Source organism: Desulfitispora alkaliphila (assembly GCF_050433185.1).
GTDB classification, from domain to species: domain Bacteria; phylum Bacillota; class Desulfitisporia; order Desulfitisporales; family Desulfitisporaceae; genus Desulfitispora; species Desulfitispora alkaliphila.
In genome coordinates this window covers 57,392-104,307 of sequence record NZ_JBNPXS010000005.1, presented here as the reverse complement: position 1 = coordinate 104,307, position 46,916 = coordinate 57,392, and the positions used below count along the sequence as shown (strand labels likewise).

Annotated in this window: 37 protein-coding genes and 1 riboswitch (1 of these 38 cut by a window edge); of the genes, 25 read left to right on the top strand and 12 right to left on the bottom strand. The window is 42.1% G+C overall.

Annotation, left to right across the window (positions count from 1 at the left end; all coding sequences use genetic code 11):
- Positions 1 to 217: 217 nt before the first annotated feature.
- The gene (locus tag GGQ84_RS03420; protein ID WP_429159181.1) at positions 218 to 2,032 is read left to right on the top strand and encodes a hypothetical protein; all 1,815 of its coding nucleotides are present in this window, start codon (positions 218 to 220) and stop codon (positions 2,030 to 2,032) included.
- Positions 2,033 to 2,058: 26 nt separating this feature from the next.
- Here GGQ84_RS03420 and GGQ84_RS03415 read toward each other — a convergent pair whose 3' ends face one another.
- The 3 genes from GGQ84_RS03415 to GGQ84_RS03405 all read right to left on the bottom strand — a co-directional run bounded on the left by GGQ84_RS03415 (position 2,059) and on the right by GGQ84_RS03405 (position 4,671).
- Entirely contained in the window at positions 2,059 to 3,438 is a 1,380-nt protein-coding gene (locus GGQ84_RS03415; protein ID WP_429159179.1) for an alanine/glycine:cation symporter family protein, read from the bottom strand.
- A gap of 139 nt (positions 3,439 to 3,577) precedes the next feature.
- Entirely contained in the window at positions 3,578 to 4,108 is a 531-nt protein-coding gene (locus GGQ84_RS03410; protein ID WP_429159188.1) for a chromate transporter, read from the bottom strand.
- A gap of 8 nt (positions 4,109 to 4,116) precedes the next feature.
- Complete coding sequence (locus GGQ84_RS03405) at positions 4,117 to 4,671, bottom strand: chromate transporter (RefSeq protein WP_429159176.1); 555 nt, start codon at positions 4,669 to 4,671, stop codon at positions 4,117 to 4,119.
- 253 nt (positions 4,672 to 4,924) lie between these two features.
- On the opposite strand from GGQ84_RS03405, the gene GGQ84_RS03400 reads away from it, so the two are divergent.
- The 19 genes from GGQ84_RS03400 to GGQ84_RS03310 all read left to right on the top strand — a co-directional run bounded on the left by GGQ84_RS03400 (position 4,925) and on the right by GGQ84_RS03310 (position 31,185).
- Positions 4,925 to 6,127: an efflux RND transporter periplasmic adaptor subunit gene (locus GGQ84_RS03400; RefSeq protein ID WP_429159174.1), complete on the top strand. Its 1,203-nt coding sequence runs from the start codon at positions 4,925 to 4,927 to the stop codon at positions 6,125 to 6,127.
- The gene (locus GGQ84_RS03395; protein WP_429159172.1) at positions 6,124 to 9,231 is read left to right on the top strand and encodes an efflux RND transporter permease subunit; all 3,108 of its coding nucleotides are present in this window, start codon (positions 6,124 to 6,126) and stop codon (positions 9,229 to 9,231) included. The genes GGQ84_RS03400 and GGQ84_RS03395 overlap by 4 nt, the downstream gene beginning before the upstream one ends.
- A gap of 20 nt (positions 9,232 to 9,251) precedes the next feature.
- Positions 9,252 to 10,373 (top strand): TolC family protein, encoded by a 1,122-nt coding sequence (locus tag GGQ84_RS03390; protein ID WP_429159171.1) that lies wholly within the window; start codon positions 9,252 to 9,254, stop codon positions 10,371 to 10,373.
- Between the two features lie 12 nt (positions 10,374 to 10,385).
- Positions 10,386 to 10,982: a TetR/AcrR family transcriptional regulator gene (locus tag GGQ84_RS03385; RefSeq protein ID WP_429159168.1), complete on the top strand. Its 597-nt coding sequence runs from the start codon at positions 10,386 to 10,388 to the stop codon at positions 10,980 to 10,982.
- Positions 10,983 to 11,021: 39 nt separating this feature from the next.
- The gene (locus tag GGQ84_RS03380; protein ID WP_429159166.1) at positions 11,022 to 11,759 is read left to right on the top strand and encodes a DUF3786 domain-containing protein; all 738 of its coding nucleotides are present in this window, start codon (positions 11,022 to 11,024) and stop codon (positions 11,757 to 11,759) included.
- Between the two features lie 21 nt (positions 11,760 to 11,780).
- Positions 11,781 to 13,193: a S41 family peptidase gene (locus GGQ84_RS03375; protein ID WP_429159164.1), complete on the top strand. Its 1,413-nt coding sequence runs from the start codon at positions 11,781 to 11,783 to the stop codon at positions 13,191 to 13,193.
- 437 nt (positions 13,194 to 13,630) lie between these two features.
- Positions 13,631 to 16,840, top strand: a complete 3,210-nt coding sequence (locus GGQ84_RS03370; protein WP_429159161.1) for a S8 family serine peptidase — start codon at positions 13,631 to 13,633, stop codon at positions 16,838 to 16,840.
- A gap of 16 nt (positions 16,841 to 16,856) precedes the next feature.
- Complete coding sequence (locus tag GGQ84_RS03365) at positions 16,857 to 18,824, top strand: DUF5693 family protein (RefSeq protein ID WP_429159159.1); 1,968 nt, start codon at positions 16,857 to 16,859, stop codon at positions 18,822 to 18,824.
- The gene (csaB, locus tag GGQ84_RS03360) at positions 18,824 to 19,924 is read left to right on the top strand and encodes a polysaccharide pyruvyl transferase CsaB (protein WP_429159157.1); all 1,101 of its coding nucleotides are present in this window, start codon (positions 18,824 to 18,826) and stop codon (positions 19,922 to 19,924) included. Before GGQ84_RS03365 ends, csaB begins: the two co-directional genes overlap by 1 nt.
- 84 nt (positions 19,925 to 20,008) lie before the next feature.
- Positions 20,009 to 21,460, top strand: a complete 1,452-nt coding sequence (locus GGQ84_RS03355) for a stalk domain-containing protein (protein WP_429159155.1) — start codon at positions 20,009 to 20,011, stop codon at positions 21,458 to 21,460.
- A 37-nt stretch (positions 21,461 to 21,497) separates the two neighbouring features.
- Positions 21,498 to 22,811, top strand: a complete 1,314-nt coding sequence (locus GGQ84_RS03350) for a copper amine oxidase N-terminal domain-containing protein (RefSeq protein ID WP_429159152.1) — start codon at positions 21,498 to 21,500, stop codon at positions 22,809 to 22,811.
- Between the two features lie 74 nt (positions 22,812 to 22,885).
- Positions 22,886 to 24,418 carry a murein biosynthesis integral membrane protein MurJ gene (murJ, locus tag GGQ84_RS03345; RefSeq protein ID WP_429159150.1) on the top strand — a complete coding sequence of 511 codons (1,533 nt, stop codon included), beginning with the start codon at positions 22,886 to 22,888 and terminating at the stop codon, positions 24,416 to 24,418.
- Positions 24,419 to 24,511: 93 nt separating this feature from the next.
- Positions 24,512 to 24,937, top strand: coding sequence for a 3-hydroxyacyl-ACP dehydratase FabZ (gene fabZ / locus GGQ84_RS03340; RefSeq protein ID WP_429159147.1), 426 nt, complete (start codon positions 24,512 to 24,514; stop codon positions 24,935 to 24,937).
- Positions 24,938 to 24,968: 31 nt separating this feature from the next.
- Positions 24,969 to 26,018, top strand: a complete 1,050-nt coding sequence (locus GGQ84_RS03335) for a glycosyltransferase family 4 protein (RefSeq protein WP_429159145.1) — start codon at positions 24,969 to 24,971, stop codon at positions 26,016 to 26,018.
- Positions 26,019 to 26,031: 13 nt separating this feature from the next.
- Positions 26,032 to 26,268: a hypothetical protein gene (locus tag GGQ84_RS03330; RefSeq protein WP_429159142.1), complete on the top strand. Its 237-nt coding sequence runs from the start codon at positions 26,032 to 26,034 to the stop codon at positions 26,266 to 26,268.
- Positions 26,269 to 26,418: 150 nt separating this feature from the next.
- Complete coding sequence (locus GGQ84_RS03325) at positions 26,419 to 28,050, top strand: ATP-binding protein (RefSeq protein ID WP_429159139.1); 1,632 nt, start codon at positions 26,419 to 26,421, stop codon at positions 28,048 to 28,050.
- The gene (locus tag GGQ84_RS03320; RefSeq protein ID WP_429159137.1) at positions 28,043 to 28,747 is read left to right on the top strand and encodes a response regulator; all 705 of its coding nucleotides are present in this window, start codon (positions 28,043 to 28,045) and stop codon (positions 28,745 to 28,747) included. The genes GGQ84_RS03325 and GGQ84_RS03320 overlap by 8 nt, the downstream gene beginning before the upstream one ends.
- Before the next feature lie 40 nt (positions 28,748 to 28,787).
- A riboswitch (cobalamin riboswitch) is annotated at positions 28,788 to 28,978 on the top strand.
- Positions 28,979 to 29,082: 104 nt separating this feature from the next.
- Complete coding sequence (gene cobT, locus GGQ84_RS03315; RefSeq protein WP_429159135.1) at positions 29,083 to 30,129, top strand: nicotinate-nucleotide--dimethylbenzimidazole phosphoribosyltransferase; 1,047 nt, start codon at positions 29,083 to 29,085, stop codon at positions 30,127 to 30,129.
- Positions 30,130 to 30,222: 93 nt separating this feature from the next.
- A complete protein-coding gene (locus GGQ84_RS03310; RefSeq protein ID WP_429159133.1) occupies positions 30,223 to 31,185 on the top strand; it encodes a S66 peptidase family protein in 963 nt (320 codons plus the stop codon).
- Here the strand turns inward: GGQ84_RS03310 and GGQ84_RS03305 are convergent.
- From GGQ84_RS03305 to GGQ84_RS03275, 7 genes are all read right to left on the bottom strand, one after another.
- On the bottom strand, positions 31,182 to 31,535 hold the full coding sequence (locus GGQ84_RS03305) for a 4Fe-4S dicluster domain-containing protein (protein WP_429159186.1): 354 nt from the start codon (positions 31,533 to 31,535) through the stop codon (positions 31,182 to 31,184). The genes GGQ84_RS03310 and GGQ84_RS03305 overlap by 4 nt on opposite strands.
- A 37-nt stretch (positions 31,536 to 31,572) precedes the next feature.
- Entirely contained in the window at positions 31,573 to 32,658 is a 1,086-nt protein-coding gene (locus GGQ84_RS03300) for a hydrogenase large subunit (RefSeq protein WP_429159130.1), read from the bottom strand.
- On the bottom strand, positions 32,658 to 33,056 hold the full coding sequence (locus tag GGQ84_RS03295; protein ID WP_429159127.1) for an NADH-quinone oxidoreductase subunit C: 399 nt from the start codon (positions 33,054 to 33,056) through the stop codon (positions 32,658 to 32,660). The genes GGQ84_RS03300 and GGQ84_RS03295 overlap by 1 nt, the downstream gene beginning before the upstream one ends.
- A gap of 17 nt (positions 33,057 to 33,073) precedes the next feature.
- A complete protein-coding gene (locus tag GGQ84_RS03290; protein WP_429159124.1) occupies positions 33,074 to 33,511 on the bottom strand; it encodes an NADH-quinone oxidoreductase subunit B family protein in 438 nt (145 codons plus the stop codon).
- A 14-nt stretch (positions 33,512 to 33,525) separates the two neighbouring features.
- Positions 33,526 to 34,389 carry a respiratory chain complex I subunit 1 family protein gene (locus tag GGQ84_RS03285; RefSeq protein ID WP_429159121.1) on the bottom strand — a complete coding sequence of 288 codons (864 nt, stop codon included), beginning with the start codon at positions 34,387 to 34,389 and terminating at the stop codon, positions 33,526 to 33,528.
- The gene (locus GGQ84_RS03280; RefSeq protein ID WP_429159119.1) at positions 34,386 to 36,341 is read right to left on the bottom strand and encodes an NADH-quinone oxidoreductase subunit 5 family protein; all 1,956 of its coding nucleotides are present in this window, start codon (positions 36,339 to 36,341) and stop codon (positions 34,386 to 34,388) included. The genes GGQ84_RS03285 and GGQ84_RS03280 overlap by 4 nt, the downstream gene beginning before the upstream one ends.
- 371 nt (positions 36,342 to 36,712) lie before the next feature.
- Positions 36,713 to 37,597, bottom strand: coding sequence for a universal stress protein (locus GGQ84_RS03275; RefSeq protein ID WP_429159116.1), 885 nt, complete (start codon positions 37,595 to 37,597; stop codon positions 36,713 to 36,715).
- A gap of 154 nt (positions 37,598 to 37,751) precedes the next feature.
- Here GGQ84_RS03275 and hflX point away from each other — a divergent pair, with 154 nt between their 5' ends.
- The 4 genes from hflX (at position 37,752) to nifJ (ending at position 44,383) form a co-directional block, all read left to right on the top strand.
- Positions 37,752 to 39,053 (top strand): GTPase HflX, encoded by a 1,302-nt coding sequence (hflX, locus tag GGQ84_RS03270; RefSeq protein WP_429159113.1) that lies wholly within the window; start codon positions 37,752 to 37,754, stop codon positions 39,051 to 39,053.
- Complete coding sequence (locus GGQ84_RS03265) at positions 39,046 to 40,158, top strand: DUF362 domain-containing protein (RefSeq protein WP_429159111.1); 1,113 nt, start codon at positions 39,046 to 39,048, stop codon at positions 40,156 to 40,158. Before hflX ends, GGQ84_RS03265 begins: the two co-directional genes overlap by 8 nt.
- Positions 40,159 to 40,230: 72 nt before the next feature.
- Complete coding sequence (locus tag GGQ84_RS03260; protein ID WP_429159109.1) at positions 40,231 to 40,647, top strand: CBS domain-containing protein; 417 nt, start codon at positions 40,231 to 40,233, stop codon at positions 40,645 to 40,647.
- 217 nt (positions 40,648 to 40,864) lie between these two features.
- The gene (nifJ, locus tag GGQ84_RS03255) at positions 40,865 to 44,383 is read left to right on the top strand and encodes a pyruvate:ferredoxin (flavodoxin) oxidoreductase (protein WP_429159106.1); all 3,519 of its coding nucleotides are present in this window, start codon (positions 40,865 to 40,867) and stop codon (positions 44,381 to 44,383) included.
- Positions 44,384 to 44,439: 56 nt separating this feature from the next.
- On the opposite strand, the gene GGQ84_RS03250 is transcribed toward nifJ, so the two are convergent.
- Complete coding sequence (locus tag GGQ84_RS03250; RefSeq protein WP_429159103.1) at positions 44,440 to 44,634, bottom strand: DUF378 domain-containing protein; 195 nt, start codon at positions 44,632 to 44,634, stop codon at positions 44,440 to 44,442.
- Between the two features lie 477 nt (positions 44,635 to 45,111).
- Between GGQ84_RS03250 and GGQ84_RS03245 the strand changes: the two genes are divergently transcribed.
- Positions 45,112 to 46,413: a YeiH family protein gene (locus tag GGQ84_RS03245; RefSeq protein WP_429159101.1), complete on the top strand. Its 1,302-nt coding sequence runs from the start codon at positions 45,112 to 45,114 to the stop codon at positions 46,411 to 46,413.
- Between the two features lie 263 nt (positions 46,414 to 46,676).
- On the opposite strand, the gene GGQ84_RS03240 is transcribed toward GGQ84_RS03245, so the two are convergent.
- On the bottom strand, positions 46,677 to 46,916 hold the 3' portion of the coding sequence (locus GGQ84_RS03240; RefSeq protein WP_429159098.1) for a hypothetical protein. It continues 39 nt past the right edge of the window; 240 of the gene's 279 nt are visible here — the last part of the coding sequence; its start codon lies beyond the right edge, outside the window; it ends in the stop codon at positions 46,677 to 46,679.

Genomic DNA, 46,916 nt, shown 5'->3' with positions numbered 1-46,916 from the left:
AATGCAATTAACTTAATGAACCGCCAAGTACCGAACGGTATGCTTGGTGGTGTGAGAGGACGGTAGATAAAATAATTATCTACCTCCTACTCGATACCATAGGAAAGTTTCACTTTCCATCGGCATAAGTGCAACTAAGGCTTCTGCCGGCGCAAAAAAGCTTGGCACAAGCCAAGTTTTCTTTATATAATAGGAGGTAGAAAAGAGGTGGTAAAAGGTGAAGCAGAAGCAACTAAAAACTATTATTGCGTTGTGTGCAGTAGTACTGTTAGTAATGACAGCGGGTTGTACCCAGCGGGAGATAAAAGAAAATCAGGTTTACGTAGTAGGGGATGTGGGTTACGGATCTAAAACAGAAGAGTTTAAAGATGAACTGCATACGGAAGGTAGAATTCCTTTTCAGGTGTATCAGGGAGTAGATTATGGTCAGTACAGTGAAGAGGGCTGGATTCTTATAACCGTATCTCCTGACCGCCAGGTGGTATTCTTTGCTGAGGCCATCAAGCCGCTGGAGCATGAGGGGAAGGTTCTCTTGGGTAATGATAGTCTAAAGGTGCGCTTGTTTGCAGTAGACAGAGAAAGTGAGGAGCAGTGGGTAGTAACGGAAGAAATGCCCTTTGTCTCTAGGGTTCAGTGGAATGGAGAGGGAAACCGGGTAGCCTTTGGTGGTGACAACAGATTGACTATTTATGATTTAGAACAGAGGCGTCTTTTGATGGATGAAAAACTAGCAAATGAACAAGTAACTTTTTTTTCCTGGGCACCTGGCGACGAAAACAAGATTTACTCGGAGCAGCCTAATTTGGTAAATGGAAGTATCTATTATATAAACTCACAGAAAAAAGTTGAAGCTTATGATACTAGAGAGTCTATTTATTACAAGGGAAAATTAGATAATAACTACTATTACGGTACTAAGTGGGACTTGGTAGAGGATAGCCTCAAGACGGTGATTGCCGACAAACAGGGTAACCTGATAAAGGTATTAGGGAGTGGAGTTTTTCGAGATAGCTATAAGAAAGGAATTGTGATGGTGGGGGAGTGGGGTTTTGGACTTCATTACAAGCCAGATGTGGATGAAGCCCAAAATACAGTAAAGCTTACTGATGAGTACGTATACGATGTAAAATTTGTTGATAAAGGAAAAATTGCCTACACAGTAAAATCACCTGGTGTTAACAACAGTTTTTACTTGCACATAGCAGATCAACGGGGGCGGGAACTTAATAAATTTGAAGTTTCAGGAGCTGAAATAGCTCTAACTCCTGATGGTGCTTTGGGCTATATTGGCGGATATGACGGGGAGGTAGTTAACTTCTCAGAAGTGAAAATTACAGATGAAAATTGGCATCAACAGACCTTTCTAATTGACGAGTTTGAGAATGAAATTATATCCACTCTTAGAGGAGCTGGCTATATTATCAGTCAATATGAGCTGATAGGTCATGAAAACTGGAAACTGCTGGATGAATATTTTACAGACACAGATTCCCCTGAGCAGTGGGGAAAGTATGATATGAGAAGTCGCTTTAGTCAGGGGGAGACAAAGAAATACGGGAAAGCAATAAAAAAGTTTCAGGCTCAAGTTATATTAAAAGAGCTTATTACAAGGGAGCTTGATTGGCAAACCAGGGTAGCATCTGCAGTAATAAATGTTAGTGGAGAAAATAATGCTGGGGATAGTATGGATGTGGATTATGCCATAGAGTTAGTTCGTGAAGATCAAGGCTGGAAGGTAACTGGATTTAGCACTTTTCCCCACTGGGAGCAGCGGGAAGAGGTTGAAAAAGCTGTATCTGAAGCAGTAGAATATTATCGGGGAGAGTTAGGTGAAGGTCCTGTTCAATTGGGGCAAATTCAATTTATCAGGTCCGGGATTATGAACTGGGCCTCCAATGTAGAGCGAGCCGATTTATGTCAGGTATATCTTTTGACTGAAGATGAAGGGGCATATAAGCTGACTCTACAAAAAACTCCTTCTGCCAGATGGCTTCCTCTTGAACTTGAGAAAGTGGGGTACGCAAAGCCTTGAGCTGAGCGTACCCCTTTTGTATGTCTTTAATTTGCAGTATGATGTTTGCCCTGTAGATTTTCTTCTTGTGTTTTTAAGTGATCTAAGTAGCGTTTAGTCTCAGCGCAAACCACTCCTGATAGAGCTAACACAGCGATTAAGTTTGGAATTGCCATCAGTCCGTTAACTATATCTGCAAGCTGCCAAATAAGATCTAACTCTAAGAAGGCACCTGTTGCCACTAAGCCAATAAAAATGTATCTGTAGAAAGGGATACCCTTTACCCCGAAAAGGTACTCGCAACATCTTTCTCCATAGTAATTCCAACCTAAAATAGTAGTAAAGGCAAATAGAGCTAAACCAATAGTCATAATATAAGTTCCTATTACTGGGAAGGCAGTATTGATAGCTTCTTGGGTTAATGCTGCTCCATTTGCATCCCCTTGCCACACTCCTGTTACCACTAGAGCCAAACCGGTTAGGGTGCAGACAATGATTGTATCAAAGAAGGTACCAGTCATAGAAATAAGTCCTTGCTCGGCTGGCCACTTTGTTTTGGCTGCAGCAGCCGCAATAGGTGCACTACCCAAGCCTGATTCATTTGAGAAAACCCCTCGGGCAAATCCATTTCGCAATGCCATCATAACAGTAGCTCCCAAAAAGCCTCCAGTAGCAGCTGTACCAGTAAAGGCACTGGTGAGTACAGTGTTAATAGCTTGAGGAACTTGTTCGGAATGATACAGCAATGTACCAGCACAAATCATAATGTATAGCACTGCCATAAAGGGAACAACTTTTGTAGTTACTTGTGCAATACGCTTAATTCCACCAATGGTCACTAGTGCTACTAATGAGGTCAAAACTACTGCCGTTGCCATTGGCGGGATGTTAAAGGATAATTCCCCTGCAGAAACGATAGCGTTTACCTGGGGGAAAGTACCAATGCCGAAAAAGGCCACTAAAACACCACTTATGGCAAACATAATTGCCAGTGGCTTATAACGTTCTCCCATTCCCTTTTCAATATAATACATAGGTCCCCCGGACATTTGCCCTTTGGCATCTACCTGTCTATATTTTACTGCCAGCAGACACTCAGCATATTTTGTAGCCATACCGAAAAATGCTGCTAGCCACATCCAAAATAGTGCTCCTGGACCGCCTGCCTTGATAGCGGTTGCCACACCTACGATGTTTCCCGTACCGATTGTAGCTGCCATAGCGGTACAAAGGGCACCGAAACTAGTCACATCTCCTTTGCCATTGTTCTTAGCTGTAAAAATGAGCTTAATTGCCAATGGAAGTCTGAAAACCTGTAATAGCTTTAGCCTGATGGTAAGCCAGATACCTGTACCCACCAATAAAAGTAACAGCGGGGGGCCCCATACTATACCATCAATTTTGTTTAGTAGTTCGAAAAAATCCATAATGTGTTGCATCTCCTTTTATGTCAGTAATTTAGTTATTATAAGAGAATATTATATGGACAAATGTCTCCACTGACAAGACATTTATAAAAACAAGTAATTTTAAGAAAGTTGAAAAAGCAGAGAGTCCAATTTATAGCTATGCTAAAAAAATTGCACCGTAGGCTACAGCGCTTAATACTACAAAAGCAGGGTGAATTTTGATTTTCTCTAGTAATAAGTAACTACCTATAACCAAAATTGCCGAATGGACAACGCCAATATAGTTGTATGAGGAAAAAAAGAATTCGTAAGCTAATATTCCCAACAAGATACCAATTGCAGGTCGGACTAAATTGGTCATGTTTTTCATGCGCGGAGAATCTTTAAACTTGTATAAAATGCCCATTAAAAAGATCATGGCGGCCAAGGATGGTAGAACTGTAGCAAGAACGGCGATAATTGCGCCAACTAAACCTCCGATTTCATAACCCACATATCCAGCCATCTTAGTTGCGATTGGACCCGGCAATGAGTTGCCTAATGCAAGCAGCTCGCCAAACTCTTCCATAGACAACCAACCATAGTTAGTAACAACTTCGTTTTGGATCAATGGAATTATCGCAGGTCCGCCTCCATAACCTACAATATTTGGAATAAAAAAAGCTAAAAATAATTGCCAATATAATATCATTCTTATCAATCCTTTCCTGGAACACTAAAAAAGCCGTATAAGAGCAATGCACCAACAATAAAAGCAGGATGGACATTTAAAAACTGAAAAAAGAATAAGCTTAAACAGCCAATAACTATGGTTTTAAACCAACCCAGACCGACTTTAGATTGCTTAATAAAAGAATAAGTAAGACTAAAGAGCATCACTCCTACCACAGGTGTTATGGCCTGCAGCATGCCATTTACTCTTGGCAAATCGCGGTAGAGTGCAATATAACTTGTTAACCCAATCATTAGAAGGACTGTTGGCAAAACACTTGCAATAAGAGCATTAATCAGTCCTAATAGCCCTGCCATTTTATAACCTATGTAACCAGACATTTTTGTTATTATTGGGCCTGGCAAGGTGTTGCCAATGGCTAAAATATTACTAAACTCCTCATCAGTCATCCACTTATACTTTTCAACGGCCTCTTTGTGGACCAAAGGGATTGAAGCAGGCCCTCCGCCATAACCTAACATTCCTGCCCGTAAGAAACCTAAGAATAGTTCCTTATGAATTTTAGGATTAAAGTTCATCTGTTACCACACCTCCTAACAAATGCCTAATTTCTATTTGATTATAATATGGAGGAATTTAATTTACAAATGTAATGTTCTATGTAGACTTTTTCACATGAGACTCTTTTTTTTGCCTTGTAGCCATAAAAAAAGAAAAAGCATATTGACATTAAAAGAGAATAGAACTTATAATTAGACTGACTGACCAGCCGGTCAGTTTCATGTAAAGGAATTATAAATTAATATATTAACTTATAGGAGGCAATGAGTAGTGAAGAAGGTAACAATTTTAGTGATGTGTGTATTAATTTTAATATTATTTACAGCATGTGGTTCTGAGGAAGAAGTAGTTACTGAAGAAGTAGAAAACATAGTTGTTGCCACCCAAGCGGTGGAGCAACAAGATATTGACAAGAGGGTTCAGATTACAGGGAATTTAGCTGGGAGCCAGAATGCCAATATAGTACCTAAAGCAGCTGGACAGGTGCTGGAAATACCAGTTCAGGTTGGGCAACAGGTGAATAGGGGCGATGTTCTCATGCGTTTAGATGATGAGGATATGGCCTTAGCTTTAGCATCAGCTCGGGCAGGCTTAGCAACTGCAGAAGCTAACTTGGCCTCTGCTGAGGCTGGGGTTAGAGAAGAGGAATTAACTCAAGTTAGGGCAGCCTATGAAGATGCAAAGAGAATATATGAGAGAATGGAGCGACTTTATGAGGAAGAAGCTATTTCCCTACGGCAACTAGAAGAAGCAGAGCTAGGTTTGCTTCAGGCAGAAACTAATTTGGAGATGGCCGAAAAAGGGGCTAGAGAAGAAGACTTAGAAGCTGCGAGAGCTCAGGTTGAGCAGACTAGAGCAGAAGTGAACCGAGCTGAAAGTGCGCTGAGAAACGCAGTAATTACTGCGCCTATAGCTGGTAGGGTGGCATCCATTTCAGTAGAGGTTGGTGAAATGGCTGGTTCAGGTGGTCCTGTTATGCGATTGGTCAGTGTGGACAGTGTAGAGGTAGAGGTGAATCTGCCTGAGAGTTATGTTAACAATATAAAGCAAGGGGATGAAGTACAGGTTGAGGTTGCTGCAGCTAGCAGTGAACCACTTATTGGTGTAGTTAAATATGTGAGTCCGGCGGCAGATTTGCAAACTAGACAGTTTCCAATAAAGGTTAGCATCGAGAACTCTGAAGGTGTTCTAAGACCGGGAATGTTTGCCTCTTTAAATTTTGCAACAGAGCGACAAGAGGATGCCTTGGTTGTACCTAAGGAAGCTGTAGTTAATAACAATGGGCAGCAAGTAGTTTATGTGGTGGAGGAAGACCAAGTTCATGAGCGCACAATAACTACAGGGGTTGAAAGTGCAAATATGATTCAAGTTCTTACAGGAGTAGAACTTGGTGAAGAGATAGTTGTGAAGGGGCAGCACCGTTTGGGACACGGATCCTCTGTTAAGGTTGTAAATGGGGGAGATAATAAATGAAGCTTTCTAGATTAGCAGTAGATAGGCCAGTGGCCACGGCCATGTTCTTTTTGATTGTGGTGCTCTTGGGAACTGTTTCTATGAGCAGGTTAGCCTTAGACCTTTATCCTGATTTGGAATTGCCTGTGGCGGCTGTAGTTACAGATTACGAAGGGGCAGGCCCGGTAGAGGTTGAACAACTGGTGACTAGGCCCATGGAGGAAATGCTGGGATCAGTAGAAAATGTGGATAGCATAAATTCACAAACATCCGCAGGAAATTCTATGATTATGGTTATGTTCAATTGGGGTACCGATATGGATACCGCATCCCTGAACATGCGAGAGCGGTTGGATATGCTATCAGGCTTTTTGCCTGATGATGCAGGGTCACCTATGGTCTTTCAGATGGACCCCACTTTGATGCCCATAATGATGTTAAGTATGGGGGGAGAATTGGATCAGGCTCAGCTCAGGAGGCTAGCTGATGATGAAATTAAAAACAGACTGGAGCGGGTGCCTGGGGTGGCTCAGGTTAATGTTTATGGAGGTTTGGAACGGGAAATACAAGTGGTAGTTGACGAACTAAAGTTAAACAATTATGGATTAAATTCAAGTCAAATTGCCCAAGCACTCCAGTCGGAAAATATAAATATGTCTGCCGGTCAGGTGCAAGACGGGCAACGGGAATTTTTGCTGAGAACTCTAGGTGAATACAAGTCAATATCCGAAATTGAAAATACAATTATTCAATCTTCACAAGGACATCCAATATATCTGCGAGATGTAGCGCAGGTAGTAGATGGATACAAAGAGCAGAGGACTTTTAATAGGCTAAATGGAGAGCCAAGTCTCAGTATTGATATCCAAAAGCAAAGTGATGCCAATACAGTTATAGTGGCAGACAATGTGCACCGGGAAATTGAGCGATTGCAGCGAGATTTGCCTGGGAACGTGGAATTTGGGGTAATGTTTGACCAGTCTACCTATATTAAAGAATCGATTAATACTGTGGCAACAAACGCAATTATTGGTGGCTTTTTTGCAATTTTTATCTTATACATGTTTTTGCGCAATATGAGAAGTACCATGATTATTGCTACGGCAATTCCCATTTCGGTGCTGGCCACTTTTGGTCTGATATACTTTGCAGATCAGACTCTTAATCTCTTGACAATGGGTGGCTTAGCCTTGGGTGTAGGGATGATGATCGATAGCTCCATTGTACTGCTGGAAAACATATACCGGCACCGGCAAGAGGGTTATTCGAAAATTGAGGCAGCTAAGCAAGGTGCTTCTGAGGTGGGCATGGCAGTTTTAGCGTCTACTATGACAACTATAGTGGTATTCTTGCCCATTGTATTTGTGCAAGGATTTGCATCCCAGCTCTTTAGGCCTATGGCCTATGTGGTGTCCTTTTCACTGTTCTCCTCACTAATTGTAGCCATAGGGTTAGTACCTATGCTGTCATCTAAGTATATGAGGCTTAAGAGCAGTGAGAAAAGTGGCCCATCTCATGGTAAGCGCATAGAGGCCTTGAGTAACAGATATCAAAGGGTATTAAAGGTGGCTTTGAGGCGAAGAAAAACTGTGGTGGGAATTGTGTTTGCTCTACTAATAGCTACTTTTGCTTTAGTTCCCTTTGTGGGAGCTGAGTTTTTGCCGGCTATGGATGCAGGTGAAATGGAAGTTAGAGCTGACCTTGATATAGGGACTGTTTTAGATGAAACAGATGAACTGGCAAGACAATTAGAAGAAGTGGTTTTTGCCATACCGGAAGTGAAAACTGTATTTACTTCAGTTGGCTCCGGAGGGGACTTTTTTGGTACTGGTTCTAGACCTGAAAGAACTACCTTGAACATTCAACTAGTAGGCGTAACGGAGCGAAGTAGGTCGACGGCCCAAGTTGTAGAACAGGTGCGAGGAGAGTTGGCCCATATTCCTGGAGCAGAAATTACTGTGCGAGAGATAGACCCCAATACGGAAGGAATGGGTGGAGGTAGCCCCATTGGTATTGAAGTGCAAGGGGATGAGCTATCTGTCTTAGAGCAGATTACCGATGATATAGCAGAGCGAATAGCCGTTGTGGAAGGGGTACGAGAAGTCTCTACTAGTTTTGAAACTACCAGGCCCGAGGTGCACTTTGTAATTGATCGTCAGCGGGCAGCTAGCTACGGAATCTCAGCGGGTCAAATTGCCCAAGCAGTGCGCAGTGGCGTACAGGGGCAGACTGCTACTCAACTTCGCATGGGTGGAGAAGAGATAGATGTGCGAGTTATGTTTGAAGAAGGTGTGAAAAAGGATTTAAGCAGAGTTGAAAACCTGCTAATTCCCTCCCCTTCAGGGGCAATGGTACCAGTAAGGGAATTGGCGAAAGTAGAGGTGGCTGAAGGTCCAATCTCAATTAGGCGCTCAGACAATGTGAGAATAGCAACTGTATCTGCGGATATTTTTGAGCGGGACTTGGGTAGTATCATGAGAGATGTTCGAGAAGTAAACAGTGACTTAGACGTACCAGCAGGCTATACAGTAGAGTATGGTGGTCAAGACGCAGAGATGATGGAAGCTTTTGCGGATTTAGTATTGGCATTGCTTCTGGCAATAGTCTTAGTGTATATGGTCATGGCATCCCAGTTTGAATCATTGATCCATCCATTTATCATTATGTTTGCCATGCCAACTACCTTTATCGGGATTGTGGTGAGTTTGTTTATCACTGGTAGGGCCCTGAGTGTACCAGCTTTTATCGGAGTGATATTACTGGCGGGAATTGTGGTTAACAACGCTATTGTATTGGTGGATTACATTAATACTCTGCGCAAGCGGGGCATGGAAAGAGATGCAGCGGTAATGCAGGCAGGGAAGACCAGGTTGCGTCCGATTTTGATGACAGCTAGTACTACTATCTTGGCACTGTTTCCTTTAGCTATCGGTATTGGCGAGGGCGCAGAGGCACAAGCGCCTATGGCCACAGTGGTAGTGGGAGGATTGGCTTTTTCAACATTGATTACCCTAGTGTTGATACCAGTTATGTACACATTATTGGATGATGCATCTATCAAAGTGAAGGGATGGTTTAATAGAGGCAAGAAAAGCAAGGCTGAAGTAGAGGGAGTAACAAAATAGCTAAAATAAGGGGGATTGAAATGAAGAAATTGCGCGGAAAAGCAACTGCAAAAATTGGAGCGCTGCTATTAGCAGCAGTGCTCCTCACAGGCACAGTCTTTGCTCAAACAGGAGAAGCAGAAGGAGAAACCCAGGTACTGCCTTTGACCTTAAAAGAGGCTCAGGAGATATCCCTAGAAAATCACCCTAGGATGGAATTGGCGGAAGTAGGAGTGGAGAAGGCTAGAATGGGAGTGCGGCAGGCAAAGAGTGCAAAAGACAGTCTTGCTGATGCGGAGAGAAAAGACTACAGCATGGTGCTTCAGGAGAGGACAGTAGTACCAATGGCTGAATCTGGTTTAAAGATAGCAGAACACAGTTATAAAATTCAGGAGCAGGGACTTAAACTGGAAGTGGAAAGGGCTTATTACGATTACTTGGCTGCAGAGGAGCAGTTAAAAAATGAAAAGCAACATTTGGAGCGAGCTGAAAAGCAACTGAGGCACGCTAAGGCTAGCTTTGAAGCGGGTATGGTGGCCAAGAACGATGTGCTGGGAGCGGAAACTCAGGTTGCTCAGGCAAGGGCAGGATTGATGACAGCTGAAGATGAAGTGGAAAAAGCCAGAATGGAATTTGCTAAAACGTTAGGTATGTCTTTGGACAGTCAGTTTGAGTTAGTGGATCGATTTCAGTTTGAGAGATGGGAAACTGACATCCAAGCAGCAGTAGAAGCAGCTAAAGAAAAAAGCACAGAAGTACTTATGGCTAGGGAGAACTTAAAAAATAAAAAGCTAGAATTTGATGTGGCTACCAGCTATTGGACGCCAAATGTTTTCACATACCGCGAGGCTGAATACAGCTATAAAGAAGCAAAAATTGAGTTGGAAGATTTGTTAGCTGATGTGGAGGTCAATATTCGAAGTAGTTATATGGGAATAAACACATTAGCAGAACAATACCAGGTGTTGACTAAAGCTAAGGAACACACTGCTGAAAGCCTGCGCTTAGCCCAATTGCGCTATGAAGCAGGAATGGCCACCAGTGCTGATGTACTCAGCGCACAAATCGAATTAAATGAAATGGAAAAGCAGGTTACAGATGTGCTGTACAACTACAATACGGCTGTGGCTGGTTTCAAACTGGAAACAGGACTAGAGCTTTAATGGGGTGCCACAATGGTAGAAAATATTAAAGGTAAGAGGGAATTAATTCTAGAAGCAGCCATAAAGATTTATGCACAAAAAGGATTTCAACAGTCAAAAATAGAAGATATTGCCCAAGAGGCTAATGTGGGCAAGGGTACTGTGTACGAATACTTTGGCAGCAAAAAGGAATTATTTGAGGAAATGATAAAGCAATCTATTGAACACTATTCTTCCAGTGTTGAAAGTCAGGTTAGGTGTGCCTCGAATAGTGAAGAAAGCCTGAAATTGGCTGTTAAAGGGCACATCGAGTTCTGTCTAGAATATCGAGATATGGCCCAAGTGTTTTTTCACGATCACAGCTGGGTGGACAGTGAGTTTACTAAATGGCTTATGGAAATGTGGGAAAAGAAGATGGTGTCTATCAAAGCCATTTTAGAAGAGGGAATTGAAAAGGGCGAATTTGTACCTATGGATACCAAGCTAGTAGCTACAGCATTCTTGGGAATGATGGAGGGAATATGTAGTCCCATGATTTTAGAGTCAGAAGAAGTGATACCGGCGCACATGGCTGAAGACATAGTAGCTTTGATGTTAAGTGGAATTGGAACAAAAAAAGCCCGGCATTAGGAGATGCTGGGCTTTTCCAAAAATGGAAGGAGTGTTAGAATGTCTGAAAAAAATTATCTGGATGCTCTAACTAAAGCCCAACAGGAATTTGCTACAGGAGACCCTTTGACCATGGCTGACTGTAGTGGAGCTACATATGAACAAACAGAAACGGGCAAGGGTTATTTTAAGTTGAGGTACCTGAACAGAGATTATCGGGTGGACTATCCCAGTGGGGAAGTGAGTTTTTTCCACCATGGTTCGGAGAGGCAAGAAGTGCGTCCGCAGGAAGCGGAACAGCAGAAGACGGGCTGTGCTAGGCCTATACCTCAGATTGAGGAGCCCGACTACTCGGGAGACACAATTTTAATCAGCGACAAAACTCTAATGCTCATGTACTTAAAGCAGGCAAGTGGCCTTCCGCCTAGGGAGCAATTAATTAATTTTCTTCAACTGCCAGAGGGAGGGCATCATCATGTTCCCTTTATCGTGGATGCTATTAATCCCATGGTGGAGTTTTACGATCAGCGGAGGAAGCTATTTTATGAGGCTGTGGCAAAGCTAGATGGGGAAATAAATGAGCTAGGAGACTTCGGCGCCACTATTCAAGTATTCCCCAAGATCCCTCTAGCCATGATGGTTTGGGAGGGGGATGAGGAATTTCCGGCTAAGGGAAATGTGCTATTTGATGAGACAGTCTCCAGCTACCTGGATACGGCTGGGGCATATGTTATGGGAATTAATGCGGCTAGGAGGCTGGTGGCAGTGGGTCAAAAACTGGCTCAAGAGAGCCAGTAAAAAACAGGGGGTTTTGACAGGATGATTGACAAGATTAGGAGCAAATTTGTAGCAAAGACATTTTCTATGTTATTGCTGGTGCTACTACTTTCAGCATCAATGGCAGTGGCTGGTGAAAATGTATCCATAGAAGAAGTTAAAAAGCACTTAGAAAAGCACTACGTGGAACCAGTTGACTTTTCCAATGAGCAGTTAGAAAACTTAGAGGATATCTGGGAACTACTAGACGATCCCTATACCAATTATTTTACTCCAGTAGAGTTTGAGGATTATATGGAGCGAATAGAAGGTCACTTTGGCGGTGTGGGAATTCAGGTTGAGAGTGTGGATGGATATACAACTGTGGTGGCACCGCTGAGAGGGACGCCGGCCTTTGATGCAGATATCGAACCTAGGGATAGGATTATTGCAGTGGATGAAATAGATGTAGTAAATGTGCCCTTGGAACAGGTTACCGATATTATCAGAGGAGAGCCGGGAACAGAGGTTATTCTGACTATTATGCGGGGAGAGGATGTATTTGAAGTTTCCCTGATAAGAGAAAAAATTGTAATGGATAGCGTAGTACATGAGTTGCTTGACCACAATGTTGGGTATATAGGCATCCAAACCTTTGGTGAGCGAACATATTTAGAAGTGAGCAGAGCCTTATTGGATTTGGAAAACCAGGGAGCAGAAGCCCTTATTATAGACTTGCGGTACAATGGAGGAGGACTTTTGCATACGGCAGTGGGAATATCTGAGTTGCTAGTTCCCCGAGCGCCAATTGTGCATATTGTGGACAGACAGGGAAAGGAACAGTCTATTACCACTAGTGGCAGTGGTATTGATAAGCCAGTGGCAGTGCTAATTAACCAGGGAAGCGCCAGTGCCTCAGAGATACTGGCTGCTGCCATAAGAGAAAACCAAGTGGGAACACTAGTGGGAACAGAGAGCTTTGGCAAGGCATCAGTTCAGTCCATGAGGAACTTATCTGATGGTGGCGTCTTAAAGCTCACTACGGCCTACTACTTGACCCCAGATAAAAATATGATTCACGGTGAGGGTTTGAAGCCAGATATTTATATAGAGGACTGGGAGATGCAAGTTGAAGCAGCTTTAGCTCACCTGCGCAGTGAGTTAGAACATCCAGAAGTGGGTGATGGAATAATACTATCTGCTAACAGTGATAGATCTTTTATTGAGGGTGGTCGCACCTATGCTCAAGTGAGATTTATCAGTGAAAACTTAGGATTTGGAGTTGACTGGGACCAGACAACGAAAAGCGTTTTTGTAACTGGGGGAGAAAAGCAATTGGTTATGGGCCCTGATGATGAGCAAGGTATTATCATCAAGGGTGGGCGTTCCTACCTTCCTTTGAGGTACTTAGTGGAGGCTCTAGGTGGCACAATTCACTGGAATGATGCCAATGGGAATGTAGAAATATATAAATAAGAAATTTTTTCTGGGAAATGGGAATAAAAAATAATTAAGCGGACAGAATACTTAGTGAAAGGGCGATGCTCTCCTGTTGAGGAGTTGGTTACTTCTCAAATAGCTTAACCAGCGAAGAGGGGCGTTGCCCTTTCTTTTTTTAAAAAAATGTAAAGGATGAATTCACTCATCCTATCCTTCATCCTCCTTTGGAGTATCTGTAGATACCCTGCTATCAATCCACTGAAGAGTATAAGCAAGTGCTAAGCCCCATAAGCCCGAGCTGATGAAATTTTTCATTTCAATCACTTCCTTTCATCAGATAATCTTCCCATTAGAGAAAAACCACATTCGTTTAAGTAAAAATATATATTTTACTAATATTGGTTTAACAGGACAAACCTCACTAGCTGTCGAAATATAAAAGTATAATATTTTGATAGAAGGTGGGGGTTCCTTTGTATGAGGTTCTTGTTTTACATAGAAAAAAGTTAGTGTATGTAATAGCAGTGACTTTATTAATATTGGCTTTAGGGATTGGAGAAGCCCGCGGGTATGAGGATTTATCAGAGCACTGGGCTGAGCAGGATATATACAGACTTACCAGTAGGGGTATTGTAGAGGGATTTCCTCAGGGTGACTTTCAGCCCGATGGTGAGCTTACTAGAGCCCAGCTAACTAAGATGTTAATACAAGCCTTAAATAGGGGTTATCATGCCGTAGATTTAGAAGGTGTTAGTAGTAGCTTTGATGATGTGCCTAGTAACCATTGGGCTAGTGGCTATATGGAGGCTGCTTTGGAATTGGGCTTAGTGGAAGGCTATGATGATGGTACCTTTAGACCAAACCAAAATGTGACCAGGGCGGAAATGATAGTTATGGCTGTAAGAGGCCTGGAGCAAGTTGCTGGACATTCCTTTGAGGGAGAGAGATACCAGGGACTTATGTGTAGCTTTTCCGATAGTGCCGATATACCTAGTTGGGCATCTAGAGAATTAAATATAGCGGTTAAAATTGGGCTTTTCTCAGAGTGGGTTGAAGCTGAAATGGAGCCAAACTGGCCTGCCACTAGGGCAGAAACAGCCAGTTCAGTTCAACGCTTATTAGAGGTGGATAATAGAAAACATCAGTTTTATGGGGAAATTGTGGGAGGAGATCCAACTAACCAGTTGTTGATGGTAAAGATAGCTGGACGGGAGGAAAACCTACCGGTGGCATCTGAACTAAAAGCATATCATGGCAATAAGTTAATTGATTGGTGGAACATGTTGCCGGGACAATGGATTTACTTTAATGTTAATAGAGAGGGAAAAGTGTCATACATGGATTTATCCCAGAATACGCTGCAGGACAATCTGCGCTTTGAGGTTATTGATGGTGTGGCTAACCAATATGGAGATGAGCACCATGGAGAATTAAAAGTGATGGCAGGATTAGAGGACAAAGAAATAGAGCCTTATGTGGATGAGATTGAACACCATTCAGGGGTTATTCCCACTGCATCTGATATCAAGGCAGATGCATTTAGAGCAAAAACCGAAGCTACTGGTGAGGGAACTGTAGTAGCGGTGGTAGATACAGGTATAGATCCAGGTCATCCAGACTTACAAAAGACTAGTGGCGGTTCCAGGAAAGTGCTAGACGTTGTAGACTTTACCACAGAAGGCATAGTTGAGACGGTAAATAAAGCAGAAATCAGTAACCAAGGGCTAAAGATCAGTGGTGATAGGGAGTACGACGCCCAAACTATTAGTAGCAAAAGCGGCCAAGTTCACTACGGCTATTTAGAACGCCCCTTTTATACTGGCTTAAATAGCACATTGGTGGTACTTGCCGACGCTGAGCGGGAGGGACACTACGATACTGTATACTTAGATATAACTGGGAAAGGCGATTTTGTGAAATTGAAACCCTTTCACATAAATGGTGACGTGGCATCTTTTCAACGCAGGCCAGGTGAGGAATTCAACTTAGCATTGTCGCAAGTGGACTCTAGAGGAGGCTGGGTCCAATTCAGTTATGATGGCCACGGGCATGGAACCCATGTGGCGGGTATCTTAGCTGGGAACGGTGAATTGACCGGAGTAGCACCTGGAACTCAGTTAATAGTGGTTAAAGCTGTTGAAAGTGACGGGAAGGGCGACTGGGAAAATATTCTCCAGGCAGTTAAGTATGCAGCTGAGCGAGCAGATGTGGTAAACTTGAGTTTAGGGTACTATGACGAAACAGGCGAAGCCCAACAGGAATTTACTCGGGTTATGGAAGAGTTAGCTCGAGAGCGGGGAACAGTTTTCGTAACGGCCAGTGGCAATGAAGGTCCAGGCCTGGGCACCCTAACTACCCCCGGCAATGTGGATACGGGTATAACTGTAGGTGCTTATATATCACCAGAGGTTTGGCGCAATACCTTTGGCTGGAGTGTGGACAAACCCTCCCTTTGGGCTTTCAGCTCTACTGGCCCCAAACCCAATGGGTCCTTAGCACCTATGATTTTAGCTCCGGGAAGTGTGGTCTCTGCTGCGCCCTTGTGGACAGGCAGCAAATACTTTTTAGACGAGGGCACTAGCATGGCAGTACCCCATGTGGCAGGAGCAATAGCCCTATTAGCTGATGCCAGCAACAATAGGGAAATGGAAGTTTCCTATGATGAGATTAAAGATGTCCTGCTGGCAGGAGCAGATGAGTTAGAGCACTTGGCCCTAGTGGAACAGGGCAGGGGTACACTGAATCTTTTAAATTCATGGGAACTTTTACAGGGGGGATATACGTCTGAAGAGAGAAAGTGGGATGTAAATGGAGTTTACGCCCGTCAGTACCTGCCAAGGGAAATAATGTTTACCTTTGAGAACAAGCTAGGAACAGAACAAAAATTAGATTTGTCATCAGATGGGACCATTATTTCTCCACAGCTTGAGAAATTTCGCTTGCCAGCTAATGGTCAGCGGCGAATTATAGCTGACGTTAGCATTCCAGAGCGAGCAGGGTTACACTCCTTTAGCTACAATGGAATTCCGGTAACTGTGATTAACCCAATCAAATTAGATAGAGATAATGAGTATAGCCATACTCTGCAGGGAAGTGCTCCTGCAGGGCAGCATCAGCGCTACTATTTTAATGTGGGAGCTGATGCAGAAGATTTCAGGTTAGCTTTACGAGTGCTTAGAGATGATGCAGGTGAGCACAAGGGACGGGGGCGATTACACGTCTTTGATCCTCAGGGAAAGTATTATGATTTAACTCCATATACTGGAGTTAGCGGGGAGTTAGAAAATGGAGTGGAAGATGGAGTAGAAGAGTTAAACATTCCCAACCCTGATTCCGGTGTATGGGAGGTAATTGTCTACAGTTCTCCTGCACTTAGTAGCCATGGAAGATACACAGAGACAGATTACAGTCTCACAGCGTCTACTGAATTAGGTTCAAGTAATGGGGAAAGTCATAATAGTGGTAGCGCTAAAACCGATCTAATTATAGGTAGCCAACCGGTCTCATTGCGGCCAGGGCAGAAGCTAGAGCTCGGCCTAGAGGTGAGAGAGCGGGATAACTTAAAACCATATAATGGTACATTGATAATTGGAAGCAGGAGTTATGTGGTAGTAGATGGATATGCAAAAGTAGAAATAACTCCTTCAAGCTTTAGGGACATATTGGAGATAGAGACTAGATAATGGAGTGATGACTTTAATGAACAAAAAGATAACAGCAGCATTGGTGGCACTAATAGTGGTTTCATTATTTGTATCTACATGGCAGATATTTCAGCGGCACCAAGTGGAGCATGCTAATCGAAATGTTGAATTAGCTGTAGAGTATGGAGAGATGATATTAGCAGTGGAGCGTCAAGGGCGAGGAGCCTATAACTTGAAGGAAGTTTTAGCCCACTTGGAAGAGAAAAAGCTTACCAGTATTCTCTTTAAAGAACAGACTTTTATGGATTTGCGCATGCTAGGCCAGCTTCAGTCATTTCAGGGTAATGAGCTGTTGTCAACATACAGGGGTGGGCGCAGTACTGGATGGATTACTCAGTTGGGAGCTGAAGATAAATTAAACCCGTGGCACTATTACTTTGAGATATATGAGAACAATACTTTTGACAGAGTGGTTAAGCACTTAGATTTAAAATCAGAGGGTTTAGTAGTCTACCAGGAACCTGAAGGGGATGCACCTGGAGTAGTATCAACTCCTTTGAGTGCCAATAATTTGCAAGAGTTGGGTTTGGGCTTTCCAGAGGAGGCTGTGGCGAAACTTTCAGAAGAATATAGAGTGTGGTTGCAGGTGCGCCATTGGCCTGGGGCTACTGGTGACCAAATAGATACTTTGTTTGAGGAAATATTTCAGTATCCATTGTCGGGTATACTGTTTAACGATTCCGATGTACCTGGATTTCCTGGAAACGTTAATTATTTGGCGCGGGCAGTGGCAGAGTTAGGTGTTCCCGTAGCTACAATTGAGTTTTTCGATCAAAAGGGAATGCCGTCTTTAGTGCGTTCGGTGGAAAAAGAAGCAGTTAGACTGCATACTATTTCCCAATCTGAGTTAAACACAATGACAGAGTCTAGGGCGATTCAGCGCTTTAATCTGGCTGTAACGGAGCGGAACAACCGCTTACTATTGCTGCGCACCTTTCCCAGCAGTGAAGGTGGCGAGCAGTGGCTTGAGAGAAATATGAACTACATGGAACAGTTAACTGAAACCCTGGAGAAATCCGGTTATGCAATTGGCCCTGTGGATACCTTTGGCAGCATTCCCTTTAGTAGGTTAATGCTATTGGTAATGTGTGCTGGACCCTTAGCTGGTGGTGCTCTATTGGTAGCTCGCTGGGGTCTTCCCAAAACTGGGGTAGCACTGGCGCTGTTGGGAGCGGGATTAGTATTATTATTAATTGCCACTGGGCGAATTGAGTTGACTAGGAAGTTGATGGCTCTAGCAGGTTCAATCGTTTATCCCACCCTGGGCATAACACTGTTCTTGCGCTCCCTGGGAGAGAGCAGCTTTGTTGCTACTGTAGTAACCTTTTTAAAGATTACTGCTGTTTCCCTATTAGGGGGAATTTTTACCGCAGCGTTGTTGGCAGACGTGGGCTATTTGGTTAAGATCGATCAATTTGCAGGGGTGAAGTTTGCCCATGTAATACCCCTTGCACTTCTTGGTAGCTATTACGGCTGGCGTGTATTTAAAGATGGGGGAGAAACCCCAGTGCAGTTTGCAATTAGAGTGTTTAAGCAGCCATTACTGGTTGGAATGGCAGCTATAGCTGTAATATTTGTAGGCATTCTTGCTGTGTATGTGGCTAGAACAGGCAATGAGGCTCGGGTAGTTTTTGATCTGGAGTTGCAGTTTAGAGCACTATTAGATCAGATACTGGGGGTTAGGCCCAGGACTAAGGAATTCTTTATCGGGCACCCAGCCTTGTTATTGGCAATATTTTTTGGCTTGAGGCACTGGATTGCAGTCCCTCTAATTCTCATGGGGGCTATAGGGCAAATTAGTGTGGTGAACACTTATGCTCACCTGCATACGCCCTTTGCCATATCACTTATTCGAACCTTTCACGGGGTTTGGATTGGGCTATTAGTAGGTGTAATACTATTAGTTGCAGTGAAGGTAATACTAGATATATACAGACGAGAGACAGCAGGTGGTGGTAACTAGTGAAGATAGTTCTGTCGGGATATTACGGTTTTGACAACGCTGGTGATGAGGCAGTGCTTTACAGTATTGTTGAAGCGCTGGGCCAGGAAGGTGAGTCAGAGTTAGAGATTGTGGTGTTATCCAATAACCCAGAGCAAACCGAAAAACTGTATCAGGTGCGATCTGTGAGCAGATGGGACTTGAAAAAGGTGGCCGCAGAAATAGGGAGTAGCTCTCTGTTGATTAGCGGTGGAGGTAGCTTGCTTCAGGATGTAACAGGACCCAAGAGTATTATATACTACCTGGGAGTAGTTGGGATAGCTGTTGCCAAGGGGGTTCCAACCTTTTTCTACAGTCAAGGAATTGGACCGGTTAGGGGTTCTTTGGGCAAGAGATTAATACCAATAGTGGCCAATAGAGTTAAACATGTTACTGTGCGCGATGAAAAATCAAAGGAACTATTGCAGACATTGGGTGTAAAAAAAACGCCCATAGATGTTACTGCAGACCCTGTGATGGGTGTGAATAGGGATAGAGTAGATTTAAGTGTAGGACAGAAAATATTTGCTCAGGCTGGGCTAGTACAAGACAAAATTACTGTTGGTCTAGCTCTGCGCCACTGGCAGGGATTTGAGCAGTTAACTAATCCTCTGGCCCAGTGGTGTGATCAAATGGTGGAACAGGGAGTCCAGGTGGTATTCATCCCCTTTCACACACCTGAGGATGGGGATGCCTGTGAGCAGATAGTGGAGCAGATGAGAGCAAAGAGTCCAGTTCTTCCAGGGGGGTATCAAGTTCAAGAGTATTTAAGTGTTGTGGCAAATCTAGACTTCATGGTAGGGATGAGACTGCATGCCCTTATTATGGCGGGGGCAATGAAGGTTCCTATGGCAGGGATATCCTATGATCCTAAAGTGGAGGCTTATTTAAACCAAGTGGAACAGCCGTTGGTAGCAGATTTGTTTGGCGGAGGAGATAACAGTGCAGTGGCACAGGGGCTGGCCAATGCCTATGAAAACCGAGAGGAGCTTCTGAAGAAACTTGCGATAAATGTACCTGTATTAAGGGATAGGGCTAGGCGTCCAGCTAAAATTGCTCTGGAATTATCAAAAAATAGTTGAGGGATTTGAAAAGAGCACATACTTAAAAATAAATAGCGATGCGAATAGTATATATAAACTTTGAGAAAGAGAAGGTGCTTAGCTGTGAAGAAAAAAATATTGGGAGTGATAATGGTTACCTTGATGTTAACAATGGGTTTTGCGATAGCTGGCATGGCCAGCGAAACAAAGGAACTTGCTCCTGGCGTTGAGTACAAGGTGAGGAGAGATTTAGCCAACTTGTCAGGTGAACGGTTGGCAGTACATATTATTACAGTGGACAGTTCAGTGCGAGACATAGAGGTTAAGCCAGTTAATGCTGGAAATAGGATAGGAGATACAGAAACTTTAAGCAGCATGGCGGGAAAATATGGTGCTGTGGCCGCTATTAACGGTGGCTTCTACGGCAATCAGCAGGGGCGCAGATTGCCCATCGGAAATTTATTGCTAGAAGGCCAGCTTCTCAGCCAATCCCATTACAACAGAACATCTATGGGTATTAGTGGAGCAAATGAAGTGATGTTTGGTTTTTTCAATCCAGTTACTAGAGTGATAATGCCAGGGGGAGAGCTGGTGGAGGTTACTGCGGTGAACACCTTTGGTGGAGAACGAGGGGTTTACTTTTACACTGGGGAATGGAATGGAACTGTCAGTGGTGGCGAAAGATTGAACTTGGTTTTAGAGCAGAGGGATGGCCAAAACTATAAGATTGCTCAGATTACTTCAGGGACTGTTACTGTTAAGCCTGGGCAAGCGGTATTGAGCTTTAGAGGAGAGCAGCGGGATTTAGGTAATAATCTTCATGTGGGAGCTCTTTTGCGAAAAGATGTGCAGTACAATGCAGATTTTTGGAGTCGAGCGGAGCACCTGCTTACAGCGGGCCCCCTATTAGTTGATAAAGGAGAGCCAGTTTTCCAAGCAATTGATGAGGGTTTTACGGGAAGTGTGCTACAGCCAAACCCAAGGTCTGCTATAGGTAAGACTGCGGACGGAAAGTTGTTAATGGTAGTAGCTGAAAGCCACAATGGTGGCAGCGGTAGAGTGGGGTTAACCTTGGAAGAGATGGCACTGCTAATGGCTCAACTGGGAGCAGTGGAGGCCATGGGCTTAGATAGCGGAGGATCATCTACATTGTGGGCAGGAGATAAGGTTGTAAACAGGGTTGCCAATTACCAGCGCTCTATCCCCAACGCTATCCTAGTGCTAGTGGGTCCAAAGCTATACATGAATGGGGAGCGCATATACCCAGATGTACCTCCAGTGATAAGCGAAGGTAGAACTTTGGTTCCTCTTAGGATAATGATGGAAGAGTTAGGAGCACAGGTTGACTGGGATGGAGCAACAAGAACGGTTACAGTTACCAGAGAAAATCAAAATATTAAATTACAGCTCAATAACAATAAAGCCCAAGTAGATGGGAAGGAATATGTGTTAGATGTGCCAGCCCAATTAGTAGATGGAAGAACCATGATACCCGTGAGATTTGTAACAGAAGCACTTAATGGGCAAGTTAATTGGAACGCTGAGCAACGAAAAATTGAGCTGTTTTTAAGGTAGCCTCTAAAATATTAAAGAAACGCGAGGAGGAAATAACATGTCCTTTTGGGATAGATTAAAATGGATATGGGGCATAGCAGCCCTTGTAATAATGGGTACTGGGATCTTTCCAAATGCGGTGTTGGGCTCTGAGGCCCAGGCCAGGATCGACTGGCAGTATCGGGATGGGGTAAGCGGTGCCCATCCTGGGCAAGTTCAAGTGTTGCCCAATAATAATATTTTATTTGTGTTAAACGGCTACCAAGAGGGAAAAGTGCTAGAAATAAATAGAGATGGCAAAGTTGAGTGGCGCCTAGAGGGGATTAATGCAAACAGTGCAGTTAGGCTGAATAACGGGAACACGTTAATTAGTGAAACAGCGACCCCAGGTAAGCCAGGGTACCAGCGGGTAGTAGAGGTTAACCCTGAGGGCAAGCAGGTTTGGGAGTATAGAATACCGGCAGCGGCACAAGGGATTCGGCACAGTGAGGAGACTGGAGATGGGAAAATCCTAATCACCACCAGGAATAAGGTTTTGTTGGTAAATAGAGCTGGTCAGATAGAACTAGAACTTAATGCAGATAAACTGGGAAGCAGTAACCAAGTGACCAAGCTTCCCACTTATGGATCTATAAACGGTGACACTGCTAAAGTGACTAATTTGGTATCAGCCACAGAGTTGCCAACTGGAAATATTCTCATTGTTGATCAGGGAGTTCGGACTGGCGGTAGAGTTTTAGAGGTAAGCCGCAGTGGCCAGTTAGTGCAAGAGTGGAAGGATTTAAGTCGTCCTAAAGCCGCTATGAGGCAAGAAGGGGGCAGAACAGCTATTTTGGATACAGGAGCTTATGCCCTGCTAATATATGATAAAAGCGGAAGAGTAGAGGACGTAATAAGTTATAGACAGGTTATTACTGAGCTACCGGTCTTGAACCAATGGGGTGTGACAATCACGACAGATAACCACTTTGTCATGGGGTTAAGTTATACCAACGGTCAATCTTTACTGGTAGAAATTAACGATAAAGTGCCCAAACTGATAGTAGATGGTAAGGAGTTTACCGGTACTGCTCCTTTTATGGCAGAGGGCCGTATGTTTGGACCTATGAGGGAATTGTTTAATAGCTTTGGCATTAACCTTCACTGGGATAACGGCTCCAACGAAATGGTAGCTGTATATGAGAACACAACGGTTAAATTCAAGAATGGAAGCAGTATAGCAGAGGTAAATGGAAGACAGGTAGATATAGGAGCTGAACCGAGAATGGTGGGGAATTTGACTTATGTACCCCTGCGAATATTTAACCAGTGCTTTGGCTTTAAGTTGGAGTGGGATGGAAAGACGAGAACTACAATTATTGAGAGGCCTTAGTGCCTCTTTACCTCTAAGGGGGATTGGAGTATAATACAATTTAGCTGATTAATTAACTGAAAGAAGGAATGGGAATGACCACCGGAGAGAAAATTGCCCGAGCTGCCGGAGCCGTAGTGATTATGAACCTTTTTAGTCGCCTACTAGGTTTTGGCAGGGAGATGGCAATTGCAGATAGATTTGGGGCTAGTGAAGCAGTTGATGCATACTTAGTAGCATATACAATCCCCTATTTTTTACAAGCAATTTTGGGTGCTGCGTTGGTTACAGCAGCAGTGCCTGTTTTTACAAAGTACATTGTTGACGACAATCGGGAAGAGGCATGGAAAGTGGCCAGTATCCTGATTAACATAACTGGAGTTTTATTGATAGCATTTACCTTGGTAGGGATTTTGGGGTCTACTCAGTTGGTAAAGCTTATGGCTCCCGGATTTAATCCTGAGACTACAGCTTTAGCATCGCACATGACTAAAATCATGTTTCCAGCAGTAATCTTTATGGGTGTAGGTATGTTGCTAACAGGTATTCTAAACGCCTTTCACTATTTTGCATTACCTGCTTTTGCCCCGGGATTTTCTAATTTGGTGATAATAGCTACTGTGGTGCTTTTGGGAGCACAGTATGGTATCGAAGGCTTAGCCGTGGGGACATTAGTTAGTATGTTGGGCTTTTTGATAATTCAGTACCCCCTATTGCGAAAGCTAAACTTCAAGTACACCTTTAGTTTTGATTATAAGCATCCAGCAGTAAAAAAAGTTGGATATACAATTATGCCCATAGTGATTGGGGTAGCTGTAAATCAAGTTTACTTCGCTATAAACCGGATTTTTGCCTCTGGTTTAGTAGAGGGCAGTATATCTGCTCTTAACTATTCACAGCGGTTGATGCAGTTGCCTTTAGGGATATTTGTTGTTGCAGTATCTACTGCCATATTTCCTGCACTGGCAGCCCAAGCAATTAAAAACCAACGGTTTGAGTTAGGACAGACGCTAATTAGGGGACTGAGATTAGTTACTTTAGTATCTATTCCAGCGGCAGTGGGCCTGATAGTTTTAGCAGAACCAACGGTAAAGCTGCTCTTTGAGCGGGGTGCCTTTGATCATCGAGCTACAGTGATGACTGCTCAAGCACTTATATTTTACTCTATAGGCATGTTTGCCCAGGGAGCTAACTTGGTGATAACTAGGGCATATTATGCTTTGGATGATGTAAAAACCCCGGTAATAATGAGTTTAATCTCAGTGGCTGTGAATATAGCCTTGAGTTTTGCCCTGATTGGGTCCATGGCCCATGCGGGTTTGGCACTGGCAAATTCAGTGGCGGCCACAGTAAACACTGTGCTGCTGTACCTATACTTGCGCAAGCACTTGGAGGCGATTCCCCACAAGAGATTGGCATTGTCTTTTGCTAAGGTTTCACTGGCGTCTGCTATAATGGCGTACCTCACAATAAAGGCCTTTGAGATTATTCCAGGACATTTAGTGTTGCAGGTAGGGGGAGCTATTGGAGTAGGGGTAGCAGTTTTTGGTGGAACTGTGTTGTTGCTGAAGGAAGAAGAGGTCCTTAGAATTGTGGAACAAATAAAAAACAAGATATTACCAAAGTAAATGAGTCTAAATTAGCAGGAGAAAGCGTACAAATGTAGAATATTAATTTCTTTGAGTATGATTTTATACTAGAGAGAAGGTGTTGTAAAAATAATGTTTGATGTGAACCAGATAAGACAGATTTTACCTCATAACTACCCCTTTCTGCTTGTAGATAGAATTTTAGAAGTGAAAGAAGGCAAAGGTGCTGTGGGGATTAAAAATGTGACAATAAATGAAAATTTCTTTCAAGGGCACTTTCCCGATTATCCTGTCATGCCAGGAGTACTAATTGTGGAGGCTATGGCTCAAGTTGGAGCTGTAGCATTATTGAAGAAGCCAGAATTTGCAGGGAAGATAGCTTTTTTCACGGGAATAGACAAGGTTAGATTTAGACGTCAAGTTGTACCAGGTGATCAATTGAGAATTGAAGTAGAGCTCACCCAGCTCAGAGGGAACATTGGCAAGAGTCAGGCCAAAGCATTTGTAGATGGGGAATTGGCCTGTGAAGGGCAGCTGATGTTTGCCATTCAAAAGTAGTAAATTACACCGGAGGGGGAGTATTTAGGAGATGGAGAAGGCATTTTTAGCCATGATGCTAGCATTTATTGTGGCATTAGTACTGACGCCAGTAGTTAAGTCACTAGCTTTTAGAGTGGGAGCAGTAGACAATCCTGAACAGCGAAAAGTACATAAGAAGATTATGCCCAGAATGGGTGGGTTGGCTATTTATCTAGGATTTATAGGAGCGGTGTTGACTACTCAGCCTCTGACTAATCAGATTATAGGCTTGTTATTAGGTGGTACTATTATTGTTGTAATAGGTATAGCTGATGATATTGTGGGTTTGCAGCCAAAGGTTAAACTTTTGGGCCAGATTGTGGCAGCATCAGTACTTGTTCTGTTTGGAATTGGCGTAGAGTTTGTGACAAACCCTTTTGACGGAATGATATCCCTGGGTATTCTTAGTATACCTTTTACAATTCTTTGGATAGTAGGGGTGACCAATGCGGTCAACCTAATTGATGGATTAGATGGTTTAGCTGGGGGAGTAACAGCTATCGCAGCAACTACATTAGCAGTAGTGGCTTGGACAGAAGGACAGACGCTCTATGCTACTTGTGCCCTAATTCTCGCTGCTAGTACTATGGGATTTTTAAAGTACAACTTTTATCCTGCTAAAATCTTTATGGGAGATACCGGCTCCATGTTTTTGGGTTTCAACTTAGCCACTTTGGCTGTGTTAGGTTTGGGAAAAGGGGCTACTGTAATATCTCTATTTATCCCAATCGTGATTTTAGGGATACCCATTTTGGATACGGCATTTGCCATTGTTAGAAGATACATGAAAAATCAACCTATTTTTAAAGCAGATAAAGAACACTTACATCACTGTCTTTTAGCTGTGGGATTAAGTCATAAGCAGACGGTGCTGGTGATTTACGGATTGAATTCAATTTTAGGTGCTAGTGCAGTGATGCTTACCATGCTGACCACAGCGCAGGCTGTGATGATACTGTTAATACTGTTTACGGGAATAGTCTTAGGAGCAGAAAAAATCGGAGTTGTTGGTACTAGGGCTATTGAAAGTACTGGCAAAACTTACGTAAGTGGTAAGTGAGGTGTATTAAAGGATGAAGCGAAAACAGATTTTTATAGTTAGTTTGGCTTTAGTGGCAGCGCTTATATCGGGAATTTTTGTAGGGGTTCAGGTAGAGGCCTTTTCTAATACTCCGGGTACTGAGAGCGATCCTCTAGTGTCTAAAAGTTACTTAGATCAGCAACTGGAGGAACGGGTACAAGAACTAGAAGAGGAACTAGCTCGCGTTCAGGCTAGAGCAAATGAGTTAGAACGAATATTAGGGCAGTAATGTCAAGGGGCGGTTCTCCTGACAACTTTTAAAAGGGTTGTCAGGAGAACCGCCCCTTCACTCTTTGCAGGAAAAATAAAACAATAATCGAATAAATAAAAAGGGAACCATAGATTTTTCACAGTTTTTTAGGCAGAAGGGTGTGAGCTGATGTTAAATAAGCTAATCAAGAGAAGATTTAATAAGTTAGCACACCGTTTTATGATTTATTTAACCATAGCAATTGTGGTAATCATGTCTGTCAATTTGATTTGGAATATACAGCATCAGCGTCAGCAGGCCATTAATGATTTGACTGAAAAATCCCAAATAATGGCTACGCAATTCGAGGCTATGCGGGCTTTTATCGCTCAGAAGCAAGATGTTATAAACTATGATTCACATGGCAACTTTGAGTTTAAACAATTAAACCCTGCGGCAGTAGGCAAAGGAGTAGGTGATATTTTTTCTAATTGGACCGAATATAACATAAAGCAGACAAAACTTGAGGTTCGCAATCAGGAAAACAAACCGGATTCTACAGAGCGAGAAATGATCAAAAAGCTTCAGAAAGATAGTTCTCTGAAAGAGGTATGGCAGCAGGATGAACTGGAGGGCAAGCGCTACTTTCGCTATATGTATCCACTTTACATGGAGGAATGGTGCCTTCAGTGTCATGGTGAGCCAGCTGGAGAGTTGGATATTGCAGGGTATCCTAAAGAGGGCTACGGTTTAGGTGATTTTGCAGGGGCAATAAGTATTACAATTCCAATGGATAGCTTTTACCAAAAGCAACGCAGCAATAATATTAACTACATAGCTCTGATGCTTATCGTAGTTGTTTCTACTATTTTAGTCACATTTTTATTAATGCGCACTTTAGTAACCAATCCTTTAAACCAGCTAAGCAGAATGACTAAGTCCATGGGAAGAGGGAATTTAGATGTAGATCTGAGTAAATTTGAGGGGTGCGGGGAAATAAGGTCTCTAGCCCATGACTTTGATGGTATGGCGATTAAACTTAAAGAAATGTACCAGGTTTTAGAGCAGAGAGTAGAGGAAAGAACGAAACAACTAAAGCGTTCAAATCAACTCCAATCTGAATTTTTGGCAAACATGAGTCATGAATTGCGAACACCCCTGACAGCTATTATTGCTTTTACTGAATTGATGCTTGAGCGAGCTGAAGAAAAAGGAGACTGGGTACAAGCAGAGAACTTAAGGGATATGCAAGAGTGTGGACAACGGTTATTGGACATGATTAATGATCTTTTAGATATGGCAAAAATTGAGGCGGGTCAGATGAAGGTAGAGCTCATCAGCACAGACCTAACAGAAGTAGTTAACTTTTCTCAAAAAACTCTTATGCCTCTTGCGAAAGTAAAGAATATTTCCCTAATAAACAACGTAAGTTACAAAATTCCACTTGTTAAGGCTGACCCTGAAAGATTGCTTCAAATAATGCTAAATCTGATGGGGAATGCTTTGAAATTTACTCCTGCAGGAGGAACTGTTACAGTTAACGCCGATGTAATGGGTGACCAAATAGTTGTATCAGTTCTAGATACGGGAATAGGATTAAATAAATACAATGAAGAAATCGTATTTGATAAATTTAAGCAGGTGGAGTCACCTGGTGAAGTAAAGCAAGGAGGGGCAGGTTTAGGCCTAGCTCTTGCCAAAAAGCTTGTGGAACTTCATGGCGGTGAAATTTGGGTGAATTCTGAAAAAGACGAGGGCAGTGCTTTTAGATTTAGTCTATTTATTTACAATCACAGCGGAAAGGATGAAGAGCTTGAGTGAGGGTAAAAAAATACTAATAGTGGACGATGAACCGAAAATAATCAAAGTTATAGAGCAGACGCTAATAACTCAAGGTTATCAAGTGATAAAAGCAGAAGATGGGGAAAAGGCTTTAGAACAAATAGAACTAGAACAACCTGATTTAATGGTGTTAGACTTAATGCTGCCTAAGCTAGATGGCTATGAAGTTTGTCGTATGGCTAGGAAAAAATATTCAATTCCTATAATAATGCTTACAGCAAAAGCAGATTTAGTGGATAAGGCAGTGGGGTTTAATATGGGAGTAGATGACTATGTGACTAAACCTTTTAGCCCTTCTGAGCTTGCTTTACGCATTAAAGCGGTGCTACGCCGCGTAAATGAAGCTCAAATTTTTAATAAGAATGAAGAGGATACGAAACTAATTTTGGGTGAAGTTAGTATAGATTACAGCACTCGTTTAGTTACAGTTAGGGGCAATGAAGTCACGCTCACAGCTAAGGAGTTCGAATTATTGGGACTACTTATGAAGAATAAAAATCAGGTATTTACTCGAGAACAGTTACTGCAGAAGATATGGGATAGTGATTATGTGGGCGATATAAATACGGTCACTGTGTTAATTAGACGCATTAGAGAGAAGATAGAGCTAGATCCGGCAAATCCCAAGTATGTAATCACCGTTTGGGGGGTTGGATACAAATTCTCCAACTCTTGACAGCATAAGCTTCACTGGGGTATAATTCTAAACAAGAAAATATTGTAAAAGCATTTAGGTGCCTACATTAAGTGTAGGAGAATAGGGAATGGAGTGCAATTCTCCAGCGGTCCCGCCACTGTAACTGGAGAGCTTCTGAGCAATTATGCCACTGCAAGTTAATCTTGCGGGAAGGTGCCAAGGAGCGTTTGATCTGGAAGTCAGGAGACCTGCCTAAAGTGCGCTAGTGACATCTGCGGGAGACAGGTGTTGTACTGCAGGGTAATGGAAACATCCTCAGCTCATTTTGAGCTGGGGTTTTTTATTTCAAAAAAATAAAAAGGGGGATGATTGTAATGAGTTTACTAAGGGAAACTGTTTCAAAAATTGGGGAGCTTGACCGAGATGCAATGGAGAAATGTAAAGAGCGATTAGATAGTCTGACCAAGCCACCTGGGAGCTTAGGTGTACTGGAAGATTTAGCAATTAAGCTGGCGGGGATAAGGGAACAGGTATTAAATCAAGTAGACAAGCGCTCTGTCTTAGTAATGGCTGGTGATCATGGGGTTGTGGCAGAAGGCGTAAGTGCATTTCCCCAGGAAGTAACCCCTCAGATGGTGTTAAACTTCCTAAATGGTGGAGCAGCCATTAATGTTTTGTCTCACCACGCAGGAGCTAACGTAAAAGTTGCAGATATTGGGGTGGCAAGTGATATGAATTATCCCCAGCTTATTAACAAAAAAGTCAGAAGGGGAACTGACAACATGGCTAAGGGTCCTGCTATGACCAGAGATGAAGCTATCAAAGCGATTGAGGCGGGTATAGAGATAGCAGAAGCAGAAATTAAAGCAGGGGTAAATCTACTGGCTACAGGTGAAATGGGGATTGGCAATACAACTGCTAGTAGTGCAATTTTAGTTGGATCTGGACTGGAACTAGATGTGGTAGTGGGGAGGGGAACAGGACTGAATGATGAAGGACTTGAGCGCAAACGCCAAGCAATAAAGCGGGCTATTGAAATAAATCAACCAGATCCCCAAGACGGTTTAGATATACTACATAAAGTGGGCGGGTTGGAAATAGGTGCTATTATTGGTGTGATTTTGGCAGCGGCAGCCAATCGAATACCAGTGATAATTGATGGATTTATTGCTGGAGCTGCAGCGGTGATAGCGGCAAGAATAGAGCCTAAGAGTCTAGATTATATAATTCCCTCTCATAGCTCCGCAGAGCCTGGACACGCTAGGGCATTAAACTCCCTAGGGTTACGACCTTACTTGGAGTTAGATATGCGCTTAGGAGAGGGCACAGGGGCAGTATTGGCAATGCATTTAGTTGAGGCAAGCTGCAAAATTGTTAGTGAAATGGCTACCTTTGCAGACGCAGGAGTATCAAGAGCCTAGTTAAGAATAATGTGCATATTTTTTTGCTGGTCTAATAAATATTTATTGGACCAGCTTTTTTATTGGTTACATCACGTTCAGGAGGTATGAGAAGTGAAAATAAAGCCAAAGGCCCTAAAGCCCGGGGATACAGTAAGTTTAGTAGCGCCAGCTAGTTATGCCAATAGCCCAAGCGCTATCTACTTTTGTAAAGCTGCCTTAGAAGATCTGGGGTATAGAGTAATAGAAGGAAAATCTTTAAATAAGAGATGGGGTTATCTGGCAGGTACTGATGAAGAACGCTTAAACGACTTAATGGATGCCTTTCAAAACCCAAATATCAATGGAATATTTTGTCTCAGAGGTGGATACGGTAGTATGAGGCTGCTATCCATGCTAGATTATAATTTAATAAAAGCAAACCCTAAAGTTTTTGTGGGGTTTAGCGATATAACTGCAATGCAGCTAGCCATTTACAGGGAAACAGGGCTAGTCACTTTTCATGGACCAGTAGTTAATTCATTAGTGAGAAATAAAGAGGCGGGTACCTATAGCGTAGAAAATCTACATAGAGCAACCACAAGTAGCAAACCCCTGGGTAAGATTAAGAACCCCGAGAAAGGACACTATGTAGTAGCGTTAAATGGCGGGGTTGCATCAGGAGATCTTGTGGGTGGGAATTTATCATTAATCTGCGCCACTTTGGGAACTCCCTATGAAATAGATACTACTAATAAAATACTATTTTTAGAAGAGGTGGGGGAAGAGCCATATAGAATTGATCGCATGCTCACCCAGCTAGAGCTAGCAGGAAAGCTAAAGGATATAGCGGGTTTAATTGTTGGAGAATCTGTAAACTGTCGTCCGCGAGAATATATGCCTAGCTTTAGTTCTACCTTTAATATAGAAGAAATCTTAGTCCAGAAAGTAGAAAAGCTCAATGTTCCCGCAATCTATGGAATGACCATAGGACACGGGAAACATCAAGCTACTCTTCCGCTGGGAGTCAAAGCAACTCTCGATGCGGATCAAGGGCATCTACTCATAAGGGAAAGTGCTGTAGTCAACAGCTATTAGCGTCCAGCTGTTGCTGACTTTCGCTTTGGCTCTACGTGTTCTTCATGAATTTTCTTTGTGTTAGTAGGTTTGCGCCACTGGGGTTTCATATACAGTGAGTCCTTTGGACAAATCTCTACGCACGATCCACAGAGTATGCAGTTATAGGGATTTATTTTCCATGAGCTATTTGCTTTATCTACTTCAATGCATCCAGTAGGGCATTTGCGCTGGCATATGCCACAGAGAATGCACGTATCGGCTATTATCTCTAATTCTCCCCGTACATCTGGAAATTGCTCTCTCTGCTCAAAAGGATAGAGACGAGTAGCAGGGGGGGAAAAAGTATTTTTTAATATTTGCCCTAACATTTTAAACAACCTGATCACCTCGCTTTACTGTATTCGATTATCTTTCAACACAGCTCACACATGGGTCTATAGTCAAGATAATTACGGGTACATCTGCCAATTCGCAACCTGGTAGCATTGCCAATAAGCTAGGAACATTGGCAAAGGTCGGTGTTCTAACGTGAATTCTATCTAAGTGCTTAGTACCATTACCTTTTACGTAAGTAACTAGCTCACCTCGAGGCTGCTCTACTCTTACTAGTGCTTCGCCTGCAGGAGGGTTACCTTTTACTTTAACATTGATTTCGCCTTCAGGCATTTTTGTTAAAGCTTGTCGTGTCAAGTTAATAGCTAAGAACACTTCCTTTAAGCGAACAGCCATTCGTGTATAGCAATCACCGTCGTTCATAACAATAGGCTCCCAGTCTAATTCATTGTAAGCGGCATATCCAAGTGTACGACAGTCTTGCTTGATCCCTGATGCTCTCATCGTAGGTCCTACAACTGCGTACTGGTGAGCCACTTCTTTAGTCAATACACCAAGTCCTACAGTTCGCTGTTTTACTGTGTAATCGTCTAGGAATACCTTTTCTATATATTTAAGCTCTTTTTCTACTTCGTCTAATTGCCCTAATATCCACTTAGTCTGCTCAGCAGAGATATCTCTTCTGACACCTCCAGGAATACTAGTAGAAATAATTACTCGAGCTCCAGCAGTAGCTTCAAGAATGTCCATTATTTTCTCTCTGATTCTCCATGTCTGCATAAACAAGCTCTCAAAACCGAACGCTTCAACCATCAAACCTAGCCACAGCAGGTGACTGTGAGTTCTGTGAAGCTCTCCCCATACAACTCGTAGGTAATTGGCCCTTTCGGGAACTTCTATATCCATTAAGGATTCTATACCCAGAGATAGGGTCATACCGTGTTGGAAGCTACAAATACCACAGATGCGCTCAACAACGTAAATCATTTGATTGAAGTCTTTTTTGTCTACTAGCCCCTCTAAGCCCCTGTGAACATATCCAAGGTTGGGGACAGCTTCAACAACTTTTTCGTCTTCCAGTACCAGCTTTAGCTGAATCGGTTCAGGTAAAACTGGGTGCTGAGGACCAAAGGGCAGGTTAATTTTTTTTGCTGCCATTATTCACTCACCTTCTTTGCTGCCTTTTTTTCTGCCAATTGAATATTCATGTTGCTAACTGCTTGTGGTGCAGAAATATCTTCTATAGTCATCAATTTTTGATGGTAATCTAGTACCAAATCACTAAAAGTTACGCCAAATAAGTCTTGAATCTCGTTTTCAATTAATAGAGCGGAAATGAATAGGGAGCTGATACTTGGGATTTTCTCATCTTTTGCTATAGAAGTTCTATAGCTTTTCACTTCTAGGTCCTTGTCATAGTTGTAAATCAACTCAACTTTATCGTCTAAATTGTTGCAGGTTATTATTATAAACCGATAACCCTGCTTTTCCATCTCTTTTGCAGTTGGTACTATTTCAGATGGCGTAATTTCTGTTACCTTATCTAATTTAAACAATTTTTTCACCTCGCCTGTTAGGATGCAGATTGGACTTTCTTATTGTATTTTTCTATTCCTAAAACAACTCCATCAATAATTGCCTCTGGTTTTGCCGCGCAACCAGGCACATAAACGTCTACAGGTACAACTTTGTCCGCACCGCCAACCACATTGTAGCAGTCTTTGAATATGCCACCAGAACAGCCACAGGCTCCTATTGCAATTACTACTTTGGGTTCTGGCATTTGCTCGTAGATGTTTCTTAATACCCGCTCGTTACGATGGTTAACAGTACCTGTAACTAGCAGTATATCTGCATGCTTCGGGTTACCCACGTTGACTACTCCAAAGCGCTCCACGTCGTAAACTGGAGTCAAGCAAGCCAATGTTTCAATATCGCAACCGTTACAAGCACCGCAGTTACAGTGGATTATCCATGGAGACTTGGATCTGGCCTTTGTCACTAAATCCATTTTAGTTCAACTCCTTATCGAATTATATATACGTAGATTAAATTGATCGTCCCTAATCCCATTCCAAAAACCCAAGTGGATCTGAGCATCCAACGCCAGGTTAGGCGGGAAGTTGTATTGTCTATAAGTAACTCTAGAATAAAAGCAACCATGATTAAGGCCACTGCTAAGATCCAGTTATTTGCCCAGAACAAGCCGATCATTCCCAATACCAACAGTAGTTCGTACCAGTGGGCAATTTCCAGGATACCTAGGTAAACACCTGAATACTCAGTTGTAACACCCCTAACTACTTCTTGGTGAGCGTGATGGGAAGTAGAAATATCAAATGGTGATTTTCTCATTTTAATTGTCAATACATAAGTTAAGGCTATGAATAAAAGAGGCAGTGTAAACAACAGGGGAGAGTTGTTAGCCGCTTGAAAGGCCACAATCTCATCAACCTTAAAACTTCCTGTAACTAAAAACAGTGTTACTGCCGTAAGTATTAGTATAGGCTCATAGGCCAAAATTTGCATAAGCTCTCTGTGAGCTCCAATTTGTGAGTAAGGAGACTTAACAGAAAGGGCTCCTAAGACTAGAGCTCCAGCTCCTACAGCTAGAACAAAGATAATTAACAATAAGTCTCCGCCTAGTGCAAAAAGAGCTAAGGCAGTGGCTGCAAAGACCAGGTAAACTATAGCGTAGAAAACCTGAAGTTTGTTAACAATCATCTTATCCTTGTTAAATAGTTTAATTACGTCATACAAAGGCTGAAGTAGTGGTGGACCCACTCGTCCTTGCATTCTTGCGGTTATAATTCTATCTATCCCGTTAATAAACACTCCCAACATGGGAGCTAAAACTAAAACTCCAAGTACAATCAATACTTCCCTCATATTAACACCACCCCGAATAATACTATGAGAATGACTAGTGAAAGTGCATTTGAACCGGTGGTGAGTTTATTTTCACCAAAAATTGGATCTAAGTAGTAATGGCTTGTCTCGTATTCGCACCACTCATCGCCGGCTACTCTAAATTTAGAAGCGGACTTATCATCGACTTCTCCAATTTCGCCACACATGTAAACTGATGAAACTGTAGCTGTATTTGTCTTAGTTAAGGCATACCCTCCGAAGATGAACACAGCTAGTACCACTCCGAATAGAGGCCAGACGGCATAACTACCGAATACTGTTGCTGTTTCAGCACCAATAAACTGAATATTTCCTGCAGTAGTTGCAATAACACTGTGGTTTGTTCCGTAGAAAGCTACTACAACAGGAGCTACCATAACTTCGTAGAACTTAGCAACGACAACTGAAAGCACTACAGCACTTCCTGCTAAAAATACTAATGGATATTTTATCAGTGGATGTTGATCTTCCTTTACTTTTGCAGCAGCAGAAGAAGTACTCATAATACTTCCAGCCCAACGCAACCAGAAAACCATAGTTAGGGCACTTCCAAAGACTAATAAAATCATTACTAGAGGTAAATTTGGTGCAGCCTCTAGCGTTGCCCATTTACCTAAGAGCATCCCAAAGGGTGGTAAGAACATAGTCAACATTCCGATTAAAGCAATTGTAGCTGTAAATGGCATTTTTTGATAAAGACCATGCATGTTGTCAATATCCTTGCTGCCAATGCCGTGTTCAACAGTTCCCACACATAAGAATAATAGCGCCTTTGAAATAGCGTGGAACACAATTAAGATTATAGCAGCTGCATAGGCTACAGGAGTATTAATACCTGCTGCTACAATAATCAGACCTAAGTTTGCGATGGTAGAATAAGCCAGGATCTTTTTACCATTGCTCTGGCTGATACATAGAGCCGAAGCCATTACAAAAGTGAAAGCTCCTACTAGAGCAACCATATCACTAAGTAAAGTTCCTGCAAATGCTGGAGCCAATCTAACGATGATATACACACCTGCTTTAACCATGGTACTTGAGTGAAGCATTGCTGATACGGGTGTAGGTGCAACCATGGCTCCTAGTAACCAACTTTGGAATGGCATTTGAGCAGACTTGGTAAAACCAGCAAAACAGAAGAGCGCTAAAGGCAACATTAAGCCGGCTAGTAATAAGTCTCCGCTCAAGATAGCCTGAATAGAGGTAGTTTCGGTGTTAATGAAGAGTGTCACCAGACCCAGACCAAGTGCTACCCCACCTAGTGAATTGAGGAGCAGAGCTCTGGTAGCATTTTTTATTGCCAACTGAGTTCCGTCGTGACTTATCAACAAGAATGAACAGAGAGTTGTTAACTCCCAGGCCAAAATAAGTAAAATCAGGTCATTAGCCAGTACTAATGCATTCATGGCTCCTAAAAAGAGAAGTAAAATGGCAAAAAATCGCGGTTGCTTGCTCTCTTTTAGATCTTGATGCTTTTCGTGTTCTGCCATGTAAGGGATGGCAAACAAGGTAATAAGAGAACCTATAACCGAGATTATCAGAACCATAATAATTGCAAGCTGATCCACAAAAATAAGTGGTGTATTGCCTGCAGCGGTAGACTGATGGAGCAGTCCGAAATCAAAATAAGATATCAGAGCAATTTGCGCCACAGTAAGAGCACCGATTATTAAACTCTTTAGGCGTATAGCTATGTACAAAAGAATAAATAAGATAATAAAATCAAGAACGGTAATAACACTTGCCCATGGTCCTGTGGGTGTGTAGTCAGCTATAGGCCCCATAAGCAATAGTTTAATTGCAGCAACTGTCAATAAACCGGCAGTTACTAAAACGACACCATTTCGAAATGCCGTATTTCTGACCGTAAAAACTGCTAGGCCAGCTGCGATGGGTAGTAAAATGAGAACTGCTAGCATCCAATCGAGCACAACTTATCCCTCCAATTTCCAATTTAAGTATACTACTAAGAAGATATAATAGTAAGTAGTATTTTTATTAGACAAAATCTATTATAAGCCTAATAAAAATCAAGGGCAAACGCGCTCTTACATAAAATATACTAAGATTTCACAATTTTACGTAGCTTTTCTATAAAATTTGCCTATTTTCAAGAAATTACAGAATATTTAAGAAAATTTTAATAAATTGTAAATTATAGATGAAATAAAGAAAATTTGGATTCCACCAAGCTCTTAGCACGGCGTAAGCCTTAGTTGCATTATGCCATGGGAAGTTATACTTTCCATCGGTGCAAAAAAAAAGGCAAGGTAGTAATTTAATACCTTGCCCTTTCTTACATTTAATTATCATTCTGGTGCTTTGGCGGTATTAGGAGGATTGGCACCTGAGACAAACGGGAAACTTTGTGACTGACACTTCCCAGTAGGGCCTCTCCGAAGAAGCCTTTCCCTTGGCTACCCATTATAATAAGCGAATATTTATTTTCAGGGTTATTAATCTGTTTTAAAATCTCTTTAACTGTAGGGCCGAAGGATAGAACATTTTCTACCTGTGATGCACCCTTATCCATTAATCTATTTTTCAACTTGTCCAAGCGGACCCCATCGACTTTGTTGAAGTAATCTAACTGATAGATAAGATGAGGGTCGATTGTTGTACTGTCCTGGACGTGCATTAATGTAACCGCACACTTGGTTTCAGATACAGCTTTTTCTAAATAGAGAAAGGCTCTATCAGCAACCTCTGAAAAATCCGTTAAGAAAAGTACGTGATCAAATAATTTATCAAAGGTCAACTCTACATTCGCTTCCTCGTCATCCAATTCAAGTCGAATCAGTATAATTGGCCGCTCGCATATTTGTAGCAACTCGGAGGAAACACTGCCCATAAATGCTTTTTTAAAAATCCCCTTACCGTGGGAGCCTGTTACAATAGCGGAGACGTCGTATTTCTCTGAGAGTTTATGCAGCTTTCTTGAAGGAATTCCCGCTTGAATTTCAACAGTGACCTTGAGTCCCATGTCTTGCAAGTAAGATTTTTGAGCATTTACAACGGGAAGTGAGTCTTCTCTAATTCTCTCTATGCCCATAGGGCTATGTTCTGAAGAGATAATATAAGCCAATACAACTTCTTCTAAACCTAAGCTCTTCAATTGTACAGTTGCATCTAGAAGCTTATCTGAGGCAGCCGACAAATCAGTACAAAGCAAAACTTTTTTATACATGTGCATTTCCCCTCTCGTTGAGAAAATTTACTTCCTACTATAAAGATATATTTTTCCATCATAATTGTCAATACAATAGGATGTTTGAAACTAAAAACAAATTGAGTTATGATTACTACTATAATATTCCCTAGGTTATATGAGGAGGGTTTTAATGGAAGAAAACATAAATAAGGCTATTCTTGTACTAGTAGATTTAAATAGTAAATCAGAGGATCAGTTAAAGTGGGAGCTAGAGGAACTGGAGGAACTGGTTAAGACTAGCGGTAATCTAGTAGTTGCAGCTGCTGAACAGCGGCGTCAGAATCCCCATCCAGCTTTTTTTGTAGGAAAGGGTAAGGTTGAGGAACTAGTACATTTAGTGGAAGAGCATGAAGCCAATCTAATTGTTTTTAGTCAACAGTTGAATCCAGCTCAGTTGAGAAATCTAGAAGAGATGATCCCCGCAAAGGTTCTGGACCGTACTCAGCTAATACTGCATATATTTGCTCAAAGGGCAAATAGCATGGAAGGAAAGCTCCAGGTGGAGCTGGCCCAGCTCCAATATTCATTGCCTCGACTAACAGGTAAGGGTTTAGAAATGTCTAGACTGGCTGGTGGAATAGGGACGCGGGGTCCTGGAGAGACAAAACTGGAAACGGATAGAAGGCGAATTAGAAAGCGAATAGACTACATTAAGGCAAGGCTAACTGAAGTAGAAAAGCGCAGGGAGCAGCAACGCCAGAATCGAAAAAAGCGAGGAGTGCCTTTGGTATCATTGGTTGGGTACACCAATGCGGGAAAGACTTCTACCATGAGAGCAATTCTGGGAGAAAATGACGATCAATTCATAGGTGAGGATAAGCTATTTGCTACTTTGGATACCACTATTCGCCAAGTGGAGCTGCCGGGAGGAAGCATGACGCTGATTAGCGATACTGTAGGCTTTGTGCAGGACCTACCACACCAATTAGTAGATGCTTTTAAAGCCACATTGGAAGAGGTAGCCGAAGCTAACTTGATTTTGCACGTAGTAGATGGTGCTCATAGCCAAGTGGAGGAGCAGGTTCGCACAGTTGAACTAGTACTAAAAGAGTTGGAGTGTGATTCGATTCCTTCATTATTAATAGTAAATAAGTGTGATGTATGGCAGGAAGAAAACCCTCATATTGAACTAGTACTTGAAAATGCAAGTAAAAATGCTATAGCTGTAATTCCTATGTCTGCTAAAACCGGTGACAATGTTCAACAAGTTATGACTAAAATTGAGAAGGCGTTGCAAAAGGGATATAGAAAGTTAAAAATAGTTGTGCCTTATGCAAGAGGAGGAGTGATTGAGTACTTACGGCAAAAGGCTTTAATCGAGAATTTAGAGTACAAGGAATCTGGAGTAGAGGTACTCATAAAAGCTTCCAGTGAGGTGCAGGGATGGCTTAAAAAGAACGGACTTTCAGAGGAGGTAGGTTCTAATGAGTAAAGCGGAGATTTGGATAAAGTATGGGCACAGTGAGGAAGAGATGATAGAAGAAGTGCTAGAGGCCATGGATGTTGCTGGAGACTTACAAAAATTAGACCATAAAAACCCATTGATTGGTATAAAGCCAAATCTAGTGGTTGCTCAAGTGGCGGAGTGGGGAGCTACTACTTCTCCTAAGCTGGTACGAGGATTAGTGAAATATTTAAAGCAAAAGGGCTTCAATAACATTGTTATTCTGGAGAGCGCCTGGGTGGGGGATAGTACGGAAAAGGCCTTTGAAGTTTGTGGCTATCAAGACATTAGTAGGGAATTTGATATTCCCTTGTTAGATCTGAAAGAGGATGAGGGTTTAAAGTTTACTGTTGAAGATATGAAAATAGAGGTTTGCAAGAAGGTGTTAGAGCTTGACTATCTAATAAATATGCCGGTGCTTAAGGCCCACTGCCAAACTAAGGTAACCTGCTCTCTGAAAAATCTTAAGGGATGTATCAGGGATAGCGAAAAACGCCGTTTCCACACTATGGGGCTTCATAAGCCAATAGCCTATTTAAATAAAATAATAAAGACTGACTTAATTATAGTAGATGGCATAGTGGGAGACTTAACCTATGAGGGCGGTGGTACTCCGGTGCGTATGAACAGAATTATTGCGGGACGAGATCCTGTGTTAATAGATAGTTATGCAGCGGAGCTAATTGGATATAGTTCAGAGGAAATAGACCACATAGTATTGGCTGCTAAAATGGGTATCGGAAAAATGGAACTGAAAGAGGGATCAATTATGGAGTTAAACAGCAAAAGGGAAGCTCAAGCCCCTGAGAACATAATGGCTAGTAAAGAAGCTGATTATCTAAAAAAATGGATAGAAGAAGATGACGCCTGCTCTGCTTGCTATGGCAGCTTAGTTCATGCACTAATGCGCGTAAAAGATAAAAATGATTTGGACAAGATAACAGAAAAAATCCACATTGGACAGGGGTATAGAGGCAAAGAAGAGGAGCTTGTGGGAGTAGGGAATTGTGCAAAAGGCTTAAAGCATCATGTGATGGGATGTCCCCCAAAGGCTAAGGATATAGTGGCTTTTTTTAATAAGTTAGGTATTTAGTTAATAGCTAATATGTGCTATAATATATGCGGAAAGTGTTAAAATAAGTAAAAGGGGAGGTCCCTTTAGGCTATGATAATTGCCTTTTTTCTTACACCAAAGCAAGACGTAATTTGGCTTTCTGAAGAAGCGACAATGCGGCAAGCTTTAGAAAAAATGGAGTACCACCGATATTCAGCTATACCTCTGATTGATGAAGAGGGCAGATACACGGGCACCATAACAGAGGGAGACTTGTTGTGGAAACTAAAGAATACAAAAGGGCTTAAATTTGAAAACACTAATCGAATTATGATAACAGAAGTACCTCAGCATATGAACAATAAAGTTGTGAGAATTAACGAGAAGATTGATAGTTTAATTGATTTAGCTAAAACCCAGAACTTTGTTCCGGTGGTAGATGACAATGGGGTTTTTATTGGAATAGTAAAACGAGGAGATATTATCGAGTACTGTGCGCAGTTAATAAACGCAAGAGGTGAAAACTAGAAGAGGCCTAAAATAAAGGCCTCTTTTTCTAATAAAATACATTTTATAAAAAGGAATGTGGTATCTGCATGTAGAAATAGTTATGTTAAGAATAGGGAAATTTAGCAAGTCACTTCGAAACTTCTGCGTCAGTTCTTCAGTAACTATCATACCGTAACCGACCTATTACGCATCCCTAAGAAAATCAAACTAAATTCATAAGCAAGGAGTGAAATTAATGAAAAAGGTTATGAAAACCATGGATGGAAACACTGCTGCAGCGCATGTGGCCTACGCTTTTACTGATGTGGCAGCAATCTATCCCATTACGCCATCCTCCGACATGGCTGAGTTGGTTGATGAGTGGAGTGCTTTCGGTCGTAAGAATATTTTTGGTCAAGAGGTTACAGTAACTGAAATGCAGTCTGAGGCTGGAGCTGCAGGGGCTGTGCATGGCTCTTTAGCAGCAGGAGCACTTACTACTACCTTTACTGCTTCTCAGGGTTTGCTACTAATGATTCCCAATATGTATAAGATTTCGGGAGAGTTATTGCCAGGAGTATTTCACGTATCTGCTAGAGCAGTAGCTGGGCACGCATTATCAATTTTTGGCGATCACTCTGACGTAATGGCTTGCAGACAGACGGGATTTGCTCAGTTGGCATCTGGAAGTGTGCAAGAAGTTATGGATTTAGGTGGGATAGCTCATTTGGCTTCTATTAAATCGCGGGTACCATTCCTCCACTTCTTTGACGGTTTTAGAACTTCTCACGAAGTTCAAAAGATTGAAGTGCTAGACTATCAAGTGTTTGACGACTTAGTCGACCATGATGCGATTAAGGCCTTTAGAGATAGGTCACTAAATCCAGAGAGGCCAGTTCTCAAGGGAACAGCTCAAAACCCAGACATCTTCTTCCAGGCTAAAGAGGCTTCTAATAGCTACTATACTGATTTTCCAGATGTGGTAAATGACTACATGGAAAAGATAAGTGAAATTACAGGAAGGGACTATAAACCATTTAACTATTACGGGGATCCAGAGGCGGAAAATGTTGTAATAGCTATGGGATCTGTTTGCGAAGCATTAGAGGAGACAATTGACTACTTGCGCGCTCGGGGAGAAAAGGTGGGATTGATAAAGGTACATTTGTATCGTCCCTTTTCGCCTAAGTATTTCTTTAACGTATTGCCAAAAACAGTGAAAAAAGTAGCTGTGTTGGATAGGTGTAAAGAGCCTGGCGCTCTAGGCGAGCCTTTATATGAAGATGTGTGTACATTATATAATGGAAAAGAAGCGCCCATAATAGTGGGTGGAAGATACGGCTTGGGTTCAAAGGATGTAACTCCTTCTCAATTAAAGGCAGTATATGATAATCTTAAGGCAGTTCAACCTAAAAGCAACTTTACTATTGGTATAGAGGACGATGTAACTAATTTGAGCCTGCCAATAAAAGAGAATATTAACACCAGTAGTGAAAGCACTACTGCATGTAAGTTCTGGGGCTTTGGTTCCGATGGAACAGTGGGAGCTAACAAGGATGCTATTAAAATTATCGGCGATAATACAGACTTATACGCCCAGGGCTACTTTGCCTATGACTCCAAAAAATCTGGAGGGGTTACCATATCCCATTTAAGATTTGGTAAGGAGCCCATTAGAGCCACGTATTTGATTGATCAAGCAGATTACATAGCGTGTCATAAGCAGGCCTATGTGGATCAGTATGAAGTGTTAGAGGGCTTGAAGCCAGGTGGTACATTCCTACTAAATACAATCTGGAGTCCTGAGGAACTGGGAGAAAAAATGCCAGCTAAAATGAAGCGTTATATTGCTGAGAATAATATTAACTTCTATACAATAGATGCGGTTAAAATAGCCTCTGAAGTTGGCTTGGGTGGAAGAATCAATATGGTTACTCAATCGGCCTTCTTCAAACTGGCTAATGTAATTCCCTATGATGATGCAGTGAAATATATTAAAGATGCTATCGAAACTACATACGGCAAGAAAGGCGATAAGATTGTCCAGATGAACAAAGATGCTGTAGATAAGGCGGCAGAAGCTGTTGTCAAAATAGAGGTTCCAGCAGAGTGGGCTAATGCGGAAGAGTTAGAGGCAGCAGCTACGGCAGAGTTACCTAAGTTTATCGAAAAGGTTGTATTCCCCATGAACAGACAACAAGGGGATAAGCTTCCAGTGAGTACCTTTGTGGGCATAGAGGATGGAACTTTCCCGCAGGGAACTTCTGCATACGAAAAGCGGGGGATTGCTATTGATGTGCCCGAGTGGCAGAGTGATAAATGTATCCAGTGTAATCAATGTTCTTATGTTTGTCCTCATGCTGCAATTAGACCATTCTTGGTTAACGAAGACGAGAAAAAGAATGCTCCTGAGAGCTTTGTAACAAAGAAAGCTCTAGGAAAACCCCTTGCTGGATTAGAATACAGAATTCAGGTTAGTCCGCTTGATTGTATTGGTTGCGGCAGCTGTGCTAATGTATGTCCAGCTAAGGAAAAAGCATTGCTTATGAAGCCTGTAGGGGAGCAGGTTGAAAAGCAAGGGGGCAACTGGAATTACGCAGCTAATAGTATATCCATAAAAGATAATTTATTAAGCCTTGAAACTCTAAAAGGCAGTCAATTTGCCCAGCCCCTTCTTGAATTCTCTGGAGCTTGTGGGGGCTGTGGGGAAACTCCTTATGCCAAGCTTGTAACTCAACTGTATGGAGATAGAATGATGATAGCCAACGCTACCGGATGTTCTTCTATCTGGGGAGGTTCGGCTCCTTCTACACCTTATTGCACTAATAAAGAGGGCAAAGGACCTTCTTGGGCTAATTCTCTGTTTGAGGACAATGCAGAGTATGGCTATGGAATGGCGTTAGCGGTTAATAAAATTAGAGATAAAGTGGGTCTGTTGATGGAGGAAGCTTTGGAAGCCGACTCTGTATCTGAAGAATTAAAAGCCGCCTTTAAATCATGGCTAGACAATAAAGACGATGCCAAGGGCTCTAAAGAAGCAACAGCAAAGATACTACCCCTATTGGAAGCGGAAACTGGCAATAAAGTAGTTAAGGAAATCGCTGAACGCAAGGATTTCTTAGTAAAGAAATCTCAATGGATTGTGGGTGGTGATGGCTGGGCCTACGATATTGGTTTTGGTGGGCTTGATCACGTGCTGGCTTCAGGAGAAGATGTAAATGTATTGGTATTTGATACAGAAGTATACTCTAATACTGGAGGACAGTCTTCTAAGGCTACACCGCTGGCAGCTGTAGCTAAGTTTGCCGCTGCAGGAAAGCAGATAAAGAAAAAGGACCTAGGTTTAATTGCCACAAATTATGGCTATATATATGTTGCTCAAATTGCAATGGGGGCCAACATGAATCAGACTCTTAAGGCAATAGCTGAAGCGGAAGCTTATCCAGGTCCATCGCTGATTATAGCGTATGCTCCTTGTGTAAACCATGGTATCAAAGCTGGAATGGGTGCAGCTATGGAAGAAATGAAGAAAGCGGTAGAGGTGGGCTACTGGCACCTGTGGAGATACAACCCTGAGCTTAAGAAAGAGGGTAAGAATCCATTTGTGCTTGAGTCAAAAGAGCCTCAAGGCTCCTTCAAGGACTTCTTGTTGGGAGAAGTTCGCTACGCCACCCTTTACAAGTCCTTTCCGGAATTGGCAGAAGAGCTATTTGCCAGAGCGGAAGATGATGCTAAAGAGAGATATGAAAATTATAAGCGTTTAGCAGATAGATAAGTTAAATAAAACAGGGGCAATTTAAAATTGCCCCTGTTTTATTTCTTTCCATCCAATTATGCTCGTTCTTTAGTAAATAGAGTTATAGCATAAATACCGGCGATTCCAATGATTGTATAAATGGCGCGACTGAGCAATGCTGTTTGGCCACCAAAGATAGTTGCAACTAAGTCAAAAGAAAACAATCCGACCAATAGCCAGTTTAGTGCACCAACTATAACTAGAATCAATGCAATTCTGTCTAAAGACATAAACACCTCTCCTTTACATAGTGTTATCAGTAGTATTGACAATACTTTAAAAGATTATTACTCTTCAACATATAATGAAATCACAAAAGAATTTAAAAAAAGTAAAAAAATTCACCGTATGTGAAAATATATACAAGTAAATGTGCATATAAGATAATAAGAGAAGAAAATAAAAAAATTTTCCAGAAACATGTGAATGAAATAACATTCTCAACAATAATTTTACAAATAAGTAAATAAATTTACTTAAAGTGAAAATATTTACAAGCCCAAGTGCATACAAGATAATAAAGGATAAAAAATTTTATGTTTCTTGTGCTTGCATTAACTTTCTCATTTCGACAATTCCTGCGGAATGGAAAGTGGAGGTAAACCTAACATAGGGGGTGGTGCTAAGAAAGAAGCGCATTGCACTTATACCGCATTACTATCATAATTTGTACCTATCTTTTAAATTTTAGAAGAGGGGGTAATTGAATGAGTAAGCAAGGATACGATTGGTCAGAGCTGTGGAAGAAGGAAGACTGGTGGACGGTCTGGGTAGGTTTTACTTTTATACTTTTAGCCATAGCTGGAGTTATCGCTAGACCTACACTGCCAGGCAGATGGGGTGGAGAGAGTGGAGCATTTGCTTCGGCATTCCCGAGTATTTCTGGAGTTATATTAACAGGTGTTATTTGTTTGGTATTATTCGCGGTTGCGGTGTTTGTTTGTAAAAAGGAAGATGGGCCTAAGTTTTTAATCGCCTTTCCCTTTATCTTTGTTTTAGCAATACTAGCAGAGTTACTTGGAGGATATGCTCCATGGAGACACTATGGTATTAATAATGTTATCTGGGCGTTAGTTCTCGGTCTACTAATCAGTAATATAATTAAGACACCTCAAATTATGCAGGGTGCAGTTAGAACAGAACTATACATTAAGACTGGTCTTGTACTGTTAGGTGCTTCAATCCTGTTTAATAGAATTATTGCCCTTGGAGCCTTAGGTCTTGGAGTTGCATGGATTGTAACACCAGCGGTTGTAATCTTCATGTATTGGTTCTCCCAGAGAGTTATGGGAATGCAGGAAAACAGAGGTCTTGCTATCACAATTGCAGCAGCAACTTCAGTTTGTGGTGTATCAGCGGCCATTGCAGCAGGTACGGCAGCTAAAGCTAAGAAAGAAGAAATCAGTTTGGCTATTTCAGTAACACTAATCTTTACAGTACTAATGATGCTTGCTATGCCAGCTCTTGTTGCAGCAGTGGGAATAGACCCAATTGTAGGTGGAGCATGGTTAGGTGGTACAATTGACTCAACAGGTGCGGTGGTAGCAGCGGGTGCTATGTTAGGGCCTGAAGCTATGGAAGTGGCATCTGTAATCAAGATGATTCAGAACGTAATGATTGGTATTCTTGCTTTCGGTATTGCGGTATTCTTCGTAGTAGCCTACGAGAAGAAATCAGCTAGTGAAGCTGAGGTAGGTCCACTAGAGATTTGGATCAGAATGCCTAAGTTCATCATCGGTTTCATCCTTGCATCAATCGTATACTCTTTCTTCTTGCCACAAGCGGTTGTTGACTCAAGCTTATCAATTGTAAACGGCTGGAGAGGTTTCTTCTTCACATTAGCCTTCGTGAGTATTGGTCTTGAGAGTAACTTCGCAGAGATGGCTAAGATGACTAAGGGTGGAAAGCCTTTGACTCTATACCTAATAGGTCAGACAATGAACCTAATCTTAACATTACTAGCTGCATACTTCTTCTTCAGTGGCGTGTTCTTCGAACTTCCATTCTAAGAAGTGCAGAGATAAGATAATAAGTAATAAACGAGGGCAGTACCCAGCAAACTAATTAGTTGCGGGTAACTGCCCTTTTACTATGCCATGCGTCCAATGAGCTGGACTACGCTAGCGGATGAAAGTCCCGGTGCAGTAAAGTAGGGTGCTAAGCGAGAGAGCAAAGTGCCTGTGACAACAGGGCGAGTAGGAGGTTATTTTTTATTAGGAAAAAAGAAGCGTCGCTCATACCTAAAAAGTATCGAGCAACGCTTCTCTTTGAATTATTTATTATTTTTTTGATCTACAATTGTATTATAGGATTCATTAACTTCTGGAGCATCAACCCACCAGATATCTCCCGCACCTGTAGAGCTTCCGCTCATATTTCCTGCATCAGTTAGCATTAAAAAAACAGCTAAGGCAATTAATACTGCGAGAATAATAGCATTCATAATCTTAAACCATCTGGGCGTATTTTCTAGATTGCTCTCGCTAAGTTTCACATCAATCAAATCCTTTGC

Excerpts from the sequence above, each read along its gene's own strand:
- GGQ84_RS03245 (WP_429159101.1), top strand. The coding sequence starts at position 45,112 with ATGAGTAAGCAAGGATACGATTGGTCAGAGCTGTGGAAGAAGGAAGAC.
- GGQ84_RS03330 (WP_429159142.1), top strand. The coding sequence starts at position 26,032 with ATGAAGCGAAAACAGATTTTTATAGTTAGTTTGGCTTTAGTGGCAGCG.
- GGQ84_RS03305 (WP_429159186.1), bottom strand. The coding sequence starts at position 31,535 with ATGTTAGGGCAAATATTAAAAAATACTTTTTCCCCCCCTGCTACTCGT.
- nifJ (WP_429159106.1), top strand. The coding sequence starts at position 40,865 with ATGAAAAAGGTTATGAAAACCATGGATGGAAACACTGCTGCAGCGCAT.
- GGQ84_RS03260 (WP_429159109.1), top strand. The coding sequence starts at position 40,231 with ATGATAATTGCCTTTTTTCTTACACCAAAGCAAGACGTAATTTGGCTT.
- GGQ84_RS03300 (WP_429159130.1), bottom strand. The coding sequence starts at position 32,658 with ATGGCAGCAAAAAAAATTAACCTGCCCTTTGGTCCTCAGCACCCAGTT.
- GGQ84_RS03380 (WP_429159166.1), top strand. The coding sequence starts at position 11,022 with ATGTCTGAAAAAAATTATCTGGATGCTCTAACTAAAGCCCAACAGGAA.
- GGQ84_RS03390 (WP_429159171.1), top strand. The coding sequence starts at position 9,252 with ATGAAGAAATTGCGCGGAAAAGCAACTGCAAAAATTGGAGCGCTGCTA.
- GGQ84_RS03350 (WP_429159152.1), top strand. The coding sequence starts at position 21,498 with ATGTCCTTTTGGGATAGATTAAAATGGATATGGGGCATAGCAGCCCTT.
- cobT (WP_429159135.1), top strand. The coding sequence starts at position 29,083 with ATGAGTTTACTAAGGGAAACTGTTTCAAAAATTGGGGAGCTTGACCGA.
- GGQ84_RS03405 (WP_429159176.1), bottom strand. The coding sequence starts at position 4,671 with ATGAACTTTAATCCTAAAATTCATAAGGAACTATTCTTAGGTTTCTTA.
- GGQ84_RS03395 (WP_429159172.1), top strand. The coding sequence starts at position 6,124 with ATGAAGCTTTCTAGATTAGCAGTAGATAGGCCAGTGGCCACGGCCATG.
- murJ (WP_429159150.1), top strand. The coding sequence starts at position 22,886 with ATGACCACCGGAGAGAAAATTGCCCGAGCTGCCGGAGCCGTAGTGATT.
- GGQ84_RS03275 (WP_429159116.1), bottom strand. The coding sequence starts at position 37,597 with ATGTATAAAAAAGTTTTGCTTTGTACTGATTTGTCGGCTGCCTCAGAT.
- GGQ84_RS03265 (WP_429159111.1), top strand. The coding sequence starts at position 39,046 with ATGAGTAAAGCGGAGATTTGGATAAAGTATGGGCACAGTGAGGAAGAG.
- hflX (WP_429159113.1), top strand. The coding sequence starts at position 37,752 with ATGGAAGAAAACATAAATAAGGCTATTCTTGTACTAGTAGATTTAAAT.
- GGQ84_RS03290 (WP_429159124.1), bottom strand. The coding sequence starts at position 33,511 with ATGGATTTAGTGACAAAGGCCAGATCCAAGTCTCCATGGATAATCCAC.
- GGQ84_RS03365 (WP_429159159.1), top strand. The coding sequence starts at position 16,857 with ATGAACAAAAAGATAACAGCAGCATTGGTGGCACTAATAGTGGTTTCA.
- GGQ84_RS03250 (WP_429159103.1), bottom strand. The coding sequence starts at position 44,634 with ATGTCTTTAGACAGAATTGCATTGATTCTAGTTATAGTTGGTGCACTA.
- GGQ84_RS03385 (WP_429159168.1), top strand. The coding sequence starts at position 10,386 with ATGGTAGAAAATATTAAAGGTAAGAGGGAATTAATTCTAGAAGCAGCC.
- GGQ84_RS03415 (WP_429159179.1), bottom strand. The coding sequence starts at position 3,438 with ATGGATTTTTTCGAACTACTAAACAAAATTGATGGTATAGTATGGGGC.
- GGQ84_RS03325 (WP_429159139.1), top strand. The coding sequence starts at position 26,419 with ATGTTAAATAAGCTAATCAAGAGAAGATTTAATAAGTTAGCACACCGT.
- fabZ (WP_429159147.1), top strand. The coding sequence starts at position 24,512 with ATGTTTGATGTGAACCAGATAAGACAGATTTTACCTCATAACTACCCC.
- GGQ84_RS03375 (WP_429159164.1), top strand. The coding sequence starts at position 11,781 with ATGATTGACAAGATTAGGAGCAAATTTGTAGCAAAGACATTTTCTATG.
- GGQ84_RS03335 (WP_429159145.1), top strand. The coding sequence starts at position 24,969 with ATGGAGAAGGCATTTTTAGCCATGATGCTAGCATTTATTGTGGCATTA.
- GGQ84_RS03285 (WP_429159121.1), bottom strand. The coding sequence starts at position 34,389 with ATGAGGGAAGTATTGATTGTACTTGGAGTTTTAGTTTTAGCTCCCATG.